We start from the raw sequence: 56,042 nt of genomic DNA, 5'->3' as shown, positions 1-56,042 counted from the left end.
CGAACACCGGCGTCATCTGGGATTGCAGGGAACCTCTTGCGCACCCTTCATCATGATGACCCTTGAGGACAATCCGGATTTGTTGCGCCTGCGCACCCAGGCCTATGCTAACGAGCGGTTTGGTAATCGGCCTGCAGCGACACCGGCGCGGGTTGCACAACGCCCCCAAAAGCTGCGTATTGGCTATTTCTCCTCCGATTTTCACAGTCACGCGACCATGCACCTCATGGGCGGCTTGTTCTCACGTCATGACAGCACCCAGTTCCATATCAGCGTCTATTCCTATGGCGCCGCCCCTGCCGACAGTGAACAGGAGCGCGTGGCCCGCAATGTTGCGCAATTCCGCAATGTCGCGGACCTACCGGACAGCCAGCTCCAGGATATTGTCCAGTCAGATGGACTGGATATTGCGGTTGACCTGAAAGGCTTCACCGGAGACACCCGAACCGAGCTGTTCGGCAACCGCCTCGCACCGCTTCATGTGTCCTATCTTGGCTATCCCGGCACCATGGGGACCACCGCTTTTGACTACCTGATTGGCGATGCAATGACCTGCCCCCCCGGCAGCGAGCGTTTCTTCGAAGAGCATCTGATCCGGATGCCGAACAGCTATCAGGTGAACGATCAGGATCGCGAGATTTCCGGCAAACAGTACACCCGGCGTGAGTGCGGACTTCCTGACACTGGCACCGTCTTCTGCTGTTTCAACAACAGCTACAAAATCACACCCCGGGAATTCGAGATCTGGATGCGGCTGCTAAATCAGTCAGAAGGCAGCGTCCTGTGGCTGCTGGACAGTGGGGAAACCTCGAAGCAAAACCTGCGCCGCGAAGCACAGGCACGCGGGGTCGATCCGGACCGGTTGATCTTTGCCCCCCGCATGCCGCACGCCGAACACTTGGCCCGACATCGCGCCGCAGACCTGTTCCTCGATACATTTGCCGTCAACGCCCACACCACCGCGAGCGATGCGCTCTGGGCTGGGTTGCCGGTGCTGACTATGCCCGGACGCCAATTCGCCGCCCGCGTCGGAGCCAGCTTGGTCAATGCAGTCGGATTGCCGGAGCTCATCGCCAAGGACGAAGCCGACTACGAAGAAAAAGCTCTGACCCTGGCCAATGATACGGAAGCCCTGGTCGCGCTGCGCGGTAAGCTGATGAGCAAACGTCTGAAATCGCCTCTCTTTGACACGGACAGCTTTGCCCGTGATCTGGAGCAAGGTTTCAACATGATCTTTGACCGTCACTTGCAGGGACTGCCCCCGGCACATGTCGACATCCCAAGCCACCGGCAACACAAAACCTTGTCGAGCGAAGCGCGGGCCAGTGCAGCGGCCTGATAAGACACCCGGAACCTGCTAGAGATTCAATAGGCCGCAGAGGTTACCCACTGCGGCCTTTGTCGTGCCGCCGATCCACGCAGCGCTTCGGCCCAGCACCTGCGATGTTGCGCGCAACCGCAACGAATTCTCAGATGTCCGCATGTCCATGCTTTCAGCACTGCATTTTGCGGACTTCCTACTCCCAACGGGGCAGAAGGGCGCTATGCATACGCACATGGCGAGCCGTCCGGGCAGGCATTGCTACAGGCACACACCATCCGCCATCCATACCCCCAACGGCTTGAGAAACGGCCTCGGGAGACACCGCCCTTGATCCACGCTTCCCGTTCTCCTGTCATGCCGTTGTACTACCGTCCTACGACCACGGCGCGACGGTCGAAACGATCAAAATGGGATGAGGCCTGACAATCCCTCCCATGGAAAATCCCATCACTCCCCCAACAATCCGGAGCGCCCGCCGAACGCCTGACCACTTTTTAAAACGCGCCAAACCGCCCTGCTGGCCTCCCTTGACCTGATGGGCGCGCTTTCTTGCTTTTCCCTGTGTGGGGTAGCCCTGACGGGTGACATGCCGGAATGACCGACCCGGAAATGGTCGGCTTGTTGTGGCAGACGCCAGTGGGTAATGCACTGATCTACCAGATCTCTGGCGGCATCGCCCCCTGTTAGCAGGTGCCCTCATACCCCGCATTGCGCCCTGGGTTTAACTGGGCGGCGGCACGATGACATTGTGGTCCCCGGCCCAAATTGGCCATGCGCCAGAGATTGGGTAGATCTGGTTGCGTCCGCTGTTGGTCCTGCAACTGACCCGCGCCGCATTCTAGGTCGGCATTCTTGCGTCGCTGTGGCACCCGACGCGGTCTCCGGATCTTTCGAAACCTCAGCACAGCTTAGCCACCGGTTCGGGCAGACTGCAAGGCTCGTTGTCCCCGGCCTGATCCTGGCAGGCCACATCATGGCCTGGCTCCTGCTGGGAGGTCTGGCCGCCCTTTTCTCCACCTCCTATGGCTTGGCGCTGGTTTGCAAGCAGGACCTGGCCGCACGTCGTTCGGCCCCCCGCAGCAGCAAACAAATTGCATTTCATTCCGGCCATGCAGCGCGGCGATCGCAACGCGGTGCACCATCTGACCCGCTCAAGCATCGTAGAGGCTTTTGTGATCCTCCTCATTCTGATTGCATCAGCCTATCTGACCAATAGCCTCAGCCCGCCGGGATAAGGTCATGCAGGGAAGCAACTGATTCTGTCTCCCCGTAACCTCAGCCCCGTGCAGGATCTCTTTTGCGCTGAAACCTATCGAAAGCCCCCGATGTTTCGCCTCGCGATGTAGGAGCTCTCAAAAACGTGATCCAAAATCTGTATGTAGGAATCGGCCTTCAAAAAAACATTACACGAAATTGTGAATCCACGTTATTGAGCCTGCCCTATTTGCCCCCACTTGGTTCGGAAAAGATTTAGAAACGGCCAGTAGGTGTACTCAAAGACCCAAATAAAAGTGGAAAGTTACCTGCTCGCCCGCGAAACACCTTTTTTCTTTACGCGAACAAAAGGCTTTGCCGAATAGATCAGGCAGGCGATCGAATACGGTGAGCCCAAAATCAATCGCGCTCTGATCTACTGGGAAACAAACACTAGTTCGCCCTACGACACCAAAGAACCCTATTAGACTTTTCCCCCTTAAATTCAGTGCCTTAAAAACACTCGCAACACACTTAAAACGGGATATCTTCTCGAATGCCCTCCTCAAAGATGATTAAAGTTGTAATATAATTTTCTCACCTCAAACTTCACCCCTTTGCGAAAGCATTAAGAGTCCCGAGCGCATTAATTATCGGGACCCCTCACCAGAAATAACGGAGTTCCCAAATGTCACTCAGAAAAACAATGTTTGCAGCCGCCACTTTTGCAGCCTTGCCATTTATTGCGCAGGCAGATCAGGGGGTAACCGCGAACAATGTCTCTTTTGCCCAGGTCGCGGCCTTTGAAGGTCCGGCGGCCGCTCTTGGCCAAGGTATGCGCCTGGGGATTAGCGCTGCGTTCGAAGAGGCAAACGCCGCAGGAGGCGTGCATGGCCGGACCCTGACACTGGACAGTATGGATGACGGCTATGAACCCGACCGCTCCGCGGCGCTGGTCAAATCGGTAGTGGATGCAAACGACCACATCGGGCTGATCGGCGCTGTCGGCACCCCGACGGCCTCTGCGACCCAACCGATCGCGACCGCGGCAAATGTACCATTTATTGGTCCTTTCACCGGCGCCGGCTTCCTGCGCGATGCAAGCCACGGCAACATCTTCAACGTGCGCGCGACCTATGCCACCGAAACCGAAGCATGGATTGAATACCTCGTCGACCAGCAGGGAATGAAATCCATCGCACTGCTCTATCAGGACGATGGCTTTGGCCGGGTTGGCCTCGCGGGCGTAACCGCCGCCCTTGAAAAGCGTGGCATGACGATTGCTGCGGAAGGCACCTATACGCGCAACACCACCGCCGTCAAAAAGGCCCTGCTTACCATCCGCAAGGCAAAGCCGGACGCGGTCGTCATGGTTGGCGCTTACAAACCCGTGGCGGAATTCATCAAGCTCTCGCGCAAACTGAAGCTCGACGCGACCTTCGTGAACATCTCCTTTGTGGGATCCGAAGCCCTGGCACAGGAGCTGGGCGATGAAGGCGAAGGCGTCATCATCAGCCAGGTCGTCCCCTTCCCGTGGGACAGCTCCATTCCGATCGTGGCACAATACACCGAAGCCTTGAAAGCCTATGACGCCGCAGCCAAGCCGGGCTTCGTATCGCTCGAAGGTTACATCGTCGGTCGTCTCGCCATCAAGGCGCTGGAGGATGCGGGCAAGGACCTGACCCGCGAAAGCTTCCTGGCGGCGCTGTCTGGCCTGTCCACGGTGGACCTTGGCGGCGCCAAGATGGTCTTTGGCGCCGACGACAACCAGGGCATGGATGACGTCTTTCTGACCCGGATCACCGCAGATGGTGGTTTTGCCCCTGTCGTGCCGGGTGGCGGATCCTGATCTCCAAACGCGCGACCTCTGACCGCGCAAGATAGGCGCCTGCCCGATACGCGGGCAGGCGCAGACCAAAGTTTCATCGCAAAGGTGTCATCATGATCCGGGAACTGGGATCCACCCTCTTACGCCGTCTGAACGTGCTGTCGAGTATTCGGGGCAAAATCACGTTCATCCTGCTGACCTTCACAGTCGTGACCGGGGGCGCAGGATATCTTATCTATCAGTCGTTCGACCGTGTTTCAGCCAGCGTCGCGGAAATGACCTCCGACGATTTGCCGACGCTGGCGCAAAGCAACGGGCTGATTGCGGCCGCGTCCAAAACCAAAGACGCCATGGTCGGTGTGATGATCGCGCAAAACATCGCTGCCCTCTCGTCGGCGGCCTCCGAGGTCGAGACATCTCTGACCGGCCTGCAGACCTCGATCGCAGCCCTGCCGCCAGAGGCTCAGGAAGAATTCGAGACCGCCCGCAGCCAGGTCGAAGGCACCCTGCTGACTTCCATCGAGGCCCGCGAGAATGTTTTTGAATACTCCGAACGCTTTGCCACTATGACCAAGGAATTGCAAAACATCGCCGCCGAGCTGCAGGTGGTTTTGCTTGAGACGGCAGACAATGCCTATTTCGATATTTCGATCAATGGCGAAGATACGATCTCCTCGATCGAGGAGACCATGTTCGATCTGGTCGAGAACAAGTTTGCCACGCTTCAGTCCCTGTTGGAAATTCGTGCCGAAATCAACCTGATGTCCGGCGCAGCCCTGGCCCTAACCACGACCCGGGACAGCGCCATGGTGTCGATCATCCGGGATATCGCGGTGTCCTCGAACGACCGGCTCACCGGATCGATAGAGGTTCTCAAGGGATCGGAAAATGGCCTCTCCGTCGTGGAAGAGCTGGATAGCGTCCTGAGTACGCTGAACACAGCAATCGCTGCCGCAGGCACCTTTCGGCAGGTCGAACGCGACGCAGTGCTAGAAGCGCGCCAGTCCGCTGACGTCGCCCTAGCCTCTGCTGTGGATGACATGGTCTTTGAGCTGACCATCGCCGCCGAAGATGCCAGCACCAACAACCGCGACACCATCCAGAGCCTCCTGGACAACGAGGTCGCCTTCATGAACACGCTGCTGGAAATCAACGCCAAACTGGGCGCCTTCCAGATCGAAGCCCTGAAGATCGCGACCTCTGCCACCGTCGAGCAGGCGAAGGCCAGCCAGAAGGCGTTGTCCGGAGCCGCCACGGCTCTGGCCGGATACCGGGACTTCGGCGACGGCATCCTTGCTGCTGGGCTGGACGGTCTTGCCGCGATGGCAGCGCCCGACACTGGCCTCGCCCATTTCCGCATTCAGTCACTGCTTGCCGATGGCACTGCGGTTCAGGCGGTAGATGACTCTACCAAGGCGGTGCTGGAAATTGCCGGTCTCGCCTCGCTAAGAGGCCGCGCCAGCCAAGACGCGATCACGGATCGTGCGGTCAATATCGCCGAGGATTCGACTGAGGTGAAAAGCAACCTGGTGACTCTCGCCTGGATGGGCGCGGCCTTCGTGTCCTGCGTGCTGGTACTCAATCACCTGCTGATCGTGCGTCCCCTCAACCGGATCAGCCTGACAACCGAACGGCTGTCGCAGGGCGATATGAGCCCGGTCACGGGTTTCGACCGCGCCAGCGACGAAATCGCCCGCATCGCCGGGGCGCTGAAAGTGTTCCGGGATGGATTGGTCGAGAAAGAGGAAATCGAACGCGTTGCAGCAGAAGAGCGCGCGGCGAACCAGGCCCAACAGACCGCAGCCGTGAACGCGGTGGGCACCGGGCTTGCGAATCTGTCGCGTGGTGATCTGACTTACCGGATCGAAGAGGAACTGACCGATGGCTATGCCCAGCTTAAGGAAGATTTCAACAGAACCGCCGAGACGCTCAACCTAACGGTGGTGGATGTGGTCGCCGTAGCGGAATCGATCCGCAATGGGTCCAGCGAAATCAGCCAGGCCTCGGACGATCTCTCGCACCGTACCGAAAGCCAGGCTGCAACTCTGGAAGAAACCGCAGCCGCGCTTGAGGAATTGACGGCCAGCGTCCGCTCTGCCGCCGATGGCGCACGGGATGCAGCCACGACAACGCAGGATGCCCGGAGAGAGGCAACCGACAGCGGTGAAGTCGTGGAAAACACAGTCAAGGCGATGAAAGATATCGCGGATAGCTCCGACCAGATTGCCCAAATCATCGGCGTGATCGACGATATCGCCTTCCAAACCAACCTGCTGGCGCTGAACGCGGGGGTCGAAGCTGCACGCGCGGGTGATGCCGGCAAGGGCTTCGCGGTGGTTGCATCTGAGGTTCGCAGCCTGTCCCAGCGGACCGCCGATGCGGCCCATGAGATCAAGGTTTTGATTACCAAAAGCACCGAACAGGTCGGGCTTGGAGTCAAACTGGTTGACCAGGCCGGGCAAGCTCTCAGGAGCATTGTCGACCGGGTCTCGTATATCTCCAGCCTCGTTGGCAATATTGCGGACGGCACCAGCGAACAGGCGACCGGACTGTCCGAAGCCAACATCGCGGTGTCCCAACTGGATCAGGTCACCCAGCAGAACGCGGCCATGGTCGAACAAACCAACGCAGCGGGCCACTTGCTCAGCAGCGATGCCGAAAAACTGGCAACGCTGATGGGCGGGTTCACGGTGTCTTCTTCAGCGCATGTGGCCGGTGATATCCTGGAACTCCGAGAGGTTCCTCCGGACGAATGGCCCATGGCCCAGTCCGCCTGAGACACGCTTCTCCCGAGCAGCCCCGGATCCCTCCGGGGCTGTTTCCATTTCGCGGGAAGAAATCCCTTATGAGTAAGAACCGAGGGGAGAAGCGTAGGTGGCTGAAACCACACCGATGGGAAACGCCCCAAAGAGCAAAATTCTTAAACGAACGACCAAGCGTCCACTCTTCGTCATGCCCAGAATTTTTTTGAGAGATTTGAATGGCAGGGGCAGCAGGGTTCGAACCCGCGACCTACGGTTTTGGAGACCGTCGCTCTACCAACTGAGCTATACCCCTACGGTGCGGCAGTTCCTAAGCCACCACCGCGCAGGAGGCAAGAGGGAAATGGCCGGAAATGCGGGGAAAGTCCCTCTCCTCTTCCTCTCCCTTTGCTGTCACGCCTGCACACAGGCCTTGTCCTGCCCTGTGGGGTGGCAGCGGGCCATCCGCTGCTTTATGACAGAGCCAAAAGGACCCTGCCGTGAGCCTGAGAAAACGCATCGCAGACAGCCCGCGCTTCAACCGCACCATTGAGGGGCTGTTCGCCGCCTACGTCCGATTCGCCTATCGCACCTCGCGCTGGCAACGCAGCGGGTTCGAGGAAATGGACGCCTGCGTCAAACGCGGAGAGCCGGTCATATTTGTTCTGTGGCATCAACGGCTGATCATGGCGCCCTACCTGTTCGATACCTCTCTGGGGCGCATCTGCGCCCTGACCTCGGCGGCGCGGGCCGGGCGGTTGGCCGGGCAGATCCTGGTGCGGCTTGGTTTCGAGACAATCCCGATGTCCAGCCACAAGCGCCACGTTGCCCTGTCGCGGGAGGTGCTGCGCCGCACCAAGGAAGGCTGTTCCATCGGGATCGCGGCCGACGGGCCGCGCGGCCCTGCCAGGATTTCCTCGGGTGTGCCGATCACCTGGGCCCGCATGACCGGCTGCCGGGTCTTCACCGTGGCCTTTGCGGAAAAGAAGGTCCTGAAGCTGCCCACCTGGGACAAGCAGATGCTGCCGCTACCGTTTTCCCACGGTGTGCTGATCTGTCAGGAATGGCAGGAAACCGTTCCTAAGAAACCGACAGACGACGAAGCAGAGGCCCTGAGGCAAAGCCTTGAGCAGGCTCTGGACCAGATCACCGACAAGGCGGACCAGGCCGCCGGGCGCGCGCCTGATCCGATCAAATCTGCCTAAGGCCAAACGGCTCCATTGGCAAAGCGGCCCCTGCCCTGCTCAGCTTTGTGCACATAGAAAAAGGCCCCCCCCGAAGGAAGCCCTTTCCATCCGCAATCAGGAGACCTGGTTGCTCGATGATCTTCGACACAGTCTTTTTGGTGCGTCTCGGGATCAGCGCGTTCAAACAAAAAGGGCGCCACAGGGGCGCCCTTTCCGTTTGATCATTCGCGAGTGCGAATTACTCGATGATCTTCGACACGACGCCAGCGCCGACGGTGCGGCCGCCTTCGCGGATGGCGAAACGCAGACCGTCTTCCATCGCGATCGGGGCGATCAGTTCAACTTCGAACTTCAGGTTGTCGCCCGGCATCACCATCTCGGTGCCTTCCGGCAGGGTCACGGTGCCGGTCACGTCGGTGGTCCGGAAGTAGAACTGCGGACGGTAGTTCGCAAAGAACGGGGTGTGACGGCCACCTTCTTCTTTGGTCAGAATATATGCTTCTGCCTCGAATTTGGTGTGCGGGGTCACGGAGCCCGGCTTACACAGAACCTGACCACGCTCAACGCCGTCACGGTCAACGCCGCGCAGCAGCGCGCCGATGTTGTCGCCGGCTTCGCCGCGGTCCAGCAGCTTGCGGAACATTTCAACACCGGTGCAGGTGGTTTTCTTGGTGTCGTGGATGCCGACGATTTCGATTTCGTCGCCAACGTTGATCACGCCACGCTCAACACGGCCGGTCACAACGGTACCACGACCGGAGATCGAGAACACGTCTTCGATCGGCATCAGGAACGGCAGGTCAACGGCACGCTCGGGGGTCGGGATGTACTCATCCACAGCCGCCATCAGTTCCTTGATTTTGTTTTCGCCGATTTCCGGGTCACGGCCTTCCATCGCCGCCAGAGCGGAACCTGCGATGATCGGGATATCGTCGCCCGGGAAGTCGTAGGAAGACAGCAGTTCGCGGATTTCCATCTCGACGAGCTCGAGCAGCTCTTCGTCGTCGACCTGGTCAACCTTGTTCATGAACACGACCAGCGCCGGAACGCCAACCTGACGCGCCAGCAGGATGTGCTCGCGGGTCTGGGGCATCGGGCCGTCAGCTGCGTTCACAACCAGGATCGCGCCGTCCATCTGCGCCGCACCGGTGATCATGTTTTTCACGTAGTCAGCGTGGCCGGGGCAGTCGACGTGTGCGTAGTGGCGGTTCTCGGTCTCGTATTCCACGTGGGCGGTCGAGATGGTGATGCCGCGGGCTTTTTCTTCCGGTGCGCCGTCGATCTGGTCGTAGGCTTTGAAGTCACCGAAGTATTTGGTGATCGCTGCGGTCAGCGTGGTTTTGCCGTGGTCAACGTGGCCAACGGTGCCGATGTTGACGTGCGGTTTATTACGCTCAAACTTTTCCTTAGCCATTCTCTTGGCGCCCTTTTGAAATGTGGGGTCCCTATGCGACCCGGTTTCCTCTGCGCGCGCCGATTATTTGGTTTACGCGCAAAAATCAACCCGTTCCTGCTTGACAGTCGTGGATTTGGCAAACTTCGTCCGTATTGATGTGGTTTCGCACCCCGGAGCGGGGCAATGCCCTACTCAGCGGCCTCGGTCCGCAGATCGAACCAGCCGTTTTCCTTGTGCTGTTCGGCCATCCATTCTTCCACCGCATCAGCGATATTCAGCGACAATCCGGCGATCTGTTCTTCCTTGGTCCGGCTGTGGCCCGAGCCGACAATCGCGCTTTCGCCTGTGGTGTCCTCGAAGATCTCCATCTGATGCTTGTCGGCAAGGAACTCTTCTTTTTCCACGTCGTAGACAAAGACATTCACAACCGCAACGCTTTTGGGATTGAACAGCACCGGCACCCCCGGCGGCGCCAGCATGAAGCCCTCAAGGGTCACGGCAACGTCATACTCCTGCGGCCCGTCATAGCGGCGCAGGCGGGCTTCCAGCGCTGTTTTCATCGGCTCGATCCACTCCGATTGCTCCGCAGCGCGGGACATCGGCCATTTCAGCGCTTTTTCGGTATAAACATGGGCAACCCGCACCCGGAAGGCACCCAGATCCTCGGGTGGTTCGTCCAGCAGCGTTTCAGTGCAGGCCGAAAGCAGCGCAAAAAGGCCCAGAAAGGCAAGAAGTCGGGTCATTCCATTTCCCTTGTATGAAGCTGGTGTATGAGGCCGGTCGCGCACAGATAGGCAGAGTCGCGCGCGCCGGTAAAGACGCGCGTCAGCAACACCGACGGCAGGTGGCAAAGGGGGCACAGATTTTCCGCGCCCCGCACCATCACTTGAATTTATAATTCCGCGGGAAGCCATAGGGCGGACGCTTGCCGACACCGGCGCGTTTGCCCAGCCATTGGCTGAGATCCGTTTCATGGCGGGTCTTGCCGCCGCCCATTTCCCAGGTCAGGCCATCATCCCAGTTGAAGGTGGTGACATCGCTAAGGCCACCATCCAACTCCAGCGAGCCCTGCTTGCCACGCGCCATATTGTACTTTTGCAGACGCACGCCCTTACCACGGGACAGCTCCGGCATTTCCTCGACCGAGAAGACCAGGAACTTGCCGTTTTCCGAAACCACGGCCACGTGATCGCCAGTCACCGGCACACAGATTCGCGCCTGTTCGTCCTCCTTGACGTTCAGCACCTGCTTGCCGCCACGCGTCTGCGCCACGATGTCCTTTTCGACGCAGATGAACCCGTTGCCCGCAGAAGAGGCGACCAGCAGCCGTCCTTCGGGGTTGTGGATCAGGATATCGACGATCTCAACCTCGTTGGGCAGGTCCACCATCAGGCGCACCGGTTCCCCCATGCCACGGCCACCAGGCAGGGTCGCAGCGCTGACCGTATAGAACCGTCCGTTGCTGCCAAAGACCAAAAGCCGGTCGGTGGTTTCCGCATGGAAGATAAAACGTGGCCCGTCGCCGTCCTTGAACTTCAATTCACGGTTCAGGTCGATATGGCCGGTCATGGCCCGGATCCAGCCCATCTGCGAGCAGACCACGGTGATCGGTTCGCGGTCGATCATCGCCTCCAGCGGCACTTCCTCAACTTCTCCCGCCTCGGCAAACCGGGTGCGGCGGGCGCCGCCTTCGTAGTTCTTGCCGAACTGCTTTTTGGTTTCCCGCAGCTGTTCGGTAATCCGGGTCCACTGCAGTTCTTCCGACCCCAAGAGTTCCACCAGCCCGGCGCGTTCCTCGCGCAGGGCATCGCGTTCGCGGGTCAGTTCGATCTCTTCCAGCTTCCGTAAAGAGCGCAGCCGCATGTTGAGAATCGCCTCGGCCTGAACCTCGGACAGCTCTCCGGTGCCTGCACCGGGTGTTTTGTAGTCCGCCTCGTCATAGGCACGAGGGTGATCCTTCGACCAATCCTCCCGCATCAGAGCGGCCTTGGGGTCCTCATCATAGCGGATGATGTCGATCACCCGATCGAGGTTGAGGAAGGCGATGATGAAACCGTCCAGAACCTCCAGCCGGTGGTCGATCTTGGCCATCCGATGGCGCGAGCGGCGCTGCAGCACGTCGCGGCGGTGATCAAGGAAGGCGCGCAGCACCTCTTTCATCGAGCAGACCTTGGGCGTGACCCCGTCGATCAGCACGTTCATGTTGAGCGAAAAGCGCAGTTCCAGATCGGAGTTGCGGTAAAGCATGCCCATCAGCACATCCGGGTCGACGTTCTTGGAGCGCGGCTCCAGCACGATGCGGATGTCATCGGCGCTCTCGTCCCGCACATCGCCGAGAATCGGCACCTTCTTGGTCTGGATCAGCTCGGCGATCTTTTCGATTAGCTTAGATTTCTGGACCTGATAAGGAATTTCGGTGACCACGATCTGCCACTGACCCCGGCCAAGGTCCTCGACCTCGTGCGTGGCGCGCAGCCGGAAGGACCCGCGCCCGGTGCGATAGGCCTTGGCGATGTTTTCCTGTGGTTCAACGATCACGCCGCCGGTCGGGAAATCCGGCCCCGGCACGTATTTCAGCAGCGTGTCATCATCGGCGCCGGGCGCCTTGATCAGGTGGATACAGGCGTCGATCAACTCGGCGATGTTATGCGGCGGAATATTGGTCGCCATGCCCACCGCAATACCGCTGGCCCCATTGGCCAGAATGTTCGGAAAGGTCGCGGGCAGCACCGCCGGTTCGGTCAGGCGGCCATCGTAGTTGTCGCGGAAATCGACGGCGTCCTCGTTCAGACCATCCAGCATCGCCTCGGCGACAAAGGTCATGCGCGCCTCGGTATAGCGCGAGGCCGCCGGGTTATCCCCATCGATATTGCCGAAGTTGCCCTGACCGTCGACAAGCGGGTAGCGGACGTTGAAATCCTGCGCCAGACGCGCCATCGCATCATAGATCGCCGCGTCGCCGTGGGGGTGGAAATCCCCCATGGTGTCGCCGGAAATCTTCGCCGATTTCAGAAAGCCTCCAGTCGAATTCAACCGCAACCGGTTCATCGCATAAAGAATGCGCCGATGCACCGGCTTCAGCCCGTCACGGGCATCGGGCAGCGCCCGGTGCATGATCGTGCTCAGCGCATAGGTCAGGTAACGCTCGCCAATGGCGCGGCGCAGCGGTTCCAGCACTTCGCCGTTCTGCGGCGCGGAGGGGAGGTCGGGGTCTTCTACCAAGTCACTCATTCCGTGGTAATACTGCCCCCATGTGCCGCGGTAAAGCGGCGCGTTGTCCTCCCCCGGCCCGGATTTCCCCCTTGGTACCACTTGGGGGAGAAGAAATCGGACTCTCCCCTGTGTTTACGATCCTTTTTCACCTAGGCTTAAACCCGGACAGCCTAATGTTCTGGCGTCAGTGCCACAGGGTCGAACAGCAGGATTCGGCCGCCACCGCCCACGAACGATGCCGCAGGGGCATCTGCCTCGGGCTGTCGTTAAATATTGCTATTTTCCGGGGGACCACGCCATGTCGCGCTTTGTTCTGGCGTCTTTTGCCTTCCTTGGCTGGGGGTTCTATGAGCTCAGCGGCGGGGCGGATTTTACGCCGCCGCAACGGCCTGTGGTGGAAAAGAGCGCGGCCACGGACCCTGCAGACAGCCCGGCCAAACCCGCAACAACCCGCAATGAGATAACCGTCACCGCAAGCTCTCTGGTGACCCGGACCTCTCTTGATCAGCGACACAAGGCCCTGGCGCAGGCACGTGCCGCTGGCCAGCAGGGCCTATCCCCCAATTTATCCCCCAATCAGGGCGCCCAAGAGACCGAGACCGCCGCTGCCAAGGATGGCACAGCCGCGTTAAGCGCCACCTCCCCCCGCGAGACCGCCAGCCCCCCGGGCACCACACCATCCGTTACATCCCGGACCTCTGCGGCGCGGGTGATCTCCGCCGGCCTGGACACCGGAGGAATGCAACTTGCCTCGCTTGAAGAGGGCCTTGGCGGCGGGATGCAACTCGGCTTGCAAGGTCTGGGCACAACTCAGGCACCTTTGGCGACCGCCACCAACCAACCCCCGGCGGCAGGCACGGCTTTGCTTGCCCCTGGGCTGACGGAAGACCCCGAAACGGACAAACGCAGCATCCGGGCCGCGCGGGTCAATATGCGGCAGGGGCCGGGCACCGCCTATCCGATCATCACCCGCCTGCTGGCCGGGGACGAAGTGATCGTGATCGGGGACAGCGGCACCGGCTGGCTGCATCTGCGCACCTCGGACAATGAACATTTTGGCTGGATCGCCGCTTCACTGGTCAGTCAAAAGGCCCCATAACTGCGCTGGCGCGGGTATCCCCCGCGCAGATGCAATGGGGGCAATATGCAAAAAACCATCCTGATTACGGGCTGTTCTTCGGGCATCGGACTGGCTGCAGCGCGCGGCATGCGGGATCGCGGCTGGCGGGTTTTTGCCTCCTGCCGCCAGCAGCAAGACTGCGACCGGATGCGCGATGAAGGTTTTGACAGCCCGCTGATCGACTACACCCGGCCAGACACCATCACGGACGGGCTGAAGCAGGTGCTGACCGCAACCGGCGGGGGCCTTGATGTGCTGTTCAACAACGGCGCGCACGGGCTGCCCGGCGCAGTCGAGGATCTGCCGACCGAGGCGTTGCGTGACATCTTCGAAAGCAATTTCTTTGGCTGGCACGAGCTGACACGCCAGGTGCTGCCGGTGATGCGGGCGCAAGGCCATGGGCGCATCGTGCAGAACTCGTCCATTCTGGGTCTGGTGACCTTCCCGTGGCGCGGCGCCTATGTGGCAACCAAATACGCCATCGAAGGGCTGACGGATACGCTCCGGATCGAACTGACGGACACCAACATCCATGTGATCCTGATCGAACCCGGCCCGGTGACATCGAAGATTCGCGAAAACTCTATCCCGCATTTCGAACGCTACGTGGATTGGCGCGCCTCACCCCTGCGCGCCCGTTATGAGGAGAGCCTGCTGAAACGGCTTTACGAAAGCAAAGGCCCCGACCGGTTCGAACTCCCGGCCTCGGCAGTGACGGCGAAACTGATCCATGCCTGCGAGTCGCCTCGCCCCCGCCCGCGCTATTACGTAACCACGCCGACCCATATCGCCGGCTTCCTGCGCCGGATTTTGCCAACCCGGTCAATTGACCGCATCCTGGCGCGGCTTAGATAGCGGATTCGCGGTCGCCATCCGCCCATGCAGGCGATAGACCGGGGCAACGCAAATGCGAAGGAGCAAGAGCAATGGGTGATCCGCTCTATATTCTGGCCATCCTGGCCATGGCGGCCGTAGTGATCGTTCTGGTGATCGGCCTTGGTGGCTTTGGTAAAGGCGGCGCCTTCAACCACAAGTATGGCAACAAGATGATGCGCCTCCGGCTACTGTTCCAGTTCATTGCCGTTGTACTGGTGGCCGCCTATGTCTACCTGCGCAATCAGGGAGGATAAGAAATCATGGTTGTTCTGAACAAGATTTACACCCGCACCGGCGATAAGGGCGATACGGCTCTGGGCAATGGTGACCGGGTTGCCAAACATTCGGCCCGGGTCACCGCCTATGGCACCTCGGACGAGTTGAACGCTTTTGTCGGCGTTGCCCGTCTTGAGGCCTCAGGTGAAATGGATGCCGCCCTTGCCCGCATCCAGAACGACCTTTTCGATCTGGGGGCCGATCTTTGCCGCCCGGACATGGATAAGGACGGCGAATCGGAATACCCGCCGCTGCGCATGGTGCCCAGTCAGGTCGACCGGCTCGAAGCCGAGATCGATGTGATGAACAAAGAGCTGGCGCCGCTGCGCAGTTTTGTTTTGCCTGGCGGGTCGAAACTGGCTGCCCATCTGCACGTCTGCCGCACCGTGGCGCGCCGCGCTGAACGCCTGGCCACCGAGCTTGCCACCGAAGAAGACGTGAATCCGGCAGCGGTCAAATATCTCAACCGCCTGTCCGACTGGTTTTTCGTCGCCTCCCGCGCCGCCAATGACAATGGCGATCTGGATGTGCTCTGGGTTCCGGGCGCCAACCGCTGACCCCCGGATCATCGCCTCTGCGAATCGCAGGGGCCCAAGACATACCCCGGCGACAACGCCGGGGTGGAAATCTGCCGTGGCGGCAGGCAGGGGCGCTTGCGAAACATTCTTGCAAAAATGATGCGCCAAACACGCGGACGCGACGTCCGGGGCCGCTAACATGACGATTTTTCACTGTTGCCCGCACCACTGACCCGGTATCAACGGCGCGAGAGCATGGAGGCCCGCCGTCCCCACGGCAGGCCGTTTGTTAAGGAGAGAACGCAAAATGAAGGTACTCGTGCCTGTCAAACGCGTGATTGACTATAACGTGAAGGTCCGCGTGAAAGCGGACGGAAGCGGTGTCGATCTCGCCAACGTCAAAATGTCGATGAACCCCTTTGACGAAATCGCCGTCGAAGAGGCCATTCGCCTGAAAGAAGCCGGTAAGGCGGATGAGGTCGTTGCGGTCTCGATCGGCGTAAAACAGGCACAGGAAACCCTGCGCACCGCGCTGGCCATGGGCGCAGACCGCGCCATCCTGGTTGTCGCCGCCGATGACGTGCACACCGATATCGAACCGCTGGCCGTGGCCAAGATCCTCGCCAAGGTCGTCGAGGAAGAGCAGCCCGGTCTGGTGCTCGCAGGCAAGCAGGCGATCGACAACGACATGAACGCCACCGGTCAGATGCTGTCCGCACTGCTGGGCTGGTCGCAGGGCACCTTTGCCTCCGAAGTCGACATCGACGGCGACAGCGCCAAGGTCACCCGCGAGGTAGACGGCGGTCTGCAGACCATCTCCGTCAAGATGCCCGCCATCGTCACCGTGGACCTGCGCCTCAACGAGCCGCGCTATGCCTCGCTGCCGAACATCATGAAGGCCAAGAAAAAGCCGCTGGACGAGAAAACCGCTGCCGATTACGGCGTCGACGTCTCCCCGCGTCTCGAGATCGTCTCCACCACCGAACCGCAGGCCCGCTCGGCTGGCATCATGGTCGGTTCGGTTGACGAACTGGTTGCGAAACTCAAAGAAGCGGGGGCTGTGTAATGGCTGTTCTTCTCCTTGCTGAAGTGAATAATGGCGAACTGGCGATGGACGCCACCGCCAAGGCTGTCTCCGCCTCCAAGGCGCTGGGCGATGTGACCGTGCTTTGTGCCGGTGCATCGGCTGCTGCCGCGGGCGACGCTGCTGCCAAGATCGACGGCGTGGCCAAGGTGCTGGTCGCCGAGGACGCCTCGCTGGGTCACCGTCTGGCGGAACCCACTGCCGCACTGATCGTGTCGCTGGCTGGTGATTACAGCCACATCGTGGCGCCTGCGACCACCGATGCCAAGAACGTGCTGCCGCGCGTTGCGGCGCTGCTGGACGTGATGGTGATCTCGGATGTGACCGCTGTTGTCGACGCCGATACCTTCGAGCGTCCGATCTACGCCGGTAACGCGATCCAGACCGTGAAGTCGAAAGACGCCAAGAAGGTCATCTCCTTCCGGACTTCGACCTTTGACGCAGCTGGCGAAGGCGGCTCTGCCGCTGTTGAAACCACCGGCGCAGCCGAGAACCCCGGCCTGTCCGAATGGGTCGAAGACAAGGTTGCCGAAAGCGACCGCCCCGAGCTGACCTCGGCTGGCGTTGTTGTCTCCGGTGGTCGCGGTGTCGGCTCCGAAGAGGACTTCAAACTGATCGAAGGTCTGGCGGACAAGCTGGGCGCTGCGGTTGGTGCGTCCCGTGCTGCGGTCGATTCCGGCTATGCGCCGAACGACTGGCAGGTGGGCCAGACCGGTAAGGTCGTCGCCCCCGAGCTTTATGTCGCGGTCGGCATCTCCGGCGCGATCCAGCACCTGGCGGGCATGAAGGACTCCAAGATCATCGTCGCGATCAACAAGGACGAAGAGGCTCCGATCTTCCAGGTTGCCGATTATGGCCTCGTGGCAGACCTGTTCCAGGCCGTCCCCGAACTCACCGAAAAACTGGGCTAAAAGCCCTGGCTCCGGCCCGGCACACGCCGGGCCACACAGAGCCACATGTCATCGAAAAAGGCCCGCATCCGATGCGGGCCTTTTGCGTTCTGTATACTTCGAAAACCAGGCAGCAGGTCGGCCACCCTACTGACCGGCAGCTATCACATGCGGGTCAGCCCGCTGCTTTGCGCTGCCCCAAGATACCCTGCAGCTTCTCAGCCGTGGCGCATCCAATCCGGTTGTGTTCCTTCGGCCCCAGCATATGGCGCGCCGTCGGCAGGTCGAGCGGCCCCATGTCCATGCCCATGACGTCATTCGCCAACCCTGCGGTGGCAACAGGAAGCTCTACCACCCCTTTGACCAAGGGCCTCAGAGAATCGACCATCGCCTGATCGACCAGGACCGGTTCACGTCCGAACATTCCCACACCACCCAGATTATAGCGCAGCCACAGCAGCACCAACCGTCCGTCCATCGCAGTGATGAGATCACCCATGCGACTGACCCACACAGATTGCAGATGCAGGCAGAGGGTTTCAAACCGCTCCCCAGAGACGTTCTTGAGCTCGGTCAGCAGATGCTTGTTGAAATGAAACTCCGTGAAGTCCACTTCCGGATAAAGGGCCTTCAGTTCAGGGCGGGCCTGCAGGAACCGGTCATTCCGGCGCGGATGTACACGGTAATATTTGTTCGACAGGTTCTGCGCACCCAGAAGCTGGAAGACAGCGATATCTGATTCCTTAGCCACCCTCATCAGGCTGTCATCGCTCATGAAACTGTCCAGCCCCGCGTTCACACCACCAAGGTTGACGCAAGGAACATCCAGCAGGGATTCGGCCACGGCGGGAAACGGCTCAGCCACAAAGCGACCAAACACCTCTGTTCCGCCCAGAAATGCGATATAAGGTTCATTCAAGTCGCGTTCGGGTCCACGTACCTGCAGCCTTGAGCCTGCATAGCAACATGTTCCACCCGAAAGCGTCGAAACGCTTTGGAGTTCGTAACTCATAGTCCCACCAATTTTTCACCCGATACTCACTTTGAGCCTGAAAACTTGCAAATTTCCTAAAGCTCAAATTTGGTTAAATTACCCCTGCGCCAGCCTTGTGCCCCCCCCGAAACGACCGATAAGATCACCCGGCAGGCAGCCAGGGAGCCATCGGCATGGAAGTCAAAAAAATCGGCGTAATCGGAGCGGGACAGATGGGCAACGGCATTGCCCATGTCATGGCAGTTGCGGGTTATGACGTTGTTATCAATGATGTAAATCAGACCGCATTGGATGGCGCCATGAGTGCGATCCAGAAGAACCTGGCCCGGCAGGCCAGTCGCGGCAAGATCAGCGAAGAGGACATGAATGCCGCCCTTGCGCGCATCACTCCGACGCTGGCTCTGCCCGATATCGGGGCCACCGATCTGGTCATCGAAGCGGCAACCGAACGTGAAACCATCAAGCAGGCGATCTTTGAAGATCTGCAACCGCATCTGCAGCCGCATACGATTCTCACCTCGAACACCTCGTCTATCTCGATCACCCGTCTGGCGAGTCGCACCGACCGCCCCGAACGTTTCATGGGATTCCACTTCATGAACCCGGTGCCAGTGATGCAACTGGTCGAATTGATCCGCGGTATTGCCACCGACGAGGAGACCTTCACGGCATGTCAGACCGTGGTGGAGCGTCTGGGCAAGACCGCCGCCAGCGCCGAAGATTTCCCCGCCTTCATCGTCAATCGGATCCTAATGCCGATGATCAACGAAGCCGTCTACACCCTCTATGAGGGGGTTGGGTCGGTGAAATCCATCGACGAATCGATGAAGCTGGGCGCCAACCATCCGATGGGGCCGCTGGAACTGGCAGACTTCATCGGCCTGGACACCTGTCTTGCCATCATGAACGTGCTGCACGACGGGCTGGCCGACACCAAATACCGCCCCTGCCCGCTGCTGACCAAATATGTCGAGGCTGGCTGGCTGGGCCGCAAGACACAGCGCGGGTTCTATGACTATCGCGGGGAAACGCCGGTTCCGACGCGCTGATCCCCGGGCTTTCCTGACTGCTGCGGCGACGGCCCTCTATTCAGGGGCCTGACCCGCAGCGATCAAAAAGCTGCAGCGCGTCCATCAATTTAGAAAGCGGATTACTTGTCGTCAGCCGGAGTTTTACTGCCCAGCGACAGGGTATGCTCTCGCAGCCAAGCCATGAAGCCGCGCGGATCGCTGTGCAGCCGTTCCATCTGCGCATCCGTCAGCGGCTCTCCGACCACCGGCGCCTGCGGCTTATTGCAGGAGCGCACGATTTCATGCAGCAGCAGCCCCTGACGCAGGATCGGAGAGATCCGGCAGGCAATCTGATACCAGCGCGAATTCGACCCCGGGAAGAAGATCGGAACCACACGCGCGCCAGAACGGCGGATCAGCTGCGCGGTGAACACATTCCACTCCTGCTCGATAGCAGGGCCAAACCAGCTGTCCGACGACATCACCACACCCGAGGGGAACAACGCCACAACGCCGCCTTCCTTCAGATGGGCCATGGTCTTGGCTCGCATTTCCACCATCTTGCGCTGCGCTTCAGGGTCATGGGGGAACGGCACCGGGATCATGAAGGAGGTCGCCGCCTCATCAAGCCCCGTCAGGACCGAGCGCGTCAGAATTCGGTAATCAAGCCGGATGCGACCAATCAGGTCAGCAAAGATCATGCCATCGACCATTCCGTGTGGGTGGTTCGCCACGATCACAACCGGACCTTCTGCGGGAATGTTGCGGATCTGCTCTTCGGGCGTAAGCAGATCGATCCCCATCACGTTCAACGCGCCGCGCCAGAATTTCTGGCCGCGGTACTGGGCGTTCTGCTTTTCGAACTTCTTGACCATGCGCAGAATGGTCAGCTTGCCGGTGAACCATTCGATGGCGCGGATGGCAAGCGAGGTCCAGCGGTCGTCAAAGGAATTGGCATAGGTCAGGGTGCGCCGGTCATAGACCTCGCCCGTCTCCGACTCTGCCTTCAGGCCGCCGTCATGGTCATGCGCCGTATCCGCCACTTTGCCCTTCCCGTCTTCCACAGGTGCTTGTGCCCTTCAGTATCCTTCGCCGAATTTGTCGGCGACAAGAGCCTCCAAAGCCTCTGCCAGAGCCTCTGCGTCCGGCCCCGAAGTATCGACGTCAATAGTCGTTCCTTTCGAGGCTGCCAACATCAAAAGCCCCATGATACTGTCGCCGGAAGCTGACAGACCGTCCTTTGAAACCTCAGCCGTGGCATCAAAGCCTTCGACCACTTCGACCAGCTTTGCGGAGGCACGCGCATGCAGGCCTTTTTCATTTATGATCTTCAGCGTTTTAACTGCCATTGAAGTGTCTTACTCCCCTGCGGGGTTAATGTTCTGCGAGTTGATATACTTGCGCCCCGCCTCCATCGCCTGGCGCACGGCATCGGCAACCGGCAAATGGCGGGATTTTGCCAGCTTGATCAGCATCGGAAGATTGGCACCGTAAAGGATGCGCCGATCCGTGGGCGCACAGGCCCGTAGGCTGAGATTGGACGGAGAGCCACCAAACAGATCGGTGACGATCACAACGCCATCGCCGGTGTCCACATCGTCGGCGGCAATACAGATTTCGCGCTGTTTGTCGTCACGGTCATCGTCAGGCGCAATGGTAATCGCACGCAGGTTCGGCTGCTCGCCAACCACATGCTCAACGGCGGCCAGATACTCTCTGGCCAGCCCCCCATGCGCGACAATAACAATCCCGATCAACCCGGCCTCTCCGTTCCGCTGTTAGCGCTGCAGCTCGCGATGTCTAATTGACACCTGCTGCCCGTCTTCCGCAAGGGTCTTAGCCAGGGTTTCTGCCAGGGTCACCGAACGATGTTGCCCACCGGTACAGCCAAAGGCGATGGAGAGATGCGATTTCCCTTCGTTGCGAAAGGCGGGCAACAAAAACCGTACCATATCCACCACCCGCGCCATGAACCCGTCATACAGCGGGTCCTGTTTCACATAGTCCTGAACCGCAGCGTCGCGGCCATTCAGCGACCGCAGTGCCTCTTCCCAATAGGGGTTCGCCAGAAACCGGCAATCAAAGACCAGATCGACGCTACGCGGCACACCGCGTTTGTAGGAAAAACTTTGTACGGACAGGGCCAGCGACCGCCCATCCGGCGCGAACCAATGTTCAATCTCGGCCTTCAGCTGGTGCACATTCATTTCAGAGGTGTCGAGCAGCATATCCGCGCGTTCGCGAATTGGCGCCATCAGGTCCTGCTCCCGCGCCACGCCAACCTCGGGCGTTTCTGCCGGGGCCAGTGGGTGCCTGCGCCGTGTTTCCGAATAACGCCGCAGCAGGACGCCGGGGCGGGCATCCAGATAGAGAACCGTCAGTTCGGCGTCCTGCCGCGCCGCCAGCATTTCAATCATGTCGAGAAGGGCACCCGGCGCAAAATCCCGATTGCGGCTGTCCAGCCCCAGCGCCATTGGCGCGCTCACCCCTGCCGCCTCGATCAGGATCGGCAGCAGCCGCAGCGGCAAGTTGTCAATCGCCTCGAACCCCAGATCCTCCAGCACATTGATCGCCGTGGTGCGCCCAGCGCCGGACGGACCGGTGACCAGAACGATCGGCTGTGCATCGGGATCGACGTCAGGCATCAGGGTTCAGGGCTCCACATTTCAAATACTGCAACAGGGCTGGAGCGAAATGCGTTGCTTCCACGCGGTGTATCACGGGAAGATCCAGCCCCAGAATCGTTTCGGCAGACTGGGCCGGAAGACGCCCGTCTGCAAGCCGGTCCAAGTCCACAATGGCACAGATAGCCGCCTGAGCGGTGTTTTCCGCGTGCAGGATGCCCAGGCCGCGCGCTTCGATCAGGCCTGCGGTTGCCTTGGGTGGCCGCGCCACGACGGATCCATCATTGAGCGTGAGCAACACTCGGTCGTCCGCGACCAGCTGCGCTCCATAGGCCATCAAATGCAGGGACAGCGCCGATTTCCCACTGCCGGAAGCCCCCCGGATCAGGAGGCCACGCCCGTCAAGCGCTACACAGGAGGCATGTATACACTGGCTAAGGTCCTGCACCATCACAGGACCATCACAAGAGGATCACACCGGCAGGCCGACCACAAACCGCGCACCCAGCGGTTCAGAGGTGATGTCGGCTTCGGTCGGGCGGATATTCTCGGCCCAGATCACACCGCCATGCGCTTCGACGATCTGCTTTGAAATCGCCAGTCCAAGGCCGGAGTTATTGCCAAAATGCTCTTCCGGGCGCTGTGAGTAGAAGCGTTTAAAAATGTTCGATAGCGCCTGTTCAGGAATGCCCGGGCCGGTGTCCTCGACCACAATCAGCACCCGATTGGCCCGGCGTCGCGCCCAGACACGGATCGCATCGCCATCTTCGCAAAAGGAAATCGCATTGGTGATCAGGTTGACGAACACCTGCGCCAGACGTGCCTCAAGTCCCTGAAGCATGATCGGTTGCGGCGGCAAGTCGGCGATATAGTCGATTCCCTTGGAGCGGGCATCTTCGCCAAGGAACTGGTTGAGATTGCCCAGCATAGTAAGAAGGTCGAATTCTTCTTCTTCTTCCTTGACCAGTTCGGCATCCAGGCGGGAAGCATTCGAGATATCGCTCACGAGCCGGTCAAGGCGGCGCACGTCGTGTTCGATGACTTCCATAAGCTTCTCCCGTTGGTCTTCGCGCTTTACCATCCGCAAGGTCCCGACTGCAGATTGCAGACTCGCCAAGGGATTCTTGATCTCATGTGCCACATCAGCTGCAAATTGTTCGTTACTATCGATGCGACTGTAGAGCGCTTTTACCATTCCGCGCAGCGCCCGGCTGAGACGACCAATCTCGTCAGGCCGTGCAGACAGGTCCGGGATACGTACCCGGCCGGGGTGACTTTTTCGGGCATCACGGTCGCGCCCGCTTTCCGCAGCCTCTGCGAGATCGGCAAGAGGATTGGCTATGGTCGAAGCCAGAACCAGGCTGAGACCGACGGACACCAACAGCGCCACCACGAACATCTGCAACACGCGCTCACGTTCACCGCGCACCAGCGCGTCGATTTCCCCGATGGGAGATGCCAGGGCCACCACTCCGATGACCTGTCCGTTGTGAAGAATCGGGGCTGCCGCCGAGAAGACCGTCCCCCCCCTGGTATCTACGGCAGTATCAACTGTTGCTCCGGCGCCAAGGGTGTGCTCCGCCAACCGGCCCAATTGCGCCTCGAGCGTAAGACCCGCATCGGCGGTGTTTTCCCCGGATTTGAACACACTGCCCGCCGCCGACCACAGCGCCGACAGCCCGTCGGAGATCAGAGTTTTACCCTTTTGATTTTCATTCAGAGCATTCAGCGCATCCGAGCGCGCAACGCCTGTGACGCTGGCGATCAGGGTGCCACTGGCATCGAATACCATGGCTTCGACCCCGCCCCGCAGGCTGATGCCGGACAGGGTGCCCTCGGCATCGATGCCGTCACCGGTGGCAAAGCTGACGCCGCCCACCGCAGGCAATTCAGCTTCGAACACATTTGCGATCAGGGTTGCTTCGGACACTAGCGCGCCCGCCTTTTGGCGAACCAGGCTTTGCCGCGAGGAGTTAAGGTAGAGAATCCCAGCGACAAGGATGATCAGTGCGATCAGGTTGAAGGTGATGATTTTCCGAGTCAAAGGCGAGCCTTTGAGCGAAAATACCCCGCGGCTGGCCCGGCGTACCTGCATCTCTTCCGTCACCGTTTGCTCTGGAGCGACCCAATCGTCGCCCAGAACCACATCCTCACCGGATGGTGGCGGTGTGCTGCCGGTATCGCGCATATCCCCCTGCCTCCCCAAACCGGATCTGACTCTTACTCTTCGTTGTAGCGGTAACCGATCCCATACAGCGTCTCGATCGCCGCAAAGTCGGAATCCGCGCTGCGCATCTTTTTGCGCAGGCGTTTGATGTGGCTATCGATGGTGCGGTCATCCACATAGACCTGATCGTCATAGGCCACATCCATCAGCTGATCGCGGCTTTTGACGAAACCGGGCCGCTGGGCCAGCGCCTGCAGCAGGAGGAACTCGGTCACGGTGAGCGAGACATCCTTGCCCTTCCAGCTGACCGCATGACGCAGCGGGTCCATACGTAGGTTGCCGCGCTCCATGACCTTGGTCTCTGTAACCGCAGCGCCTTCTACCGCGTCGCCGTTGATTGCTTCCTGGCGCCGCAGCAGGGCACGGATGCGTTCGACCAGCAGGCGTTGCGAAAACGGTTTCTTGACGTAGTCATCCGCCCCCATGCGCAGACCGAGAACCTCGTCGATCTCATCGTCCTTGGAGGTGAGGAAAATCACCGGCATCTGCGATTTCTGCCGCAGACGCTGCAGCAGATCCATGCCGTCCATGCGCGGCATCTTGATGTCGAGCACGGCCATATCCGGAAGCTTCTTGTTAAAAGCATCCAGGGCGGCCTGACCGTCGTTGTAGGTTTCGACCTCGAACCCTTCTGCCTCCAGCGTCATAGCCACCGAAGTCAGGATGTTTCTGTCGTCGTCCACCAAAGCAATCTTTGACATTGAATGCGCCCCTAAATCACTGCTCAGCTTTTCGCTTTTTACATTCCTTAATCGCCCTTCTCAGGCTGCGAATCAATCCCCATTGGCGAATCACGGCACCTTTGGGCCGCAATTAAGGCAAAAATGTCTTAGCACTCACTGAAGAAAGCGCTTCCTTTTGGCGACAAAAAAAATGGTTGCGCTAAACGTTCACTTGATGGCGCTAACTGCGCCAAAGCGTCCTGTTCACCGTGTAAAACGTCATGTTAAGACCCGGCTCACCGGTGTCGCTACCGGTGAATTGCCCCACGGCGCGGCTTTAGATGTATGCGGCTTCAAGCAGCCGCCACAGGAGAAAGAACACATGGCATCAGGACGGGTGAACCCACAATTCCGCCTCGAAGATCAAGGTATCGAGGGTCTGGGCAATGTCCATTACAACCTGATGGAGCCCGCGCTGATCGAAGCGGCGCTGAAACGGGATGAAGGCACACTGGGCAACGGCGGCGCCTTTCTCGTGACCACCGGCAAATTCACCGGTCGCTCCCCCAAGGACAAGCACGTGGTCAAGACCGAAGCGGTTGCAGACACCATCTGGTGGGAAAACAACGCCGAGATGAGCCCCGAAGGTTTCGACGCGCTTTATGCCGACATGCTGGAGCACATGAAGGGTCGCGACTACTTCGTGCAGGATCTGGTTGGCGGTGCGGACCCCGCCCACGCGATCAACGTGCGCATGGTGACCGAACTTGCCTGGCACAGCCTGTTCATCCGCCACCTGCTGCGCCGTCCCGACCGCGAGGATCTGGACGAGTTCATGGCAGATTTCACCATCATCAACTGCCCCAGCTTCCAGGCTGACCCGGCCAAGCACAACTGCCGCAGCGAAACCGTGATCGCGCTGAACTTCGACAAGAAGCTGATCCTGATCGGCGGCACCGAATACGCGGGCGAGAACAAGAAATCGGTCTTCACCCTGCTGAACTACCTGCTGCCGGAAAAAGGCATCATGCCGATGCACTGCTCGGCCAACCACGCCAAGGGCAACCCGGTCGACGCCGCCGTGTTCTTTGGCCTGTCCGGCACCGGCAAGACCACCCTGTCCGCCGACCCGGACCGCGTGCTGATCGGTGATGACGAACATGGCTGGGCCGACAACGGCACCTTCAACTTCGAAGGCGGCTGCTATGCCAAGACCATCAACCTGAACCCCGAGGCAGAGCCGGAAATCTACGCCACCACCGAGAAATTCGGCACCGTGATCGAGAACATGGTCTTTGATCCCGAAACCTTTGAGCTCGACTTCGACGACGACAGCCTGACCGCCAACATGCGCTGCGCCTATCCGCTGGAGTATATCTCCAACGCATCCAGCACCGCCCGCGGTGGTCACCCCAAGAACATCATCATGCTGACCTGCGATGCCTTCGGTGTGCTGCCTCCGATTGCACGTCTGACCCCGGCGCAGGCGATGTATCACTTCCTTTCGGGCTTCACCTCCAAGGTGGCCGGCACCGAGCGCGGCGTGACCGAGCCGGAGCCGACCTTCTCCACCTGCTTTGGCGCGCCCTTCATGCCGCGCCGCCCCGAGGTCTACGGCAACCTGCTGCGTGACAAGATCGCCCAGCATGGCGCAACCTGCTGGCTGGTGAACACAGGCTGGACCGGTGGTGCCTATGGCATCGGTTCGCGGATGCCGATCAAGGCGACCCGCGGCTTGCTGACTGCCGCGCTGGACGGCTCGCTGGCAGAGGTCGAGTTCCGCAAGGACTCCAACTTCGGCTTTGACGTGCCGGTCGCCGTGCCCGGCGTTGCCGAAGTTCTGCTGGACCCGCGCCGCACTTGGGACGATCAGGACGCCTACGACAAGCAGGCCGCCAAACTGGTTCAGATGTTCGCAGACAACTTCGAACAGTATCTGCCCTACATCGACGAAGATGTGAAAGCCGCCGCAATCGGCTAAACTCTTTCGTCAGATCAAACGAAAAACCCGGCCATTGGCCGGGTTTTTTGTATCACTAGAGGTCCGGAGCCTAGATCAGCCCTGCGAAATGCGTCCTTCGACCATGTCGCGGACCTTCACCGCATAACGATCCGTCATGCCCGAGACGAAATCGCCGAGCGAATGCAGCGCGGTATACTCATCCGTTACCCCGCGCAGGTCCAGATCGACGGCCCGGATCAGTTTCGCCCAATAGCCATGCCGCGCCTTCAATGCCTCGACGTCCCAGCCGCAGGCCTTCAGATCCTCATAGAGCCCGCTGAAGTGATTCAGCAGCCCATGCAGCACCTGACGGCCGGAAATCTCCAGCTCGGTCTTGCGCCGCGCGGTAAAGATGCGGGCGTTCGAGATCTCTTTCAGCTTGGCAAAGGCGTCCGCCTTGGTGGACACCTCCATCAGCCCGTCGCTGAACTCCCCCATCATGATGGCATCATAGTTGGCCATGAAGGCCTCGACCGCGCTTTCGATCGAGGCGCCGATGGCCATGGCCCGCAGCATTCCGACACGGTCCCGCAGGGGCATAGCGGCATCTTCGGGATGGTTCGCCTTGCCGGTGATATCTTCCAGAATGCCCGCCACCAGATCGCTGTCCAGATCGCCCACCGTGGCGGCATCCTCGATATCCAGAATGCGGTAGCAGATGTCATCCGCCGCCTCGACGAGGAAGGCAAGCGGATGGCGCCGCCAGACCTGCGCCGCTCCCGTGCCGTCCGAGGGCAGGCCCAGCGCCGTTGCAGCCTCGGCGAATAGATCGCGTTCAGACTGGAAGACGCCGAATTTCTTCAGGCCCACGTAACTCCCCGAGGACAGCGCCTTGGCCTCTGCCGTGCAAGGGTATTTGGAAAAGGCCCCAAGAGTCGCATAGCACAGGCGCATACCGCCTTCGCGCTGGCCCATCTCCAGCCGAGCAACGATGCGAAAGCCTTGCGCGTTGCCTTCAAAGGCCTCGAATTCGGGACGCACCTCGATAGGCACAGCAGCGGCAAGGCCGGTGCCGCTGGCAAACTGGCGCGTAAACCACTCGCCGATACTGTCCTCGCCGGAATGACCAAAGGGCGGGTTGCCGATGTCATGCACCAAACAGGCCGCCTGCACCACGCCTGCCATCACATGCTGCTGCCCTTCGGCCAGACTGCCGCGTTCAACCAGTTTCTGCCCCACCTGAATGCCAAGGGAGCGCCCCACGCTGGAGGTTTCCATGCTGTGGATCATCCGGTGATGCACGTGGTCATGGGAATGCAGCGGATGCACCTGCGTCTTTTGCGCAAGACGGCGAAACGGTTCGGAAAACAGGATCCGGTCGTAATCCTGCAAATAGGCGGGGCGGCCCGGCTTTTCCTCAAAATCGGGTCGGCACAAACGCCCCGGGTTCAACAACCTGTCCCATTCCATCGCCATGTGCTGCGCTCCTGCCCTGTGCCTCTTTGGCATGGGTTAAACGGAAACTGGTGCGGAAATGCAATCACCTCAGCGCGGAGAGATACCCGTCTTCTCCAGCTTGTGCTCGGGCTCCACGTGGATGTTCACCTTTGCCTCTGGCAACTCGGCCCGGATCGCGTCCTCTACCCGGTCGCAGATGTCATGGGCCGCACGCACCGTCATCATGCCCGCAACCACCATATGAAATTCCACGAACAAAGCTGTGCCCGCCCGGCGCGTCTTTAGCCCGTGCACCTGCAGGGCACCTTCTGCAGAGCGGTGGATGATTTCCTCGATCTCCTCCCGCTCGTCCGGCGGAGCAGCCGAATCCATCAAGCCGTTGACCGAGGAGGCCACCACTCCATAGCCCTCGCGCAGGATATTGACCGCCACGATCAGCGCCAGCGCCGGATCCAGCCAGCTCCACCCTGTCCACAGTGCCAGACCAAGGCCGAACAGAACCCCAACCGACGTCCAGACATCACTCATCAGGTGACGCCCGCCCGCCACCAGAGCCGGAGACCGCAACGCCCCGCCCCGCCCGATCAGCAGGCGTGCCCAGAGCAGGTTGGCCACCATCGCGACAGCGTTGATCCAAAGACCTGCCATTCCCCAATCAGCGGGCGCGATAGGCCGCATTAATGCATAGATCGACTGCTCAAGGATCAGGAAGGCAGCGATGATGATCATGATGCCTTCGGCAACGGCCGAAAAATATTCCGCCTTGTGGTGCCCGAACGGGTGGCCCGCATCCGCAGGACGGCTTGCATAGCGCACCGCAAGCCACGCCAAGAATGCACCGCCCACATTCACCAGGGACTCAAGAGCATCGGAAAACAGCGCAATGGACCCGGTGACCCACCAGGCGACAAGCTTGAGCGCCAGAACAATCAAGGAGATCGCGATGGATCCAAGCGCAAGCTGGCTTGCATTCAGACGGTTGCCCATGTCGGTCTTGCTGCCCCTGCTTGTAGTCTTACAGCCCGGATCTGTCTGATCAACTGATACTGATCACAGCATCAGCGCGCGGCGGAGCAAATTCAACCCCGCAACCAGCAGGACGAACAGCGTCAGACGGCGGAAGGCAACCTGATCGATACGGTCATGCAGACGTCCGCCGATCCACATGCCCATCACCGCAGGCAGGATCAGTGCCACCGAAAACGGCGCGGTTTCAGCCCGCATGACGCCCGAGCCGATGTGCCCCGCCAACAGGGCGACCGCCCCCATGCCGTAGATCACGCCCTGCACCCGGATTTGCTCGCTCTTTTCCGTGCCAAGGGCGGTCAGATAGGCCACCGTCGGCGGCCCCCAGATGCCCGACATGCCGCCGATCAGCCCGGCAAAGCCGCCCACCAGCACTTCGGACCGGGGCGTGGGCCTGGCGAGTGTCAGCTGCTTGCCCATCAGCTGTGTCAGGGCGAACAGCGATACCGGCACGCCGATAATCAGCAGCATCACCTGCTGCGGCAGAACCCGCACCAGTTGGGCACTGGTCAGAAGAAACACCAGCCCCACCAGAAGGAACAGCCGGAAGCGTTTCAAGGACTGAACCGCTGCGGCAAAGCCGTGCCGAAAGGCCTGCATTCCGTTGGTCACAACCGTCGGCAGGATCAGCCCCGCCAAGGCGATTTCCGGCGGCATGAACATGCTGAGACCAGAGACGAGAATCATCGGCATGGCAAAACCAACCATCCCTTTGACCGTGCCCGCGACCAGCGCAACAGCAAAGGCCGCCGCCAGTTCAGACGGTGTGAAAGCGGAAAAAAGACTTGTCATGCCTCTTCATAGCGATAGGTCCAGACCGCTGCACCAGCAAAATAAACACGAAACTTTTGGTCGATATGCCACATCGCGGCGTATTTTTATTGCGCTGCACCTGCGAAATGTTTACCACCAAGCGACCGAAGAAGGATGTGACTCATGGCCCACGACGGACAGGACTTGCAAATGAAGCAGATTGTACTCCCCGACCTTTTGACGCTGACCGCAGCGACGCTTGGCCCGCTTGACCAACTGCTGGAGACTGCCCGCGGCGCGGTCCGCGATCTGGTCACAGCCGATGGCCGCGTTTCCGGCGCACTGGTAGAGCAGCACCAGACTGCGGCCCACGGGCTGTCCTGGCTTGCCACCTATGTCTACAGCCTGCGCCAGATGCAGAACTGGGCCGAGCGGATGCAATCCGAGGGCAAGTTCAACGAAATGGAGCAGCTGATCCACCAGATCGCCTTTGGCGAATACCTGGCGCAGATGCGCGGCGGCATCCAGATGAACCAGGGTGAGATCATCCGCCTGAACGATCTGGGACTGGACGCCTCGGCCCAAAGCCTGCTGGACAGCGCAGAAATCACCACCCTGTGCCAGGCTGGCAACTCCGCTGCCGCCCGCACGCGTCTGGTCGAACTGATGCAGGAGCAGGCTGGGTCCGTCATGTTCGGCGCCTCGGGCCTTGATGAAGAACTGGAGATGATCCGCGACCAGTTCCGCCGCTACGCGCTGGAAAAGGTCAAGCCCTTTGCTCACGAATGGCACCTCAAGGATGAGCTGATCCCGATCGAGATTATCAACGAGTTGGCCGAGATGGGCGTCTTTGGCCTGACCATCCCTGAGGAATTTGGCGGCTTCGGACTGTCCAAGGCGTCGATGTGCGTGGTCTCCGAAGAGCTGTCGCGCGGTTACATCGGTGTCGGCAGCCTTGGCACCCGCTCTGAAATCGCGGCCGAGCTGATCATCGCTGGCGGCACGGATGAGCAGAAGGCGAACTGGCTGCCCAAGATCGCCAGCGCCGAAATCCTGCCCACCGCCGTCTTTACCGAGCCGAACACCGGGTCGGACCTTGGCTCCCTGCGTACCCGCGCGGTGAAGAACACCGATGGCGATTACGAGGTTACCGGCAACAAGACCTGGATCACCCATGCGGCCCGGACCCATGTGATGACCCTGCTGGCACGCACCAACCCCGACACCACCGATCACCGCGGTTTGTCGATGTTCCTGGCGGAAAAAACGCCCGGCACTGATGAGAACCCCTTCCCGACCGAAGGCATGACCGGCGGCGAGATCGAGGTTCTGGGCTATCGCGGCATGAAGGAATACGAACTTGGCTTTGACGGTTTCAAGGTCAAGGGCGAGAACCTTCTGGGCGGCGAAGAGGGCAAAGGCTTCAAACAGCTGATGGAGACCTTTGAAAGCGCCCGTATCCAGACCGCCGCCCGCGCCATTGGCGTGGCGCAATCGGCGCTGGATATCGCGATGCAGTATGCACAGGACCGCAAACAGTTCGGCAAATCGCTGATCAACTTCCCACGGGTGTCGTCGAAACTGGCGATGATGGCGGTGGAGATCATGGTTGCCCGCCAGTTGACCTATTTCTCGGCTTGGGAAAAGGACAACGGCCACCGCTGCGACCTAGAGGCCGGCATGGCCAAACTGCTGGGTGCCCGTGTTGCCTGGGCGGCAGCGGACAACGGTCTGCAGATCCACGGCGGCAACGGCTTCGCGCTGGAGTACAAGATCTCCCGCGTGCTGTGCGACGCCCGGATCCTGAACATCTTCGAAGGGGCCGCCGAAATTCAGGCGCAGGTCATTGCCCGCCGACTGCTGGCCTGACCCCCTTCACACCTATCACTCCCCGGGGACATCCCCGACTGGCCCGGCCTTGTGCCGGGCCTCTTTTTTATTGAGGTAACGGCTCCCGGCAGACGGTGTTCCTCTGGATTACCGCCGCATGGCCCCCATGAAGTGAACCACTTGGTTACCGGTCGGCGCTGGTGTCCCACGGCAATCTGTCCTACCACGCGACGAACCTAATCCCCCGTCGGTTGAAGACCCCCAAAAATTGACCGCGGATTGCTGCTCTGATTGAATACGAAGAAGGCTGCCCTATGCCCGTTTCCCATTTCACAAAACTGATTTCGTGGCCCGCCCGTCTGGCACCGGTCCTATTAGTTGCCCTGACCGCCTGCGCCGGGGACGAAACCCTGTCGGCCTATGGTGCAGCGGGCAAGACATGGCGGCTGAGCCAGATTGATGGCGCGCCCTTCAGCGCCGCCGCGACGCTGGAATTCCCCGCCCCCGGCAAGATCGCGGGACAGGCGCCCTGCAACGCCTATCGCGCTGAAACCACCGCACCCTACCCCTGGTTCGATACCACAGGCCTATCATCGACCCGCAAGGTTTGCCCCGAATTGCTGGAAGAAACCCGTTTCCTAGAGGCGCTGCAAACCATGGGCGAGGCCGAAGTCACCGGCGACGTGCTGATCCTGCGCAATGGGTCAGGCCGCGAGATGCTGTTCAGGGCCGACGGCTGATCAGATCCACCAGCCGCCCGCGCGTCTCGGGCAGCGGGCGGTTGCCCAAAGCCCGCGCCAGATGGCTTTCGAGGAAATAACCAGTGGTGCGCAGGGCAATCGCGATCTCGGGATCCTCTGCCGCCCCCTGCCCCAAAAGCACCGGTGGCAGCGGCAACAAACGGTCCGCCCAGTCCCCTGCCCCCGCCGCCGACACCGCGCGCCCGGTTTTGGGGGAAACATAAACCAGCCCCTCCTCTGCCCCGGTGACGGCGCAGGCCGTCAGATCCAGGCCAAAGCCCATCTCCTCCAGTAGCGCCACCTCCCAATGCAGATAGGCCAGCGGCCAGAGGTCTTCTTGATCGAGAAGATCCAAGAGTTGTTCGGTCCGCGCGTATAGCGCCGGGTAGGCTTCGCGTTCCGGCAGGCAAAAGGACAAAAGCGCTGTCACCGCATTGAGGCCCGCGAGAGCCAACCGCCCGGACAGGGCCGCCGCCGCGCGGCTGCGCAGGGGCTCCGCCTGATAGCTGCCCAGATGCTCTTCGAGGCGCGCACGCCACGTCAGATCGAGCTGCGCCCCCGGTTGCAGGATCGGCGCCATCCGCCGCCCGGCGCCACCACGCACGACCCCGGCATGGCGCCCGTGCCCTTCAGTAAAGACATCGATGATGGCGGCGCTTTCCCCGTGGCGGCGCACGGTCAGCAATATGCCGTGGTCACGCCAGTCCATCGCCTACTCCAGCCCCGGTTCGTCCAGCAGGTGACGGCCCTGCCGGTCCTCAACCTCGATCACCCAGAGGTCAGGGTCAAACTCGCCCTGCCGCCGGACCGAGGCATCCACATCAGTCTCTGGCCCTTCGGCCAGCAGAACCCATTTGCGGTCGCCGCTCATCAGATCGTAGGAGCGATGAAAGGCCTGCGCCTGCCCATCAAGCGTGTTCAGCTTGACCAGAACCGCGCCGGCAGTGTCGTCGCCATGCGCGGTCACAAAGGCCGGAATATCAGAAAACCGAAGCCGAGCCAGATAGGCATCGACCCAAAAGCGCGCGGTCAGACGGCTCATGCGTTTCCGTCTTTGAAATCAAGTCCCATCTCCGAATAGCGTTCGGATTCTTCAAGCCAGTTCGGGCGGACCTTGACCTGCAGGAACAGATGCACCTTGCGGTCCAGGAACTCTTCCAACTCGGCGCGGGCAGCCTGGCTGACGGCCTTGATGGTTTCGCCGCGCTTGCCCAGAACGATGCCCTTGTGACCATCGCGGACCACATAAATGATCTGGTCGATCTTGGCCGAGCCATCCTTGCGCTCCTCCCAGTTCTCGGTCTCGACGGTCAACTGGTAGGGCAGTTCCTGGTGCAGGCGGAGCGTCAGCTTCTCGCGGGTCATTTCTGCCGCGATCATGCGCATGGGCAGATCAGCGATCTGATCCTCAGGGTAAAGCCACGGCCCCTCGGGGACCTGCTCTGCCAACCAGTGACGTAGATCCTCGACCCCGTGGCCGCGTTCGGCGGAAATCAGGAAGGTTTCGGAGAATTCATAGGCGTCGTTCAGCTTCTTGGTCAGCGCGAGGAGGTCCTCGGCCTGCACCTTGTCGATCTTGTTGATCGCCAGCGCCACTGTGCGGCCCTTGCCGATGTCGGCCAGCCCTTCAAGGATGCGCTCCACGCCTTCGGTAACGCCGCGATGGGCCTCGATCAGCAGCACCACGACATCCGCATCCGCAGCGCCGCCCCAGGCGGCCGCTACCATGGCGCGGTCCAGTCGGCGGCGCGGTTTGAACAGGCCGGGCGTGTCGACAAACACAAGCTGGCTGTCGCCCTCCATCGCCACGCCCCGGATCCGGGCGCGGGTGGTCTGTACCTTGTGGGTCACGATCGAGACCTTGGCCCCCACCATGCGGTTCAAAAGGGTGGATTTGCCTGCGTTCGGCTCTCCGATCAGGGCAATGAACCCGGCGCGTGTGGTCATGTGTCTTGCTCCAATCGTGTCAAAAGCGCCTTGGCAGCGGCCTGTTCAGCCTGCCGTTTCGACCCGGCGCTGGCCTGTTCCTCAGTCCCGTCATCCAGTCGGACCGCGATGGTAAAGATCGGCTGGTGATCCGGGCCGTCGCGGGCAACCTGCACATAGGCCGGCGGGTTCTGGCGGCGCGCCTGCACATATTCCTGCAAAGCGGTCTTCGGGTCGCGGGCGTCGTCCTCGACCTTGCCGATACGCGATCCCCACAGCCGCAGGATCATCTCCTGCGCTGCTTCGAACCCGGCGTCCTTGTAGACGGCGGCGATCACCGCCTCCATCGCATCGCCCAGCAGGGCCTCCTTGCGGCGCCCGCCGGACATCATTTCAGACCGGCCCAGTTTCAAGACGGACCCAAGGTCGATCTCGCGGGCGACATCGGCGCAGGCTTCCTTGCGCACCAGCGCGTTAAAGCGCGGCGCCAGCTGGCCTTCGGTCGCGGTCTTGTCATGTTCCAACAGCGCGGTGGACATCACGAGACCCAGCACCCGGTCGCCCAGGAATTCCAGCCGCTGGTTGTCCTTGCGGTTCGGCGAAGACACCGAAGCATGGGTCAGCGCGCGCAGCAAAAGTTCGGGCCGGGCAAAGCTGTGCCCGATCCGATCCTCAAATGCCCGCATGTCTTTAGACAGTTTCACTCGATCCCCTTGAAGAAACGATCACCACGCCAGGTCCAGAAATACAGCATCGAGCGCCCGGCAGAAGAGAACATGATGCGATCCGCGCGCCCGATCAGGTTTTCAAACGGTACGAAGCCGACACCACCGGCAGATTGCGGCAGGCGGCTGTCGCTGGAATTGTCGCGGTTGTCGCCCATGAAGAAATAATGGCCTTCGGGCACCTGATAAACGCCCGTGTGATCCATGCCCTGATTGGCGATATTCAGGATTACATGCTCCACCCCACCCGGCAAGGTTTCGATCTGCCGTGATTTGGCACAGGTCGCGCCCTCACCCACCGGTGCGTTCTCGCAGCGCGGGTAAGAGCCGATCGGCCCCTGACGCTCCATCAGCTCCTCGAAATCGCCTGCGTCCTGCAGCGCGACAGCAGTGCCATTGATCTGCAGAACGCCATTGGTCACCTGAATACGGTCGCCAGGCAGGCCGATCAGTCGCTTGATGAAATCAGTGCCTGTCACCGGATGCCGGAAGACGACAACATCACCGCGCTCGGGCTCACTACCCAGAATGCGGGTGTTTTCCCCGTCCAGAAAGCCGCAGATGTCGCTGGCATCGACGTCGATCCCGATACTGCCCAGACGCACGCTAGGGCAGGAAGCATAGGAGTAACCGTACGCCATCTTGTTCACGAACAGGAAATCACCAATCAGCAGCGTTTCCTTCATCGAACCCGAAGGGATCCAGAACGGCTGAAAGAACAACGTCCGGAACACGCCGGCAATCAGCAGCGCGTAGACAATGGTCTTTATCGTCTCAAGGATCGAGTGTCCGGCATGGGATTTGGCCGTCATCAGGCTCTCCGGTGTTGTAGGTTGGGTCGGGGGCTACATGCGGCCCGGCTGGGTCTAAGTCAAGCATCCCCGCCGGATTCCCCCGCTGCGTCAGCAAAGGGTCGCGCTTCGATCATCACGATGGCCTGCGCCCAGGGGTGATCATCGGTCAGGGTGACGTGGATGTGTGCCTCATGACCCGGCGGGGTCATCTTGGCGAGTCTGTCCGCAGCCCAGCCCGTCACATGCATGACGGGTTGACCGGTGCGCAGGTTGCTGACGGACATGTCTTTCCAGGCGATGCCCATGCGCAGCCCGGTTCCCAGCGCCTTGGAACACGCCTCCTTGGCCGCCCAGCGTTTTGCATAGGTGCCCGCCACATCACGGCGACGCTCGGACTTGCGCTGTTCGACCTCGGTAAAGACCCGGTTGCGGAACCGGTCGCCAAAACGGTCCAGCGTGCGCTGGATGCGGTCAATGTTGGCCAGATCTGTCCCGATGCCAAGGATCATGAAGCACCCATGGCGGTCAGTCCCGCTCTTCTTTCTTGCGGATCGCGGTCAGTTGGGATTTCGCACCCATGCCGGTAAAGAACCGCACCAGCACAAGCCCCAGCGCCGCCTGCAGCAGCGCTCCCCCAAACAGGACACTGGCCCCAACCGGATCGCTCATCATCTGACGCAGCGGCGGCATGATGAGGCTGAGAAGCACCACGAAAATCAGGCTCAGACCAAGGATCATCAGCGCCGCAGCCTTTGCAAACCGCCACAGAACGGCGCTTTCCGGCACCGCATGTTCTGCCCTCGCGTATCGTTGCCCTTCGACCATCGCCGCAACGATGGCAGGAATAATGCTCATCCCGCCATTGGCAATGTTATGACCCAAAAGGACCTGCACGGCATAGACAACCGCGATCACCCCTAGAGCCGTAGCCACATAGACCAGCGTAAAGCGTTTGAGGTTCATGCCTCCGCCCCGCTGCGCGCGGCATCCATCCGGCGGCGCATTTCCGCGATGGCTGCAGGCAGCCCCACGAACAGGGCTTCGCCGATCAGGAAATGACCGATGTTCAGCTCCATGACCTGCGGAAGGGCGGCGATGGGACCAACGCTGTCGTAGGTCAGACCGTGCCCGACATGGACCTCCAGCCCCAGATCATGCGCATAGGCGGCCATTTCGGTGATCTTGGCCAGTTCGGCGTCACGCTCGTCCCAGCGACCTTCGGCCCAGGCATCCGCATAGGCACCTGCGTGCAGTTCGATCACCGGCGCGCCGATGCGGTGGCTGGCTTCGACCTGGGCCTTGTCGGCGGCGATGAACATCGACACCCGGCTGCCCGCCTCGCGCAGGGGGGTGATGTATTCTGCCAGCGCATTGTCATTCCCGGCCACGTCCAGCCCGCCCTCGGTGGTGCGCTCTTCGCGCTTCTCCGGCACCAGGCAGATCGCATGGGGCTTGTGACGCAGGGCGATGGCCTGCATTTCTTCAGTGGCAGCCATTTCAAAATTCAGCGGCGCCTGCAGCACCTGCATCATGCCTTCGATGTCGCTGTCGATGATATGGCGGCGATCTTCGCGCAGGTGTGCAGTGATCCCGTCGGCGCCCGCGTTCTGCGCCAGCAGAGCGGCGCGCACCGGATCCGGGTTGTCGCCGCCGCGGGCGTTGCGCACGGTGGCCACGTGGTCAATGTTGACGCCCAGCCTCAACCTGTTCTGTGCCTTGTTCTCTGCCATGGTCCTCGGTCCTGAAAGGAATGTCCTGCGCCAGAGACTAGACAGGCAAACTCTGGGGGCAACCCCGATTTTCCATCCTGTTTAGGGAAACCACTGCGGTCTAATCCGCGCGGCGTTTCACACGCGCACCCAGCGATGACTTGAGGCTGGTTTTCAACCCCTTCTTCGCCGGAGGTTCTGTGCTTTCCGCACCTTCCAGCGCGGCGCGGCGTTTGATCTCTTCAAACTTGGCCTTGATCTTGGCCCGGCGACGCTGCTGGTAGGCCCGGATCAGCGGCAGGCTGACCATATAGCAAACCGTGGCGCAGATGATGCCCGGAATGATGCCGCCGATCATATAGGGGTAGAACACCTCGTTGTAGAACACCTGCAACCCGTGCCAATCCGCCGGGCGGTCACTGTAAAGCGCAAAGAGGTTGTTCTTCAGATCGTCACCGGCAGCGAAAAATTTGCCCACCAGAGACTTGTCCACTTCCTCGTCAAAATGGGTGCCCAGCAGCCAGTGGCCGGTCTGCAGCGAGGCCACCCCGATCGGCACATAGGTCAGAGGGTTGCCGAAGAAGGTCGAGCTGAGCGCCGCAAGGATATTGCCATTCATCACCCGCGCGATGATCGCCGCCACAACGAAATGCATCCCGTAGAACGGTGTGAAGGTGGTAAAAACCCCAGCCCAGATGCCGCGGGCAATGCGTTCAGGCGAATCGGGAAGCCTGCGGACGCGGTGCTTGACGTAGTGAAACGCCCGGGTCCAACCGCCCCGAGGCCAGAAAAAATCCGCAACCGCACGAAGGGGCGGACGTCTGTCCCGGCGCCTGAATACCAACGGTCTGCGTCCTTCCCGGTTCCAGCCGAACCATTATCCCGGAATTGTGTGCTTTACCGGTTTTTCCCTGAACCGCACCACTTCGGCGACATGACTTTCCGCCTCCAACGTCAACATGAGGGAATGGAGCTGTTCCACATCCCGTAGCTCGACATTGATCATAAGCCGGTAAAAGTCTGGTTTCCGATCAACAAATTCCAGGTCCGAAATATTGGCCTTCTTCTCACCAATCAATGTACAAATCCGCCCCAGAACGCCTGCATCGTTGCCGACGATCATCTCAAGCGTGGTGTTATAGACGGCCGGGTGGGTGCCGCTATGCCAATGCACATCGACCCAGCGCTCTGGCTGTTCTTCGAATTCACCCAGCCGGTCACAATCGGCCGCATGCACGACCACGCCCTGCCCCCGGTAGGTGATGCCGATGATCCGTTCACCCGGCAGGGGCTGGCAACAGGGCGCGCGTTCAAAGCTCTGTCCCGGCTCCAGGCCGATCACCGCGCGGCGCGGCGAGATTTCCTCGCTCTCGTGGGCGGTCAGCTCAGGATAGACCGCCTGAACCACATCATGGGCCACAATCTCTGCCGCGCCCAGACGGGCAAGCAGTTCATCGACAGTACCGACGCGCAGCGCCCGGGCCGCTGTTTCCAGCGCCTTGTCTGTTGCCTTGCGGTTCACATGCTCAAAGGCCGAGCGCGCCAATTCATGCCCAAGCTTGACGAAGCGCGCCCGGTCCGCTTCGCGCAGCGAGCGGCGGATGGCGGTGCGGGCCTTGCCGGTGGTGGCAATTTCCAGCCAGCTGACCTGCGGCGTCTGTCCTTCGGCGGTGATCACCTCGACCGACTGGCCATTGCGCAGCCGCGACCACAGCGGCACCCGGATGCCATCCACCTTGGCGCCGACACAAGCATGGCCGATACGGGTGTGGATCGCATAGGCGAAATCGATCGGCGTCGCGCCCTTGGGCAGCTTGATCACGTCACCCTTGGGGGTGAAGCAGAAGACCTGGTCGGAATACATTTCCAGCTTGACCGCTTCGAGGAATTCATCGTGATCCTCCTCGGCGTCGAACTGTTCGGTGAGCGAGGAGATCCATTTCGCCGGATCCACCGCAAATGGGTTTTCCGAGCGCACGCCATCGCGATAGGACCAATGCGCGGCAACGCCGGTTTCGGCCACATCGTGCATCTGGCGGGTGCGGATCTGCACCTCGACACGCTTGCCGTCACGGCCAGAAACCGTGGTGTGGATCGAACGATACCCGTTGGATTTAGGCTGACTGATGTAATCCTTGAACCGGCCCGGAACCGCCCGCCAGCGCTGGTGGATGGCGCCCAGCGCGCGATAGCTGTCTTCCTCGGACTGGGTGATCACGCGGAAACCGTAGATATCGGAGAGGCGCGAGAACCCCTGATCCTTGGCCTGCATCTTGCGCCAGATCGAATAAGGCTTCTTGGCGCGGCCAAAGACTTCGGCTTCGATCCCGGCCTTTTCCAACTCGGCGCGCATATCGCCGGTGATCCGGTGGATCACATCGCCGGTTTCCCGCTGCAATGTCACGAAACGGCGGATGATCGACTGGCGGCCCTCGGGGTTCAGCACCCGGAACGCCAGATCCTCCAGCTCTTCGCGCATCCACTGCATGCCCATGCGTCCGGCCAGAGGCGCGTAGATATCCATGGTTTCGCGGGCTTTCTGCGCCTGTTTTTCCGGGCGCATCGCCTTGATCGTGCGCATATTGTGCAACCGGTCAGCCAGCTTCACCAGGATCACCCGCAGATCCTTGGACATCGCCATGAACAGCTTGCGGAAGTTTTCCGCCTGCTTAGTTTCCCGGCTCGACAGTTGCAGGTTGGTCAGCTTGGTGACCCCATCAACCAGCATGGCCACCTCATCGCCAAATCGGCGGGCAACCTCGTCATAAGACGCTTTGGTATCTTCGATGGTGTCGTGCAGCAGCGCGGTGATGATGGTCGCATCATCAAGGCGCTGCTCGGTCAGGATCGCTGCGACGGCCACCGGATGGGTGAAATAAGGTTCACCCGAGTGGCGGAACTGGCCTTTGTGCATCTCTTCGCCAAAGGCATAGGCTTCGGCGATGCGATCCGCGTTTGTCTTGGGGTTATAGTTGCGGACCAGAGCAATCAGATCTCCGGCGGAAATTTCAGCAGAAGTCATATCCGGTCCGCAGCCTCAGGTAGCAATCTCTGCGCCGCTCAGCCCTGGCTCTGGGCCTCCATCAGCGCACGCAGCAGTTTTTCCTCGGACATATCGTCCTCGGAGGGTTTGTCGTTGTCGGCCCCCATCAGAAGCGCCATCGAATCCTCTTCGGGCTCGTCGACTTCGATCTGGGTCTGGTTGCTTTCGATCAGACGCTCACGCAGCTCGTCGGCGCTCTGGGTCTCTTCTGCGATCTCGCGCAGCGACACGACGGGGTTCTTGTCGTTGTCACGCTCCACGGTGATCGGGGCGCCTGCGGAAATCTCGCGGGCACGATGGGCCGCAAGCATTACCAGCTCAAACCGGTTGGGGACTTTGTCTACGCAATCTTCAACCGTCACGCGGGCCATGGGCGACTCTCCAAAATATTAGTGGGTCCGGAAGGGAGACTTCTACGCCCATATGTTTTTATTGACAAGCGAAGAAAACCCCGAAACGGGTCAATATATCGGGATAACGCTGTCGATATCTGCTTTTGGCAGGGCATCCCGCATCTGGGCGGCTGTTTTTTGCAGCACAGGATGACACCAATCCGGCGCGATGTCGCACAGCGGCACCAGAACAAAGGCGCGGTCCTGCACCCGCGGATGCGGTAGAATCAGTTGGTCCGGCGTTGCCTTCATCTGCACTTCTAGCGGCAGATCGCGCCAGCGGACATATTCATCCTGATCCGGCAGGACACTGTCTCCTAACGAGATCAGATCGAGATCAAGCGTCCGCATACCCCAGCGCTCTCCGCGCTCGCGGGCATAATGCGCCTCGATCTCGTGCAGCCGGGTCAGCAGTGCCTGCGCAGAAAGGCTTGTTTCGATCTCTACGACAGCATTGGCATAGTCAGGCCCGGCCCCCGCAGGAAAACTGGGCGTCCTGAAAAACCGGGAAACCGCGCGCAAGGAAATTCCCGCACCGGGCAATTCCCCGACGGCCGCCGCAAGGGTGTCTTGCGGCAACAAATCGCGCAGGTTCAGGTTTCCTCCCAGCGCGATCAGTGATTTTGACCGGTTTTCGGTCATTTTGGCCTCGCTTCCGAAAATCCTTCCACTTGCGGCAGATGTCAAATAACTTACATTAAGTCCACCTGTTTCGCCGCTTTTTAGCATTCACTCACGGTACACTGGCGGAATAGTTATATCGGAAGGACAATTTTGATGTTTTACAAAGACGAACGGCTTGCGCTGTTCATCGATGGATCGAATCTATACGCAGCCGCCAAGGCATTGGGTTTTGACATCGATTACAAGCTTTTGCGGCAAGAATTCATGCGTCGCGGCAAGCTTCTGCGGGCCTTTTATTATACGGCACTGCTGGAAAATGACGAGTATTCTCCGATCCGTCCTCTGGTCGACTGGCTGCATTACAATGGCTTCACCATGGTTACAAAGCCAGCCAAGGAATACACTGACAGCATGGGCCGCCGGAAGGTCAAAGGAAACATGGATATCGAACTGACCGTCGATGCCATGGAGCTGGCGCCACGTGTGGACCATATCGTGCTGTTCTCAGGAGATGGCGACTTCCGCCCGCTGATCGCCAGCCTGCAGCGGCAGGGCGTCCGGGTATCGGTGGTGTCGACCATCCGCAGCCAGCCGCCGATGATCTCGGACGAACTGCGCCGTCAGGCCGACAATTTCATCGAGCTGGAAGAGCTCAAGGATGTGATTGGCCGCCCGCCGCGCGAATACCCGAACGAGCAGCGGACCCCCGCAGCGGCCCAGTCCTGACCTCTCACAGCTGAATATTGGGGCTGCACAGGCCTTCAGATATCAAAACAAAAGAAAGGCGCCCAACCACTCGGGGCGCCTTTCTTTGTATTCCGGTCCCTTGTCGGACAGAAACTGCAGGAAACACCGGCCGTTCTCGGCTCCCCCGCCCCCTTCTACCTTCGGGCTTTTATCCTCCGGCAGAACGGGCAGCAGGCGGTGGCCGCCCCAGCCCCTGCGGCAGCGCCGAGCCCGATGGCATATGAACGTTCAAAACCTTTTCAAGCGCGGCAATGGTCACCGGCTTTGACAAGTAGTCATCCATGCCCGCCGCAAGGCATTTATCCGCCTCCCCTTCCAGCGCATTGGCCGTGACGGCAATCACCGGCGTATGACCGCGCCCGTCCCGGGCCTCGGCCGCGCGCAGGGCGGCCGTCAGTTCAAACCCGTCCATCGTCGGCATCTGGCAATCCGTCAGCACAAGGTCAAACTGACCGGTCTCCCAGGCCTCAAGGCATTCCTTGCCGTCCCGGACAATCGTTGCGGAATACCCCAGCAGTTCCAATTGGGATTCAAAAACGGCCTGATTTATCTCGTTGTCCTCAGCCACCAGGATGCGCCCGCCTACATGTCCCGACGCTTCAGAGACGGGGGCGCCCCGCGTCTGGTCCTGCGGCGCCGCCCTACCGGACAGGTAAGCCAGACCGTCCCAGAAATGTTTGGGGATCACCGGCAGGTCCTGAACCGAATACCGTCCCGGGGCGCGAATGCCCGTGACATCGGTCCGGTCGCGGCTCAGGGACAGCAGCTTGACGCCTGGCGCTTCTTCTTCGATCCGGCTGCGCAGCCATTCACTCGTACGATCCTGCTCGGTCGGTGCCGTCAGCACAAAGATCTTGTCGGGTCCCGCCTTGCGCGCGATCGCCATGTACTCATCCCGGTTTGCGACCCATTTGATATCGCAATCCGCCGCCAGCGCATAAGAAGACCAACAGGCCCGGTCGGTGCCCTTGGGCAGCATGGCAACGACTTGTTTCCCCGACAGCCGCAGGCATTTGAGCGGGCCGGAGGCATCCGCCACCGGCAGCCGCAGAGTAAAAGTCGCCCCGTCTCCCAGAGTACTATCGACCGAGATTTCGCCGCCCATCTTCTCTGCAAGCTGTTTGACGATGGTCAGCCCCAGACCATTGCCCTGGATCATACGCTTGACCACATCCCCGGAGCGTTCAAAGGGCTGAAAGATCGCCTTCTGAACCTCTGCATCCATGCCGATACCATTATCTTCGACGACGAACTCGATCCAGTCGTCCCCCTGCAACTGCACCCGCAAGCTGACCTGGCCGACGGGTTCATCCGACTGCGGTGCCGAAAACTTGATCGCATTTCCGAGCAGATTCAGCAGCACCTGACGCAGACGACCGGCGTCTCCCAGGATAGAATCCGGCAGGTTCGCCTGCACCGACAGGGACAATTCGACCCGTTTCTGATCTGCATGGGCCCGCAGGGTTTCGGCGACGCTTTCGACAACGGGCAGCAAACGCATCGGCGCATTCGACAGCTCCATCTTGCCCGCTTCGATTTTCGACACGTCCAGAATATCGTCGATGATCCACAGCAAGGAAGACGACGATTCCTTGATCGCATGCAGGATACGCCGCTGTTCCGGGGAAAGCTCGGTGCTCTCCAGAATTTCGACCATGCCGATGACCCCGTTCATCGGGGTACGGATTTCATGGCTCATCGCGGCCAAAAATTCGCTTTTGGCACGATTGGCCTTGCGCTCTTTCTGATGCGATTTCCACAGTTCCTGACCATAGGAATCCGTCAGCTGCCCAAAGGCCATCATCTCGATCATGATAATGCCGAAGACGGTCAGCATGATCGGTATCGACAGGTAGGTCCGAGAAAATTCCTCGTCAAAGATCGGAGAGCCAAAGTAATCATAACCCAGCAGCCGGTACCCGATCCAGGCACACAGAACCGCCACGATCAGCCCGATGATATAGGGCTTTTCCCGCTTCAGAGAGAAGGCCATGAACGGCCCGCCGAGAAGCGCCACGAACATGAACTCGACGCTGCTGGCCGGGTGCAGGTTGAAAACCCCGCCCAGAACCGTGCACAGGCCGGCGACAAACCAGATTAGCCGCGCCGCCATTTTGTGCCGCGTGCGCATCAGATACCAGGCAGCCGCTGAACCGGCGCCGGCGATCAGAGCGATTTCGACGACCGTCAGCTCTCCCATGTAGATGCCAAAACCCATCCACAGAACACTCATCACCACAACGAGATTGGCCGTGGTCCGTACCGTACGGAACCGGCGTTCCATACTGTCCTCGACCGCGCGCCATTCAGCGGTGCTGCTGATTTTCTTTGTACTCGCTACGTCCGCCACTCCGGCCCCCAAGACCAAACGCTCGCCCTGTGAAGAGGGTTTCGCGAAAACCGGTGTTTTCAGTCCCGCACTCTAACCGCAGGCAAAGCACTGAAATCACCTTATCCAAAACAGCAGCCTGCCTGCATCAGGTTAACATTCCGTCATTTCTGCGACAATCTACAGTCGTTTTCAGCAGGATGCCCTAGGGTGGCCTGCAACAGGCAGCTGCCTCTGGACCTTGCGGCCGGAAAACCCTACCTCTGCCGTGCAAGGAGATGCGCGACCATGACTTCAGACCTGTCCTCCGGCCAGCAGGCCCAGACCAATCAGCCCGCGAAACCGGCCCTGACCCTTTACCTGGCCGCCCCGCGTGGTTTTTGCGCGGGCGTGGACCGGGCGATCAAGATCGTGGAGATGGCGCTGGAGAAATGGGGCGCACCGGTCTACGTGCGCCATGAGATCGTGCACAACAAATACGTGGTTGATGGGCTGCGCGCCAAAGGCGCCGTCTTTGTCGAGGAACTGGACGAATGCCCGCTCGACCGCCCCGTGATCTTCTCCGCGCATGGGGTTCCGAAATCCGTCCCCGCAGAAGCGGAAAAACGTCAGATGGTCTATGTGGACGCCACCTGTCCGCTGGTGTCCAAAGTGCATATCGAGGCCCAGCGCCACGCCGAGGCGGGCCTGCAGATGATCATGATCGGCCACAAGGGCCACCCAGAGACAATCGGCACCATGGGCCAAGTGCCCGAAGGCGAGGTTCTTCTGGTCGAAACCCCCGGTGACGTCGCCTCGGTCGAGGTCCGCGATCCGGACCGGCTCGCCTATGTGACGCAAACCACCTTGTCGGTGGACGACACCAAGGACATCGTTGCAGCGCTTGAGGCGCGGTTTCCCAATATCGTCGGCCCCCACAAGGAAGACATCTGCTATGCCACGACCAACCGCCAGGAAGCAGTAAAGGCCGTGGCGCCAAAATCCGACGCACTGCTGGTGGTCGGCGCGCCCAATTCCTCCAATTCGCGGCGCCTGGTCGAAGTCGGCGCCAAGGCGGGCTGCGCTTATTCCCAGCTTGTGCAGCGGGCCGAGAATATCGACTGGCGCGCCCTCGAAGGGATCCGCAGCATCGCCATCACCGCAGGCGCCTCTGCGCCGGAACTGCTGGTGAACGAGGTCATCGATGCCTTCCGTGCCCGTTTCGATGTCACCGTCGACATCGTGGAAACCGCGGTCGAGCGGGTCGAGTTCAAAGTTCCCCGCGTGCTGCGCGCACCGGCCTGAAGCGGACCAGAACCGGGTCGGCCTTTATAGCAGACGGATCCCAAACACGCGCGACAGATCTGCCGCGTGCCGGGACTCCCCTGAACGGGCGCAGCGTGTTAGCAGTTGATCAACACCACTGCGCCGCAAGGAGGCCCGAGAGATGATTTCAATGCAGTTCCTGATCACCGCCCTTGTGGTTGTCATCGCGCCCGGCACCGGGGTTGTCTACACGCTGGCACTTGGGCTTGGCCAGGGAACGCGGGCTGCCCTCTGGGCGGCGCTTGGCTGTACCTTCGGCATCCTTCCCCATCTGGCAGCTGCAACGTTGGGCCTTGCTGCCGTGTTGCACAGTTCCGCCCTGCTGTTTCAGGTCGTCAAACTGGCAGGGGTTGCCTATCTGCTGTATCTGGCCTGGCAGGCGCTGAAATCCGGTGGTGCCCTCTCGATCACGTCGGACAGCCGCCCGCAATCAGGCCTGCGCATCGCCCGGCGCGGCGCGCTGATCAATATCCTGAACCCGAAACTGTCGGTCTTCTTCCTCGCTCTGCTGCCGCCCTTCCTGTCGGGCATCCCGGAGAGCGCCACCGCCGAGATGACCCTTCTCGGCGCCGTATTCATGGTGCTGACCTTTGTGGTTTTTGTTCTTTATGGCGTCTTTGCCGCCAAGGCCCGCGACTTCGTTCTTGGCTCTGAACGGGTGCTGACTTGGCTGAACCGTGGCTTTGCCGCGATTTTTGCCGCTCTTGCCGTGCGGCTGGCGGCAGAACGGGCATGAACCGTATCCCGCTTGTCCCGCTGGCCCTGGGGCTGGCTGGTCTGATCCCCTTTGTCTGGGGCGCAGCCACGCTGTTACTGCCCGACCTGCAGGCCTGGGGCAGCAGCCATTTGGGCCCAAGGTTCGTCGGTCCCTATGTACAGCTGTTCTATGGCTCAGTGATCCTGAGCTTCATGTCCGGCGTCCTTTGGGGGTTTGCCACAAAAACGAGCGGTGCCAAGGCTGCCGCGGGATATGCCCTGTCGGTGATCCCTGCCCTCTGGGCGTTCTTCATGACCGGCGGCGGGCCGCTGAGTGCCGGAACCAACCTGATCTACGGTTTCGCAGGGCTGCTGCTGCTGGACTGCGTCTTTTCCATCTGGAACCTGACCCCGCCCTGGTGGCTGCGTCTGCGGGTGCTGCTGACGCTGGTGGTCATCCTCTCCCTCTCTGCCGGAGTATACCTGTGAGCGATACCGAAACCATCAAGGTCTATGATGCCCGCGCGAAAGACTACGCCGCGCTGAACCAGGACTACCTCAGCAGCGATCCCAGGCTAGCCGCCTTTATCGCGGCCTGCACTGCGAATGGCCGGGTACTGGATCTGGGCTGCGGGCCGGGCACCTCGGCCGGGGTGATGGCAGAGGCAGGCCTGCGGGTGGACGCCACGGATGCCTCCTCCGAAATGACTGCCCTTGCCGCGCAGATTGACGGCGTGAACGCCTGGCAAGCGCGCTTTGACGAGATCACCGGAGACGGGATCTACGGCGGGATCTGGGCCAACTTCAGCCTGCTGCACGCCCCGCGCAGCGACATGCCCCGGCATCTGCAGGACATCCACCGGGCATTGAAACCCAATGGCGCCTTTTACATTGCGCTCAAGCTCGGTAAAGGCGAGGCCCGCGACACCATTGGCCGCCTTTACACCTACTACGAGGAAGACGAATTGATCGATCTGCTGACCACCGCCGGTTTCACCCCTCTGGACCGCAGCCACGGCAAAGGCCCCGGACTGGACGGCTCGGTTTCACACTGGATTTCGGTGGCCACCCATGGCTGATCTGTTTGCCTATACCGATGGCGCCTGCTCGGGCAATCCCGGTCCCGGCGGCTGGGGTGTGCTGCTGCGTGCGATGGACGGCGACGAGATCGTCAAGGAACGCGAGTTGAAGGGCGGCGAGCCAGAGACCACAAATAACCGGATGGAGCTTCTGGCGGCGATCAACGCGCTGGAGAGCCTCAGCCGTCCGACGAAAATTACCATCGTTACTGACAGTAACTACGTGAAGAACGGTATCACCGGCTGGATCTTCGGCTGGAAGAAAAACGGCTGGAAGAACGCTGCAAAGAAACCCGTGAAAAACGCCGAGCTGTGGCAGCGTCTGGATGCGGCGCAGCACCAGCACGACGTGACATGGGAATGGGTCAAGGGCCACGCCGGGCATCCCGAAAACGAACGCGCAGATGAGCTGGCCCGCGCCGGCATGGCACCTTTCAAACCCGGCAAACGCAAATCGGCCTGAGACGGATCTCTCCCCGGCCCGGCCAACTCCGCAGCACCGCCCAAGGGTTATTGCGACCATGAGTTTTCTGACCCTGCTTGATTACGCTTCGGTGCTGGTCTTTGCCCTGACCGGCGCGTTGGTGGCTAGCCGGGCACAGCTCGACGTCGTCGGCTTTGCCTTTGTGGCCTGCCTGACTGCGGTAGGTGGCGGTACGGTGCGCGATCTGTTGCTGGACCGGCATCCGGTGTTCTGGGTGGATGATCCCAATTTCATCCTGCTGGCAGCGGGGGCCGCCGGTATCGTCTTTGTCACCGCTCATCTGGTGGAAAGCCGGATGAAATGGGTGATCTGGCTCGACAGTTTTGCCCTTGCGGTGGCGGTCCCGGCGGGCACCGGCGCCGCGCTTGCCATGGGAAAACCGCCGGTGATCGTGGTTCTTATGGGGATGGCGACAGGATCCCTTGGCGGGCTAATGCGCGATGTGGTCTGCAACGAGGTGCCGCTGGTCCTGAAACAAGGCGAATTATATATCTCCTGCGCCATGGCCGGGGCGATCACTGCCGTCACCGCCATCTGGGCGGGGCTGGACACCGGGCCTGCCCTGCTGGCCTGCGGCGCAGTCTGCTGGGGACTTCGCGCGGGGTCCATCGCCTTTGGCTGGCACCTGCCAGTCTACAAGAGCCGACCACCGCGCAGCTGAGGCTCCTACTTTTGCAGGTATTTCTGCCAGAGCCAGATCAGCAGCAGCGCCCCCAGCACCGCCCCGACCAGACCGGATAGCATCCCCATCACCGCCAGCAGCGTGCGCAGCACCAACCCGCCAACCAGGGCGCCCGCGATGCCGATCGCCACGGTGGTGATGATATCCGCCTCGATCCGCATCATCCGCGTCGCCAGAAACCCGGCTGCGGCCCCGATGATGATAAGCGCGACAATGGACATCTGATTTCCTCCAATGGCTTGGCACGAGGATCAGCGCCCCGTTAGAGAAGAGGATGGCATTCACGCCCGGCAAAGGAAAGACGCAGCAGACCCGTTAAAGCCTGACACCCCTCGCCACCGGAAAGCCACGCAGAAAGATCTCGCGATCCTGCGCACCCTTGCCCGCCCGCTGCAGGCGCAACAGCTCGACCGCGCCGCTGCCGCAGGCAACGGTCAGGGCATCGTCCAGCACCTCACCCGCTTCGCCGCTGCCATCAGCAAGGCGCGAGGCAAGCAGTTTTACCCGCTGTCCGTCAATCTCACACCAGGCGCCCGGGAAGGGCGACAGTCCGCGGATCTTGCGATCAACATCTTCCGCCGGGCGCGACCAGTCGATCTGCGCCTCGCTCTTGTCGATCTTGCTGGCGTAGGTGACACCGTCTTCGGGCTGCACCTCAGGCACAAGCTCGGTCAGCTTCTCCAACGCCTCGACGATCAAGCCAGCGCCCATCGCGGACAGCCGATCGTGCAATTGCGCAGTGGTTTCTTCGGCCTCTATGGCGGTGGCGCGGCGCAGCAGTAACGGGCCGGTATCCAGTCCGGCCTCCATCTGCATAATGCAGATGCCGGTCTCCGCATCCCCAGCCATGATGGCACGGTGGATCGGCGCCGCCCCGCGCCAGCGCGGCAGAAGACTGGCGTGGATATTGAGACAGCCATGTTTCGGCGCATCCAGCACCGCCTGCGGCAGGATCAGCCCATAGGCCACCACCACGGCGACATCAGCGCCCAGCGCAGCAAACTCTGCCTGTTCCTCGGCCCCTTTGAGTGAGACTGGATGGCGCACCTCAAGGCCCAGCGCCTCGGCCCGGGCATGGACCGGTGTCGGGCGATCCTTCTTGCCACGCCCCGCCGGGCGCGGCGGCTGGCAATAGACGGCGGCTATCTCGTGTCCGGCCTCGACCAGCGCATCCAGCACCGGCACGGAAAACTCGGGAGTTCCCATAAAGATGACGCGCATGGGCCTGATCCCCCTTTAGCCGGTCAGTTTCTTGGATTTGCGGATCAGCATGTCGCGCTTCACCTTGCTGAGACGGTCGATATAGAGCTTGCCATCGAGGTGGTCGATCTGGTGCTGAACGGATGTGGCCTCGATCCCGACGAAATCCCGCTCGGTGATCTCGCCGGTCTCATCCATATAGCGCACGGTGACGGCGCGGGGGCGTTTCACCTTGGCCGACACGCCGGGGAGGTTGGGCGAGGCTTCATCGTGTTCGCGCAGCTGGGTGGAGGCATGCAGAATCTCGGGGTTGGCCATCCGCACTGCCTTGCCGCGCTCGGTCGAGCCATCCACCACCGCAAGGCGCAGCATCACGCCGATCTGATTGGCACCAAGGCCGACACCCGGCATCGCCTCCATCGTGTCGATCATGTCCTGCCAGATCTGCCGGATCTCGTCGGTGATCTCGGTGACCTCTTCGGCGCGAGTACGCAGGCGTTTGTCGGGCCAGGGCAGGCAGGGGCGGACAGTCATTCGGAAGTCCCTTTCAGGGCGGTGTATTCAGCCTCGACCGCAGAGCGGGCTTCGGGATCGAGATGGTCAAAGGTCACGGTGCCATTGAGATGATCGAATTCATGCTGGATGCAGCGCGCCTCGAACCCGTCGAAATCGGCCATGTGAATGTCCCCTTCCGCAGCGGTCCATTGCACGGTGACCGCCACGGGGCGTTCGACCGGAACCATGACACCGGGGATCGACAGGCAGCCTTCTTCCATCGTCACCGGCACGCGTTCAACCGCCATGATCGACGGGTTGATCATCACCATTTGGGAGCGTTTGCCCTCTTTCCAGGTGCAATCCATCACGAAGAGGCGTTTCAGCACCCCCACCTGCGGCGCAGCCAGACCCCGGCCATTGGCGGCGTACATTGTGTCGAACATGTCGGCGATGAGATCGTCGAGCTGCTCCTGCTCCACCGGGGCGCAGCGCTGGCTGAGCCGCGGATCAGGCCATTTCAGGATCGGTAAAACGGCCATGGGCAAGCCCCCTCTTTCAACGTTCCAGGCAGAGCCTTACTGCTCCCGGGCGCGTTCGCGTTTCAGCTTTTGCATCTTGCGGGTGATCATCTGCCGCTTCAGCGGTTTCAGATAATCGATGAACAGTTTCCCGTTCAGATGATCGATCTCGTGCTGCACGCAGGTCGCCCAGAGTCCGTCAAAGGTTTCCCGTTGCGCATTGCCGTCCCGATCCATCCATTCCACTTCGACCACTTTGGGGCGGGTGACTTCGGCGTATTGCTCGGGGATCGACAGGCAGCCTTCCTCGTAGACGTTGGTTTCGTCCGAAGATGCAATCACAGCGGGGTTGAACATCACCAGCGGGCGCGCATCGCCCTCGCCTTCCTTAGCGCAATCCAGTGCGATCACCCGTTGCAGGATGCCAACCTGCGGCGCCGCCAGACCGATGCCCGGCGCCGCATACATGGTTTCCAGCATGTCATCAGCCAGGGTGCGCAGATCGTCCGAAATATCGGCAACCGGTACGCAAACCTTTTTCAGGCGGGGGTCGGGATGGATCAGGATAGGACGTTTCATGCGCTTGATTTAGGCGATTGCACCCCGCCCTGCAACGCCCCCCTTGCGCGCGGCGTCATTGTGCGTAGCTTCTCTGCCAAACAACCGGAGTTTAAACCATGGATTTTGACACCCTGATCGACCGTCGCGGCACCCATTGCGCCAAATGGGACATGATGGAGAGCCTTTATGGCGTCTCGCCCGATGAGGGGCTTGCGATGTGGGTGGCCGATATGGATTTCCCGGTGCCCCCTGCGGTCACCGACAAGATGCGCGAAATGGCAGATCATGGCGTCTATGGCTATGTAAACTGTGACGAACCCTACAAGAACGCGATCCAATGGTGGATGCAGAACCGCCACGGCTGGCAGGTCGAAGCCGATGCGATCTTCACCACGACCGGCCTCGTGAACGGCGTCGGCATGTGCCTTGATACCTTCACCCAGCCGGGCGATGGCATCGTCCTGTTCACCCCGGTTTACCACGCCTTTGCCAAAGTGATCCGCAATGCGGGCCGCGAAGTGGTCGAATGCCTGATGACCAACAATAACGGGCATTACGAGATGGATTTCGACGCCTATGACGCGCAGATGACCGGCAAAGAGAAGATGGTGATCCTCTGCTCGCCGCACAATCCCGGCGGCCGCGTCTGGAGCCAGGAAGAGCTGCAGGCTGTTGCGGATTTCGCCAAACGCCACGACCTGATCCTGTTGTCGGACGAGATCCACCACGATCTGGTCTACCCCGGCCACACCCACATCCCGATGCAGAGCGCCGTGCCCGAGGTGACCGAACGGCTCTTGATGCTGACCGCACCGTCGAAGACATTCAACTTTGCCGGGCTGCACACCGGTCAGGTGATCATCCCCGACCCGCATCTGCGCGAACAGTTCCAGCGCCGCATGCTGGCCCTGGCGCTGGCGCCGAATTCGGCCGGGCAATACGCCACCGCTGCCGCCTATTCCCCCGAGGGCGCCGCATGGGCAGACCAGCTGATCGCCTATCTGGATGGCAACCGGAAGATCTTTGACGCAGCGATCGAAAAGATCCCCGGCCTGTCGTCGATGCCGCTGGCGGCCACCTACCTGTCCTGGGTCGATTTCTCCGGCACCGGGATGAGCCGCGAGGAATTCACCAAACGGGTCGAACAGGGCGCAAAGATCGCCGCCAACCACGGCACCACCTTTGGCACCGGGGGCGAGAACTTCCTGCGGTTCAACCTCGGCACCCAGCGCTCCCGCATCGAGGAAGCCTGCCGCCGCCTGACCGAGGCTTTCTCGGATCTGCAGTAATTCCACAGAAGCGGGCGCAGCGATCACGCTGCGCCCGAAAATATCGGCCCGATCTTCGGGCTCGGAATTGGAATAGGTCAGAGCGGGCTCGGTTCAGGCCTCGCCATGCACCCCGTCATAAGCGATCAGAGCCACCGGCGCGTCCGGCGCGCGGTAGAAATCCAGCGGCGCGGTGTCGGCGGCAGCAGTGGAACGCTTGAACTCGTACCGCATTTCGCCGCCTTCCGCCTCAGAGGCGACGATCAGGCACTGCGAGATGTGGCGGGCACCATCATAGAGATCGACGAGGCCCCGCAGTTGCGGCGCGGTTGCCTCTTCCACCGAAAAACCGGTCTTCCACATGCGCAGAACCGGAAACTGCGACTCTCCGACCTGCACGCGCAGGCGGCTTTTCTTTTTCAGCCCCTGAACGCGGGCGGCGTCCAGCGCCTCTTGAACGGCTTTCGGAACATAGGTGGTCATGGCATCTGCCTTTCCGGTGGATCATCTGATCGGCTCTGCTGAGCGTCTCTAGGGTGACTCATAATTGCCTAAAATCAAGTGAACTTTTTTCAATACTGCGGCGCCCGTGGCTGCTGCTTCCTGCAGGTTGTGCAGATCCGCAGGGAGGCTGCGCGCCTGTCGGCATGGGCGACCCCCTCCGAAGTGCCTAGTTTGCGGGCATGGAACGGAAGGAGCGAAAACAATGGGTCTTTTGATCGACGGTACCTGGCACGACAAATGGTATGATACCAAATCCACGGGCGGCGCCTTTGAACGCTCCGTATCGCAGTTTCGCAACTGGATTACGGCGGATGGCAGCGCCGGACCATCGGGCGATTCGGGATTCGCCGCCGAAAGCGGGCGGTATCACCTCTATGTCTCTCTCGCCTGCCCCTGGGCCCACCGGACGCTGATCTTTCGCCAGCTGAAAGAGCTGACCGACCATATCTCAGTCTCAGTGGTGCATCCCGACATGCTGGACCGGGGCTGGACCTTTGAGAAAGACAAGCATGGTGCCACCGGCGACACCCTGTTCGGTCACGATTACGCCTACGAGATCTACACCCGCGCCGATCCGAGCTATTCCGGGCGCGTCACGGTGCCGATCCTCTGGGACAAGCAGCGCGAAACCATCGTGTCGAACGAAAGCTCGGAAATCATCCGCATGTTCAACTCGGCCTTTGATGATCTGACCGGCAACCGGGACGATTACTGGCCCGAAGAACTGCGTGAGCCGATCGAAGCGGTGAACGCGCGCGTCTATGGCACGGTGAACAATGGCGTCTATCGCTGCGGCTTTGCCACCAGCCAGGCTGCCTATGACGAGGCAGTCACCCCGCTCTTCGATACGCTGGATTGGCTGGAGGACCTCCTGTCCGAGCATCGTTACCTGCTGGGCAACCGTGTGACCGAGGCCGACTGGCGCCTGTTCACCACCCTCCTGCGGTTCGATCCGGTCTATCACCTGCATTTCAAATGCAACCGCAAGCGCATCATCGATTACCCGAACCTCTGGGCCTATACGCGTGAGCTCTACCAGTGGCCCGGCGTGCAGCAGACCATCGGCATGGACCACATCATGCGCCACTATCACTACAGCCACGACACCATTAACCCGAACCGGATTCTGCCCATCAACCCGGTAATCGACTGGCTGGAGCCGCACGAGCGGAGCTAAGGTATTCCTTACTTTTGGGGCTTTCGGGCCTGCATTGCAGCTTCTGATTGCGACATTCGGTTGCCTTATTACCCGGGCTGTTTCATACGGCCCGGGTCCGGCACCGGGATATCCCGTGGCCTTTTCACGAGTCAGGGCCTGCAATGGTAGCAAGCAATACAGCAAGCAAGAATACGCAGCGCGATCATGGCGGCAACCTCGCCGCCGCGATGGAAAAATACGGCGGGGCACGTGAGGAGTGGATCGACCTCTCCACCGGCATCAACCCAGAACCCTACCCGCTGCCAGACTTCACGGCGGCAGACTGGTCGGCGCTGCCCGACAGCGCCGCCACCGAGGATCTGCATCAAGCGGCCCGCCGGTTCTGGAACGTTCCGGATGGAGCCGAGATCCTTTCTGCCCCCGGTGCCTCCTCGCTGATCGCCCTGGCCCCTGCACTGGCCGATCCGCGCTGGGTGCGGATTGAGACACCGACCTACAATGAACACGCGGCCGCCTTTCGCGCCCACGGCTGGAGCGTCACGGGCCAAGGCCCCGCCGAAGCCTGCGTCGCGGTACACCCCAACAATCCTACCGGCCGCCAGTGGCAAGCCGAAGAGCTGGCTGCGCCCTTCCGTATCATCGATGAAAGCTTTTGCGACATCTGCCCTGATCAGAGCCTGATCCATCTGGCGGCAGAACCCGGCACGCTGGTGTTGAAAAGCTTTGGCAAGTTCTGGGGGCTGGCCGGTCTGCGCCTTGGCTTTGCCATTGGCGATCCTGAGCTGATTTCCCGCCTCTCTGAACTGCAAGGCCCCTGGTCAGTGTCCGGTCCGGCGCTGAAAACTGGCATCCAGGCGCTTTCGGATACAGATTGGGCGGCGCAGAC

The 56,042-nt window shown here is 60.7% G+C and carries 57 protein-coding genes and 1 tRNA gene (2 of these 58 only partly in view); 24 read left to right on the top strand and 34 right to left on the bottom strand.

What is annotated here, in order from left to right:
* From SM763_RS08140 to SM763_RS08130, 3 genes are all read left to right on the top strand, one after another.
* Nucleotides 1-1,339, top strand: partial view of an O-linked N-acetylglucosamine transferase, SPINDLY family protein gene (locus SM763_RS08140; protein WP_368998194.1) — the 3' portion only. 851 nt of this gene lie to the left of the window's left edge; 1,339 of the gene's 2,190 nt are visible here — the last part of the coding sequence; its start codon lies beyond the left edge, outside the window; it ends in the stop codon at nt 1,337-1,339.
* A gap of 1,867 nt (nt 1,340-3,206) precedes the next feature.
* Nucleotides 3,207-4,367: an ABC transporter substrate-binding protein gene (locus SM763_RS08135; protein WP_368998193.1), complete on the top strand. Its 1,161-nt coding sequence runs from the start codon at nt 3,207-3,209 to the stop codon at nt 4,365-4,367.
* Between the two features lie 92 nt (nt 4,368-4,459).
* Entirely contained in the window at nt 4,460-7,123 is a 2,664-nt protein-coding gene (locus tag SM763_RS08130; RefSeq protein WP_368998192.1) for a methyl-accepting chemotaxis protein, read from the top strand.
* Nucleotides 7,124-7,327: 204 nt separating this feature from the next.
* Here SM763_RS08130 and SM763_RS08125 read toward each other — a convergent pair.
* Nucleotides 7,328-7,403, bottom strand: a tRNA-Trp gene (locus tag SM763_RS08125).
* A 184-nt stretch (nt 7,404-7,587) separates the two neighbouring features.
* Here SM763_RS08125 and SM763_RS08120 point away from each other — a divergent pair.
* On the top strand, nt 7,588-8,292 hold the full coding sequence (locus tag SM763_RS08120; protein ID WP_368998191.1) for a lysophospholipid acyltransferase family protein: 705 nt from the start codon (nt 7,588-7,590) through the stop codon (nt 8,290-8,292).
* A 220-nt stretch (nt 8,293-8,512) separates the two neighbouring features.
* Here the strand turns inward: SM763_RS08120 and tuf are convergent, their stop codons facing one another.
* The 3 genes from tuf to SM763_RS08105 form a co-directional block, all read right to left on the bottom strand.
* The gene (gene tuf / locus SM763_RS08115) at nt 8,513-9,688 is read right to left on the bottom strand and encodes an elongation factor Tu (RefSeq protein WP_065271478.1); all 1,176 of its coding nucleotides are present in this window, start codon (nt 9,686-9,688) and stop codon (nt 8,513-8,515) included.
* A 170-nt stretch (nt 9,689-9,858) separates the two neighbouring features.
* Nucleotides 9,859-10,413, bottom strand: coding sequence for a hypothetical protein (locus SM763_RS08110; protein WP_368998190.1), 555 nt, complete (start codon nt 10,411-10,413; stop codon nt 9,859-9,861).
* 139 nt (nt 10,414-10,552) lie between these two features.
* Nucleotides 10,553-12,901, bottom strand: a complete 2,349-nt coding sequence (locus SM763_RS08105; protein WP_368998189.1) for a DNA topoisomerase IV subunit A — start codon at nt 12,899-12,901, stop codon at nt 10,553-10,555.
* Between the two features lie 280 nt (nt 12,902-13,181).
* Between SM763_RS08105 and SM763_RS08100 the strand changes: the two genes are divergently transcribed.
* The 6 genes from SM763_RS08100 to SM763_RS08075 all read left to right on the top strand — a co-directional run bounded on the left by SM763_RS08100 (nt 13,182) and on the right by SM763_RS08075 (nt 17,668).
* On the top strand, nt 13,182-13,982 hold the full coding sequence (locus tag SM763_RS08100) for an SH3 domain-containing protein (RefSeq protein ID WP_368998188.1): 801 nt from the start codon (nt 13,182-13,184) through the stop codon (nt 13,980-13,982).
* Between the two features lie 45 nt (nt 13,983-14,027).
* The gene (locus tag SM763_RS08095) at nt 14,028-14,858 is read left to right on the top strand and encodes an SDR family NAD(P)-dependent oxidoreductase (RefSeq protein ID WP_368998187.1); all 831 of its coding nucleotides are present in this window, start codon (nt 14,028-14,030) and stop codon (nt 14,856-14,858) included.
* 71 nt (nt 14,859-14,929) lie between these two features.
* Complete coding sequence (locus tag SM763_RS08090) at nt 14,930-15,133, top strand: twin transmembrane helix small protein (RefSeq protein ID WP_065271503.1); 204 nt, start codon at nt 14,930-14,932, stop codon at nt 15,131-15,133.
* Nucleotides 15,134-15,139: 6 nt separating this feature from the next.
* Nucleotides 15,140-15,712 carry a cob(I)yrinic acid a,c-diamide adenosyltransferase gene (locus SM763_RS08085; protein ID WP_274834407.1) on the top strand — a complete coding sequence of 191 codons (573 nt, stop codon included), beginning with the start codon at nt 15,140-15,142 and terminating at the stop codon, nt 15,710-15,712.
* Between the two features lie 268 nt (nt 15,713-15,980).
* Nucleotides 15,981-16,739 (top strand): electron transfer flavoprotein subunit beta/FixA family protein, encoded by a 759-nt coding sequence (locus SM763_RS08080; RefSeq protein WP_065271505.1) that lies wholly within the window; start codon nt 15,981-15,983, stop codon nt 16,737-16,739.
* Nucleotides 16,739-17,668 (top strand): electron transfer flavoprotein subunit alpha/FixB family protein, encoded by a 930-nt coding sequence (locus SM763_RS08075; protein WP_065271506.1) that lies wholly within the window; start codon nt 16,739-16,741, stop codon nt 17,666-17,668. Before SM763_RS08080 ends, SM763_RS08075 begins: the two co-directional genes overlap by 1 nt.
* Nucleotides 17,669-17,822: 154 nt before the next feature.
* Here SM763_RS08075 and SM763_RS08070 read toward each other — a convergent pair whose 3' ends face one another.
* A complete protein-coding gene (locus tag SM763_RS08070) occupies nt 17,823-18,659 on the bottom strand; it encodes a DUF6473 family protein (protein WP_368998186.1) in 837 nt (278 codons plus the stop codon).
* Nucleotides 18,660-18,814: 155 nt separating this feature from the next.
* Here SM763_RS08070 and SM763_RS08065 point away from each other — a divergent pair, with 155 nt between their 5' ends.
* Nucleotides 18,815-19,690 (top strand): 3-hydroxybutyryl-CoA dehydrogenase, encoded by an 876-nt coding sequence (locus SM763_RS08065; protein WP_065271508.1) that lies wholly within the window; start codon nt 18,815-18,817, stop codon nt 19,688-19,690.
* 101 nt (nt 19,691-19,791) lie between these two features.
* Here the strand turns inward: SM763_RS08065 and SM763_RS08060 are convergent, their stop codons facing one another.
* From SM763_RS08060 to SM763_RS08030, 7 genes are read right to left on the bottom strand one after another with little or no spacing between them, the layout of a single operon-like run.
* Nucleotides 19,792-20,694 (bottom strand): lysophospholipid acyltransferase family protein, encoded by a 903-nt coding sequence (locus SM763_RS08060; RefSeq protein ID WP_274835481.1) that lies wholly within the window; start codon nt 20,692-20,694, stop codon nt 19,792-19,794.
* A gap of 36 nt (nt 20,695-20,730) precedes the next feature.
* Nucleotides 20,731-21,000 carry an HPr family phosphocarrier protein gene (locus tag SM763_RS08055; RefSeq protein ID WP_065271509.1) on the bottom strand — a complete coding sequence of 90 codons (270 nt, stop codon included), beginning with the start codon at nt 20,998-21,000 and terminating at the stop codon, nt 20,731-20,733.
* 9 nt (nt 21,001-21,009) lie between these two features.
* The gene (locus SM763_RS08050; protein ID WP_065271510.1) at nt 21,010-21,408 is read right to left on the bottom strand and encodes a PTS sugar transporter subunit IIA; all 399 of its coding nucleotides are present in this window, start codon (nt 21,406-21,408) and stop codon (nt 21,010-21,012) included.
* A gap of 21 nt (nt 21,409-21,429) precedes the next feature.
* Nucleotides 21,430-22,296, bottom strand: coding sequence for an RNase adapter RapZ (gene rapZ / locus SM763_RS08045; protein WP_368948362.1), 867 nt, complete (start codon nt 22,294-22,296; stop codon nt 21,430-21,432).
* Nucleotides 22,289-22,726: an HPr kinase/phosphorylase gene (locus SM763_RS08040; RefSeq protein WP_368998185.1), complete on the bottom strand. Its 438-nt coding sequence runs from the start codon at nt 22,724-22,726 to the stop codon at nt 22,289-22,291. Before SM763_RS08040 ends, rapZ begins: the two co-directional genes overlap by 8 nt.
* 21 nt (nt 22,727-22,747) lie before the next feature.
* Nucleotides 22,748-24,463: a sensor histidine kinase gene (locus SM763_RS08035; RefSeq protein ID WP_065271512.1), complete on the bottom strand. Its 1,716-nt coding sequence runs from the start codon at nt 24,461-24,463 to the stop codon at nt 22,748-22,750.
* Between the two features lie 32 nt (nt 24,464-24,495).
* Nucleotides 24,496-25,203 carry a response regulator transcription factor gene (locus tag SM763_RS08030; RefSeq protein ID WP_065271513.1) on the bottom strand — a complete coding sequence of 236 codons (708 nt, stop codon included), beginning with the start codon at nt 25,201-25,203 and terminating at the stop codon, nt 24,496-24,498.
* Between the two features lie 343 nt (nt 25,204-25,546).
* Between SM763_RS08030 and SM763_RS08025 the strand changes: the two genes are divergently transcribed.
* Entirely contained in the window at nt 25,547-27,145 is a 1,599-nt protein-coding gene (locus tag SM763_RS08025; RefSeq protein WP_274833362.1) for a phosphoenolpyruvate carboxykinase, read from the top strand.
* 75 nt (nt 27,146-27,220) lie between these two features.
* Here SM763_RS08025 and dgt read toward each other — a convergent pair whose 3' ends face one another.
* The 3 genes from dgt to SM763_RS08010 form a co-directional block, all read right to left on the bottom strand.
* A complete protein-coding gene (dgt, locus tag SM763_RS08020) occupies nt 27,221-28,576 on the bottom strand; it encodes a dGTP triphosphohydrolase (RefSeq protein ID WP_368998232.1) in 1,356 nt (451 codons plus the stop codon).
* 75 nt (nt 28,577-28,651) lie between these two features.
* On the bottom strand, nt 28,652-29,551 hold the full coding sequence (locus tag SM763_RS08015; protein WP_065271515.1) for a cation diffusion facilitator family transporter: 900 nt from the start codon (nt 29,549-29,551) through the stop codon (nt 28,652-28,654).
* Nucleotides 29,552-29,614: 63 nt separating this feature from the next.
* Nucleotides 29,615-30,382, bottom strand: a complete 768-nt coding sequence (locus SM763_RS08010) for a sulfite exporter TauE/SafE family protein (RefSeq protein ID WP_274830282.1) — start codon at nt 30,380-30,382, stop codon at nt 29,615-29,617.
* Nucleotides 30,383-30,526: 144 nt separating this feature from the next.
* Between SM763_RS08010 and SM763_RS08005 the strand changes: the two genes are divergently transcribed.
* Both SM763_RS08005 and SM763_RS08000 read left to right on the top strand, forming a co-directional pair.
* The gene (locus SM763_RS08005; RefSeq protein ID WP_368998184.1) at nt 30,527-32,212 is read left to right on the top strand and encodes an acyl-CoA dehydrogenase family protein; all 1,686 of its coding nucleotides are present in this window, start codon (nt 30,527-30,529) and stop codon (nt 32,210-32,212) included.
* Between the two features lie 275 nt (nt 32,213-32,487).
* A complete protein-coding gene (locus SM763_RS08000) occupies nt 32,488-32,913 on the top strand; it encodes an META domain-containing protein (RefSeq protein ID WP_368998183.1) in 426 nt (141 codons plus the stop codon).
* On the opposite strand, the gene recO is transcribed toward SM763_RS08000, so the two are convergent.
* The 12 genes from recO to folK form a co-directional block, all read right to left on the bottom strand.
* Nucleotides 32,897-33,622, bottom strand: coding sequence for a DNA repair protein RecO (gene recO / locus SM763_RS07995; protein ID WP_368998182.1), 726 nt, complete (start codon nt 33,620-33,622; stop codon nt 32,897-32,899). The two genes, SM763_RS08000 and recO, sit on opposite strands and share 17 nt — an antisense overlap.
* 3 nt (nt 33,623-33,625) lie before the next feature.
* Complete coding sequence (locus SM763_RS07990; RefSeq protein ID WP_065271519.1) at nt 33,626-33,955, bottom strand: DUF1491 family protein; 330 nt, start codon at nt 33,953-33,955, stop codon at nt 33,626-33,628.
* Nucleotides 33,952-34,860 (bottom strand): GTPase Era, encoded by a 909-nt coding sequence (era, locus tag SM763_RS07985; protein WP_065271520.1) that lies wholly within the window; start codon nt 34,858-34,860, stop codon nt 33,952-33,954. Before era ends, SM763_RS07990 begins: the two co-directional genes overlap by 4 nt.
* Nucleotides 34,857-35,543, bottom strand: a complete 687-nt coding sequence (gene rnc, locus SM763_RS07980; RefSeq protein WP_368998181.1) for a ribonuclease III — start codon at nt 35,541-35,543, stop codon at nt 34,857-34,859. The genes era and rnc overlap by 4 nt, the downstream gene beginning before the upstream one ends.
* Entirely contained in the window at nt 35,540-36,376 is an 837-nt protein-coding gene (gene lepB / locus SM763_RS07975; protein ID WP_065271522.1) for a signal peptidase I, read from the bottom strand. The genes rnc and lepB overlap by 4 nt, the downstream gene beginning before the upstream one ends.
* 59 nt (nt 36,377-36,435) lie before the next feature.
* Nucleotides 36,436-36,867: a holo-ACP synthase gene (acpS, locus tag SM763_RS07970; protein WP_065271523.1), complete on the bottom strand. Its 432-nt coding sequence runs from the start codon at nt 36,865-36,867 to the stop codon at nt 36,436-36,438.
* A 16-nt stretch (nt 36,868-36,883) separates the two neighbouring features.
* The gene (locus SM763_RS07965; RefSeq protein ID WP_368998180.1) at nt 36,884-37,321 is read right to left on the bottom strand and encodes an ABZJ_00895 family protein; all 438 of its coding nucleotides are present in this window, start codon (nt 37,319-37,321) and stop codon (nt 36,884-36,886) included.
* A complete protein-coding gene (locus SM763_RS07960) occupies nt 37,318-38,088 on the bottom strand; it encodes a pyridoxine 5'-phosphate synthase (RefSeq protein ID WP_065271525.1) in 771 nt (256 codons plus the stop codon). The genes SM763_RS07965 and SM763_RS07960 overlap by 4 nt, the downstream gene beginning before the upstream one ends.
* A 100-nt stretch (nt 38,089-38,188) precedes the next feature.
* The gene (locus SM763_RS07955; protein WP_065271526.1) at nt 38,189-38,911 is read right to left on the bottom strand and encodes a DUF2062 domain-containing protein; all 723 of its coding nucleotides are present in this window, start codon (nt 38,909-38,911) and stop codon (nt 38,189-38,191) included.
* A gap of 33 nt (nt 38,912-38,944) precedes the next feature.
* Complete coding sequence (locus SM763_RS07950; RefSeq protein ID WP_065271527.1) at nt 38,945-41,089, bottom strand: RelA/SpoT family protein; 2,145 nt, start codon at nt 41,087-41,089, stop codon at nt 38,945-38,947.
* 38 nt (nt 41,090-41,127) lie between these two features.
* Complete coding sequence (rpoZ, locus tag SM763_RS07945; protein WP_065271528.1) at nt 41,128-41,481, bottom strand: DNA-directed RNA polymerase subunit omega; 354 nt, start codon at nt 41,479-41,481, stop codon at nt 41,128-41,130.
* A 90-nt stretch (nt 41,482-41,571) separates the two neighbouring features.
* Nucleotides 41,572-42,144: a 2-amino-4-hydroxy-6-hydroxymethyldihydropteridine diphosphokinase gene (gene folK, locus SM763_RS07940; RefSeq protein WP_368998179.1), complete on the bottom strand. Its 573-nt coding sequence runs from the start codon at nt 42,142-42,144 to the stop codon at nt 41,572-41,574.
* Nucleotides 42,145-42,279: 135 nt separating this feature from the next.
* Here folK and SM763_RS07935 point away from each other — a divergent pair, with 135 nt between their 5' ends.
* Nucleotides 42,280-42,852 carry a LabA-like NYN domain-containing protein gene (locus SM763_RS07935; protein ID WP_274830289.1) on the top strand — a complete coding sequence of 191 codons (573 nt, stop codon included), beginning with the start codon at nt 42,280-42,282 and terminating at the stop codon, nt 42,850-42,852.
* Nucleotides 42,853-43,021: 169 nt separating this feature from the next.
* On the opposite strand, the gene SM763_RS07930 is transcribed toward SM763_RS07935, so the two are convergent.
* A complete protein-coding gene (locus SM763_RS07930) occupies nt 43,022-45,223 on the bottom strand; it encodes an ATP-binding protein (protein ID WP_065271531.1) in 2,202 nt (733 codons plus the stop codon).
* Between the two features lie 267 nt (nt 45,224-45,490).
* On the opposite strand from SM763_RS07930, the gene ispH reads away from it, so the two are divergent.
* From ispH to SM763_RS07900, 6 genes are all read left to right on the top strand, one after another.
* Nucleotides 45,491-46,486 carry a 4-hydroxy-3-methylbut-2-enyl diphosphate reductase gene (gene ispH, locus SM763_RS07925; RefSeq protein ID WP_368998178.1) on the top strand — a complete coding sequence of 332 codons (996 nt, stop codon included), beginning with the start codon at nt 45,491-45,493 and terminating at the stop codon, nt 46,484-46,486.
* 142 nt (nt 46,487-46,628) lie between these two features.
* The gene (locus SM763_RS07920) at nt 46,629-47,243 is read left to right on the top strand and encodes a LysE family translocator (protein WP_065271533.1); all 615 of its coding nucleotides are present in this window, start codon (nt 46,629-46,631) and stop codon (nt 47,241-47,243) included.
* A complete protein-coding gene (locus SM763_RS07915) occupies nt 47,240-47,692 on the top strand; it encodes a DUF3429 domain-containing protein (protein ID WP_274833355.1) in 453 nt (150 codons plus the stop codon). The genes SM763_RS07920 and SM763_RS07915 overlap by 4 nt, the downstream gene beginning before the upstream one ends.
* Nucleotides 47,689-48,282, top strand: a complete 594-nt coding sequence (locus tag SM763_RS07910; RefSeq protein WP_368998177.1) for a class I SAM-dependent methyltransferase — start codon at nt 47,689-47,691, stop codon at nt 48,280-48,282. The genes SM763_RS07915 and SM763_RS07910 overlap by 4 nt, the downstream gene beginning before the upstream one ends.
* Nucleotides 48,275-48,745 carry a ribonuclease HI gene (gene rnhA, locus SM763_RS07905; protein ID WP_065271536.1) on the top strand — a complete coding sequence of 157 codons (471 nt, stop codon included), beginning with the start codon at nt 48,275-48,277 and terminating at the stop codon, nt 48,743-48,745. Before SM763_RS07910 ends, rnhA begins: the two co-directional genes overlap by 8 nt.
* Nucleotides 48,746-48,803: 58 nt before the next feature.
* The gene (locus tag SM763_RS07900; protein ID WP_274833353.1) at nt 48,804-49,427 is read left to right on the top strand and encodes a trimeric intracellular cation channel family protein; all 624 of its coding nucleotides are present in this window, start codon (nt 48,804-48,806) and stop codon (nt 49,425-49,427) included.
* A 5-nt stretch (nt 49,428-49,432) separates the two neighbouring features.
* On the opposite strand, the gene SM763_RS07895 is transcribed toward SM763_RS07900, so the two are convergent.
* The 5 genes from SM763_RS07895 to def (SM763_RS07875) all read right to left on the bottom strand — a co-directional run bounded on the left by SM763_RS07895 (nt 49,433) and on the right by def (SM763_RS07875) (nt 52,243).
* Nucleotides 49,433-49,669, bottom strand: a complete 237-nt coding sequence (locus tag SM763_RS07895) for a GlsB/YeaQ/YmgE family stress response membrane protein (protein WP_274838266.1) — start codon at nt 49,667-49,669, stop codon at nt 49,433-49,435.
* A gap of 94 nt (nt 49,670-49,763) precedes the next feature.
* A complete protein-coding gene (gene fmt / locus SM763_RS07890) occupies nt 49,764-50,669 on the bottom strand; it encodes a methionyl-tRNA formyltransferase (RefSeq protein ID WP_368998176.1) in 906 nt (301 codons plus the stop codon).
* Nucleotides 50,670-50,684: 15 nt separating this feature from the next.
* Nucleotides 50,685-51,182 (bottom strand): peptide deformylase, encoded by a 498-nt coding sequence (def, locus tag SM763_RS07885; protein WP_274835498.1) that lies wholly within the window; start codon nt 51,180-51,182, stop codon nt 50,685-50,687.
* Nucleotides 51,179-51,685, bottom strand: a complete 507-nt coding sequence (gene def / locus SM763_RS07880; protein ID WP_368998175.1) for a peptide deformylase — start codon at nt 51,683-51,685, stop codon at nt 51,179-51,181. The genes def (SM763_RS07885) and def (SM763_RS07880) overlap by 4 nt, the downstream gene beginning before the upstream one ends.
* A 36-nt stretch (nt 51,686-51,721) precedes the next feature.
* On the bottom strand, nt 51,722-52,243 hold the full coding sequence (gene def, locus SM763_RS07875) for a peptide deformylase (protein ID WP_274833349.1): 522 nt from the start codon (nt 52,241-52,243) through the stop codon (nt 51,722-51,724).
* A gap of 98 nt (nt 52,244-52,341) precedes the next feature.
* Between def (SM763_RS07875) and SM763_RS07870 the strand changes: the two genes are divergently transcribed.
* Nucleotides 52,342-53,514: a MalY/PatB family protein gene (locus SM763_RS07870; protein ID WP_368998173.1), complete on the top strand. Its 1,173-nt coding sequence runs from the start codon at nt 52,342-52,344 to the stop codon at nt 53,512-53,514.
* Nucleotides 53,515-53,607: 93 nt separating this feature from the next.
* Here SM763_RS07870 and SM763_RS07865 read toward each other — a convergent pair whose 3' ends face one another.
* A complete protein-coding gene (locus tag SM763_RS07865) occupies nt 53,608-53,976 on the bottom strand; it encodes a hypothetical protein (protein ID WP_274830300.1) in 369 nt (122 codons plus the stop codon).
* A gap of 223 nt (nt 53,977-54,199) precedes the next feature.
* Between SM763_RS07865 and SM763_RS07860 the strand changes: the two genes are divergently transcribed.
* Both SM763_RS07860 and cobD read left to right on the top strand, forming a co-directional pair.
* A complete protein-coding gene (locus SM763_RS07860; RefSeq protein ID WP_368998172.1) occupies nt 54,200-55,174 on the top strand; it encodes a glutathione S-transferase family protein in 975 nt (324 codons plus the stop codon).
* A gap of 143 nt (nt 55,175-55,317) precedes the next feature.
* A protein-coding gene (gene cobD / locus SM763_RS07855; protein WP_368998171.1) for a threonine-phosphate decarboxylase CobD crosses the window boundary here: on the top strand, nt 55,318-56,042 show its 5' portion. Its footprint extends 238 nt past the window's final position; only the first 725 of its 963 coding nucleotides appear in the window; its start codon is at nt 55,318-55,320; its stop codon lies beyond the right edge, outside the window.

The organism is Pseudophaeobacter sp. C1-32P7 (assembly GCF_041008775.1).
GTDB classification, from domain to species: domain Bacteria; phylum Pseudomonadota; class Alphaproteobacteria; order Rhodobacterales; family Rhodobacteraceae; genus Phycobacter; species Phycobacter gallaeciensis_A.
Note: the sequence above shows the minus strand (reverse complement) of the source record. Positions and strands in the feature narration are given on the sequence as shown.

Excerpts from the sequence above, each read along its gene's own strand:
- SM763_RS08135 (WP_368998193.1), top strand. The coding sequence starts at position 3,207 with ATGTCACTCAGAAAAACAATGTTTGCAGCCGCCACTTTTGCAGCCTTG.
- dgt (WP_368998232.1), bottom strand. The coding sequence starts at position 28,576 with ATGGAATGGGACAGGTTGTTGAACCCGGGGCGTTTGTGCCGACCCGAT.
- rapZ (WP_368948362.1), bottom strand. The coding sequence starts at position 22,296 with ATGCCTGACGTCGATCCCGATGCACAGCCGATCGTTCTGGTCACCGGT.
- SM763_RS08105 (WP_368998189.1), bottom strand. The coding sequence starts at position 12,901 with ATGAGTGACTTGGTAGAAGACCCCGACCTCCCCTCCGCGCCGCAGAAC.
- tuf (WP_065271478.1), bottom strand. The coding sequence starts at position 9,688 with ATGGCTAAGGAAAAGTTTGAGCGTAATAAACCGCACGTCAACATCGGC.
- def (WP_368998175.1), bottom strand. The coding sequence starts at position 51,685 with ATGGCCGTTTTACCGATCCTGAAATGGCCTGATCCGCGGCTCAGCCAG.
- SM763_RS08025 (WP_274833362.1), top strand. The coding sequence starts at position 25,547 with ATGGCATCAGGACGGGTGAACCCACAATTCCGCCTCGAAGATCAAGGT.
- SM763_RS08100 (WP_368998188.1), top strand. The coding sequence starts at position 13,182 with ATGTCGCGCTTTGTTCTGGCGTCTTTTGCCTTCCTTGGCTGGGGGTTC.
- SM763_RS07935 (WP_274830289.1), top strand. The coding sequence starts at position 42,280 with ATGTTTTACAAAGACGAACGGCTTGCGCTGTTCATCGATGGATCGAAT.
- SM763_RS08070 (WP_368998186.1), bottom strand. The coding sequence starts at position 18,659 with ATGAGTTACGAACTCCAAAGCGTTTCGACGCTTTCGGGTGGAACATGT.
- era (WP_065271520.1), bottom strand. The coding sequence starts at position 34,860 with ATGACCACACGCGCCGGGTTCATTGCCCTGATCGGAGAGCCGAACGCA.
- SM763_RS07920 (WP_065271533.1), top strand. The coding sequence starts at position 46,629 with ATGATTTCAATGCAGTTCCTGATCACCGCCCTTGTGGTTGTCATCGCG.
- recO (WP_368998182.1), bottom strand. The coding sequence starts at position 33,622 with ATGGACTGGCGTGACCACGGCATATTGCTGACCGTGCGCCGCCACGGG.
- SM763_RS07895 (WP_274838266.1), bottom strand. The coding sequence starts at position 49,669 with ATGTCCATTGTCGCGCTTATCATCATCGGGGCCGCAGCCGGGTTTCTG.
- SM763_RS08095 (WP_368998187.1), top strand. The coding sequence starts at position 14,028 with ATGCAAAAAACCATCCTGATTACGGGCTGTTCTTCGGGCATCGGACTG.
- SM763_RS07865 (WP_274830300.1), bottom strand. The coding sequence starts at position 53,976 with ATGACCACCTATGTTCCGAAAGCCGTTCAAGAGGCGCTGGACGCCGCC.
- def (WP_274833349.1), bottom strand. The coding sequence starts at position 52,243 with ATGAAACGTCCTATCCTGATCCATCCCGACCCCCGCCTGAAAAAGGTT.
- SM763_RS07960 (WP_065271525.1), bottom strand. The coding sequence starts at position 38,088 with ATGGCAGAGAACAAGGCACAGAACAGGTTGAGGCTGGGCGTCAACATT.
- SM763_RS08130 (WP_368998192.1), top strand. The coding sequence starts at position 4,460 with ATGATCCGGGAACTGGGATCCACCCTCTTACGCCGTCTGAACGTGCTG.
- folK (WP_368998179.1), bottom strand. The coding sequence starts at position 42,144 with ATGACCGAAAACCGGTCAAAATCACTGATCGCGCTGGGAGGAAACCTG.
- SM763_RS08030 (WP_065271513.1), bottom strand. The coding sequence starts at position 25,203 with ATGTCAAAGATTGCTTTGGTGGACGACGACAGAAACATCCTGACTTCG.
- SM763_RS08090 (WP_065271503.1), top strand. The coding sequence starts at position 14,930 with ATGGGTGATCCGCTCTATATTCTGGCCATCCTGGCCATGGCGGCCGTA.
- SM763_RS08035 (WP_065271512.1), bottom strand. The coding sequence starts at position 24,463 with ATGCGCGATACCGGCAGCACACCGCCACCATCCGGTGAGGATGTGGTT.
- SM763_RS07990 (WP_065271519.1), bottom strand. The coding sequence starts at position 33,955 with ATGAGCCGTCTGACCGCGCGCTTTTGGGTCGATGCCTATCTGGCTCGG.
- rnhA (WP_065271536.1), top strand. The coding sequence starts at position 48,275 with ATGGCTGATCTGTTTGCCTATACCGATGGCGCCTGCTCGGGCAATCCC.
- SM763_RS08005 (WP_368998184.1), top strand. The coding sequence starts at position 30,527 with ATGGCCCACGACGGACAGGACTTGCAAATGAAGCAGATTGTACTCCCC.
- fmt (WP_368998176.1), bottom strand. The coding sequence starts at position 50,669 with ATGCGCGTCATCTTTATGGGAACTCCCGAGTTTTCCGTGCCGGTGCTG.
- ispH (WP_368998178.1), top strand. The coding sequence starts at position 45,491 with ATGACTTCAGACCTGTCCTCCGGCCAGCAGGCCCAGACCAATCAGCCC.
- SM763_RS08055 (WP_065271509.1), bottom strand. The coding sequence starts at position 21,000 with ATGGCAGTTAAAACGCTGAAGATCATAAATGAAAAAGGCCTGCATGCG.
- SM763_RS08075 (WP_065271506.1), top strand. The coding sequence starts at position 16,739 with ATGGCTGTTCTTCTCCTTGCTGAAGTGAATAATGGCGAACTGGCGATG.
- SM763_RS07965 (WP_368998180.1), bottom strand. The coding sequence starts at position 37,321 with ATGAACCTCAAACGCTTTACGCTGGTCTATGTGGCTACGGCTCTAGGG.
- lepB (WP_065271522.1), bottom strand. The coding sequence starts at position 36,376 with ATGACGGCCAAATCCCATGCCGGACACTCGATCCTTGAGACGATAAAG.
- SM763_RS07870 (WP_368998173.1), top strand. The coding sequence starts at position 52,342 with ATGGATTTTGACACCCTGATCGACCGTCGCGGCACCCATTGCGCCAAA.
- SM763_RS07900 (WP_274833353.1), top strand. The coding sequence starts at position 48,804 with ATGAGTTTTCTGACCCTGCTTGATTACGCTTCGGTGCTGGTCTTTGCC.
- def (WP_274835498.1), bottom strand. The coding sequence starts at position 51,182 with ATGACTGTCCGCCCCTGCCTGCCCTGGCCCGACAAACGCCTGCGTACT.
- SM763_RS07915 (WP_274833355.1), top strand. The coding sequence starts at position 47,240 with ATGAACCGTATCCCGCTTGTCCCGCTGGCCCTGGGGCTGGCTGGTCTG.
- rpoZ (WP_065271528.1), bottom strand. The coding sequence starts at position 41,481 with ATGGCCCGCGTGACGGTTGAAGATTGCGTAGACAAAGTCCCCAACCGG.
- SM763_RS08000 (WP_368998183.1), top strand. The coding sequence starts at position 32,488 with ATGCCCGTTTCCCATTTCACAAAACTGATTTCGTGGCCCGCCCGTCTG.
- SM763_RS08010 (WP_274830282.1), bottom strand. The coding sequence starts at position 30,382 with ATGACAAGTCTTTTTTCCGCTTTCACACCGTCTGAACTGGCGGCGGCC.
- SM763_RS08085 (WP_274834407.1), top strand. The coding sequence starts at position 15,140 with ATGGTTGTTCTGAACAAGATTTACACCCGCACCGGCGATAAGGGCGAT.
- SM763_RS08080 (WP_065271505.1), top strand. The coding sequence starts at position 15,981 with ATGAAGGTACTCGTGCCTGTCAAACGCGTGATTGACTATAACGTGAAG.
- SM763_RS08065 (WP_065271508.1), top strand. The coding sequence starts at position 18,815 with ATGGAAGTCAAAAAAATCGGCGTAATCGGAGCGGGACAGATGGGCAAC.
- SM763_RS08110 (WP_368998190.1), bottom strand. The coding sequence starts at position 10,413 with ATGACCCGACTTCTTGCCTTTCTGGGCCTTTTTGCGCTGCTTTCGGCC.
- SM763_RS07950 (WP_065271527.1), bottom strand. The coding sequence starts at position 41,089 with ATGACTTCTGCTGAAATTTCCGCCGGAGATCTGATTGCTCTGGTCCGC.
- SM763_RS07860 (WP_368998172.1), top strand. The coding sequence starts at position 54,200 with ATGGGTCTTTTGATCGACGGTACCTGGCACGACAAATGGTATGATACC.
- SM763_RS08040 (WP_368998185.1), bottom strand. The coding sequence starts at position 22,726 with ATGGTGCAGGACCTTAGCCAGTGTATACATGCCTCCTGTGTAGCGCTT.
- acpS (WP_065271523.1), bottom strand. The coding sequence starts at position 36,867 with ATGATCCTTGGCATCGGGACAGATCTGGCCAACATTGACCGCATCCAG.
- SM763_RS08015 (WP_065271515.1), bottom strand. The coding sequence starts at position 29,551 with ATGGGCAACCGTCTGAATGCAAGCCAGCTTGCGCTTGGATCCATCGCG.